At 61.5% G+C, this 57671-nt stretch carries 51 protein-coding genes and 1 pseudogene (1 of these 52 running past the window's edge); 40 read left to right on the forward strand and 12 right to left on the reverse strand.

Going from position 1 to position 57671, the window contains the following annotated elements; translation table 11 throughout:
* The 15 genes from fliN to Q1M04_RS07470 all read left to right on the forward strand — a co-directional run.
* Positions 1-504: flagellar motor switch protein FliN (gene fliN / locus Q1M04_RS07400; protein WP_300447139.1), on the forward strand; the 504-nt coding region annotated here is incomplete at its 5' end.
* A gap of 80 nt (positions 505-584) precedes the next feature.
* Positions 585-953 (forward strand): response regulator, encoded by a 369-nt coding sequence (locus Q1M04_RS07405; RefSeq protein ID WP_293278981.1) that lies wholly within the window; start codon positions 585-587, stop codon positions 951-953.
* A 4-nt stretch (positions 954-957) separates the two neighbouring features.
* On the forward strand, positions 958-1329 hold the full coding sequence (fliO, locus tag Q1M04_RS07410) for a flagellar biosynthetic protein FliO (RefSeq protein ID WP_295756093.1): 372 nt from the start codon (positions 958-960) through the stop codon (positions 1327-1329).
* A 7-nt stretch (positions 1330-1336) separates the two neighbouring features.
* Entirely contained in the window at positions 1337-2011 is a 675-nt protein-coding gene (fliP, locus tag Q1M04_RS07415) for a flagellar type III secretion system pore protein FliP (RefSeq protein WP_293278977.1), read from the forward strand.
* Positions 2012-2025: 14 nt separating this feature from the next.
* Complete coding sequence (gene fliQ / locus Q1M04_RS07420; RefSeq protein ID WP_297300741.1) at positions 2026-2289, forward strand: flagellar biosynthesis protein FliQ; 264 nt, start codon at positions 2026-2028, stop codon at positions 2287-2289.
* 11 nt (positions 2290-2300) lie between these two features.
* Positions 2301-3065, forward strand: coding sequence for a flagellar biosynthetic protein FliR (locus tag Q1M04_RS07425; RefSeq protein ID WP_295756098.1), 765 nt, complete (start codon positions 2301-2303; stop codon positions 3063-3065).
* 42 nt (positions 3066-3107) lie between these two features.
* Positions 3108-4181, forward strand: coding sequence for a flagellar biosynthesis protein FlhB (gene flhB, locus Q1M04_RS07430; RefSeq protein WP_293278973.1), 1074 nt, complete (start codon positions 3108-3110; stop codon positions 4179-4181).
* Positions 4182-4272: 91 nt separating this feature from the next.
* Positions 4273-6384, forward strand: a complete 2112-nt coding sequence (flhA, locus tag Q1M04_RS07435) for a flagellar biosynthesis protein FlhA (protein ID WP_297997688.1) — start codon at positions 4273-4275, stop codon at positions 6382-6384.
* Complete coding sequence (locus Q1M04_RS07440) at positions 6381-7217, forward strand: sigma-70 family RNA polymerase sigma factor (protein WP_297997690.1); 837 nt, start codon at positions 6381-6383, stop codon at positions 7215-7217. The genes flhA and Q1M04_RS07440 overlap by 4 nt, the downstream gene beginning before the upstream one ends.
* Before the next feature lie 3 nt (positions 7218-7220).
* Complete coding sequence (locus Q1M04_RS07445) at positions 7221-7991, forward strand: flagellar hook-basal body protein (protein WP_293278970.1); 771 nt, start codon at positions 7221-7223, stop codon at positions 7989-7991.
* An 11-nt stretch (positions 7992-8002) separates the two neighbouring features.
* Positions 8003-8788, forward strand: coding sequence for a flagellar hook-basal body protein (locus tag Q1M04_RS07450; RefSeq protein ID WP_297997692.1), 786 nt, complete (start codon positions 8003-8005; stop codon positions 8786-8788).
* A 14-nt stretch (positions 8789-8802) separates the two neighbouring features.
* Positions 8803-9432: a chemotaxis protein CheC gene (locus tag Q1M04_RS07455; RefSeq protein WP_295756105.1), complete on the forward strand. Its 630-nt coding sequence runs from the start codon at positions 8803-8805 to the stop codon at positions 9430-9432.
* Complete coding sequence (locus Q1M04_RS07460) at positions 9422-9901, forward strand: chemotaxis protein CheD (RefSeq protein WP_293278967.1); 480 nt, start codon at positions 9422-9424, stop codon at positions 9899-9901. Before Q1M04_RS07455 ends, Q1M04_RS07460 begins: the two co-directional genes overlap by 11 nt.
* Before the next feature lie 53 nt (positions 9902-9954).
* Positions 9955-10887 carry a chemotaxis protein gene (locus tag Q1M04_RS07465; protein ID WP_295756108.1) on the forward strand — a complete coding sequence of 311 codons (933 nt, stop codon included), beginning with the start codon at positions 9955-9957 and terminating at the stop codon, positions 10885-10887.
* A 15-nt stretch (positions 10888-10902) separates the two neighbouring features.
* Positions 10903-12192: an EAL and HDOD domain-containing protein gene (locus Q1M04_RS07470; protein WP_297997695.1), complete on the forward strand. Its 1290-nt coding sequence runs from the start codon at positions 10903-10905 to the stop codon at positions 12190-12192.
* Positions 12193-12381: 189 nt separating this feature from the next.
* Here the strand turns inward: Q1M04_RS07470 and Q1M04_RS07475 are convergent, their stop codons facing one another.
* Both Q1M04_RS07475 and Q1M04_RS07480 read right to left on the reverse strand, forming a co-directional pair.
* A complete protein-coding gene (locus Q1M04_RS07475; protein WP_297997697.1) occupies positions 12382-13056 on the reverse strand; it encodes a late competence development ComFB family protein in 675 nt (224 codons plus the stop codon).
* Between the two features lie 35 nt (positions 13057-13091).
* On the reverse strand, positions 13092-13889 hold the full coding sequence (locus Q1M04_RS07480) for a ParA family protein (RefSeq protein ID WP_295756118.1): 798 nt from the start codon (positions 13887-13889) through the stop codon (positions 13092-13094).
* A gap of 165 nt (positions 13890-14054) precedes the next feature.
* Between Q1M04_RS07480 and fliD the strand changes: the two genes are divergently transcribed.
* The 7 genes from fliD (at position 14055) to Q1M04_RS07515 (ending at position 23886) form a co-directional block, all read left to right on the forward strand.
* Positions 14055-16904, forward strand: coding sequence for a flagellar filament capping protein FliD (fliD, locus tag Q1M04_RS07485; RefSeq protein WP_297997700.1), 2850 nt, complete (start codon positions 14055-14057; stop codon positions 16902-16904).
* 27 nt (positions 16905-16931) lie between these two features.
* Positions 16932-17309 (forward strand): flagellar export chaperone FliS, encoded by a 378-nt coding sequence (fliS, locus tag Q1M04_RS07490; protein WP_297997702.1) that lies wholly within the window; start codon positions 16932-16934, stop codon positions 17307-17309.
* A gap of 9 nt (positions 17310-17318) precedes the next feature.
* Positions 17319-17705: a hypothetical protein gene (locus tag Q1M04_RS07495; protein ID WP_293279568.1), complete on the forward strand. Its 387-nt coding sequence runs from the start codon at positions 17319-17321 to the stop codon at positions 17703-17705.
* 146 nt (positions 17706-17851) lie between these two features.
* Complete coding sequence (locus Q1M04_RS07500; protein ID WP_293279570.1) at positions 17852-18589, forward strand: cell division ATP-binding protein FtsE; 738 nt, start codon at positions 17852-17854, stop codon at positions 18587-18589.
* A gap of 69 nt (positions 18590-18658) precedes the next feature.
* Positions 18659-20431: a methyl-accepting chemotaxis protein gene (locus Q1M04_RS07505; protein ID WP_297997704.1), complete on the forward strand. Its 1773-nt coding sequence runs from the start codon at positions 18659-18661 to the stop codon at positions 20429-20431.
* A gap of 208 nt (positions 20432-20639) precedes the next feature.
* Entirely contained in the window at positions 20640-22604 is a 1965-nt protein-coding gene (locus Q1M04_RS07510; RefSeq protein ID WP_295756133.1) for a cell division protein FtsA, read from the forward strand.
* 37 nt (positions 22605-22641) lie between these two features.
* The gene (locus Q1M04_RS07515; RefSeq protein ID WP_297997706.1) at positions 22642-23886 is read left to right on the forward strand and encodes a hypothetical protein; all 1245 of its coding nucleotides are present in this window, start codon (positions 22642-22644) and stop codon (positions 23884-23886) included.
* Here Q1M04_RS07515 and Q1M04_RS07520 read toward each other — a convergent pair.
* The 7 genes from Q1M04_RS07520 to Q1M04_RS07550 form a co-directional block, all read right to left on the reverse strand.
* Entirely contained in the window at positions 23835-25277 is a 1443-nt protein-coding gene (locus tag Q1M04_RS07520; RefSeq protein WP_297997708.1) for an AAA family ATPase, read from the reverse strand. The two genes, Q1M04_RS07515 and Q1M04_RS07520, sit on opposite strands and share 52 nt — an antisense overlap.
* Positions 25278-25400: 123 nt before the next feature.
* The gene (locus Q1M04_RS07525) at positions 25401-26093 is read right to left on the reverse strand and encodes a flagellar brake protein (RefSeq protein WP_297997710.1); all 693 of its coding nucleotides are present in this window, start codon (positions 26091-26093) and stop codon (positions 25401-25403) included.
* Between the two features lie 14 nt (positions 26094-26107).
* Entirely contained in the window at positions 26108-30010 is a 3903-nt protein-coding gene (locus Q1M04_RS07530; protein ID WP_297997712.1) for an Ig-like domain-containing protein, read from the reverse strand.
* 71 nt (positions 30011-30081) lie between these two features.
* On the reverse strand, positions 30082-35199 hold the full coding sequence (locus Q1M04_RS07535) for an S-layer homology domain-containing protein (RefSeq protein WP_297997714.1): 5118 nt from the start codon (positions 35197-35199) through the stop codon (positions 30082-30084).
* Positions 35200-35221: 22 nt separating this feature from the next.
* The gene (locus tag Q1M04_RS07540) at positions 35222-35818 is read right to left on the reverse strand and encodes a PilZ domain-containing protein (protein ID WP_293281000.1); all 597 of its coding nucleotides are present in this window, start codon (positions 35816-35818) and stop codon (positions 35222-35224) included.
* Positions 35815-36150 (reverse strand): EscU/YscU/HrcU family type III secretion system export apparatus switch protein, encoded by a 336-nt coding sequence (locus Q1M04_RS07545; protein ID WP_293281003.1) that lies wholly within the window; start codon positions 36148-36150, stop codon positions 35815-35817. Before Q1M04_RS07545 ends, Q1M04_RS07540 begins: the two co-directional genes overlap by 4 nt.
* On the reverse strand, positions 36137-37570 hold the full coding sequence (locus Q1M04_RS07550) for a hypothetical protein (protein ID WP_297997718.1): 1434 nt from the start codon (positions 37568-37570) through the stop codon (positions 36137-36139). Before Q1M04_RS07550 ends, Q1M04_RS07545 begins: the two co-directional genes overlap by 14 nt.
* A 95-nt stretch (positions 37571-37665) precedes the next feature.
* Between Q1M04_RS07550 and Q1M04_RS07555 the strand changes: the two genes are divergently transcribed.
* The 12 genes and pseudogenes from Q1M04_RS07555 (at position 37666) to Q1M04_RS07610 (ending at position 48788) form a co-directional block, all read left to right on the forward strand.
* Positions 37666-39753, forward strand: a complete 2088-nt coding sequence (locus Q1M04_RS07555) for a chemotaxis protein CheA (RefSeq protein WP_366131663.1) — start codon at positions 37666-37668, stop codon at positions 39751-39753.
* Positions 39754-39774: 21 nt separating this feature from the next.
* Positions 39775-40269: a chemotaxis protein CheW gene (locus Q1M04_RS07560; RefSeq protein WP_204789687.1), complete on the forward strand. Its 495-nt coding sequence runs from the start codon at positions 39775-39777 to the stop codon at positions 40267-40269.
* 29 nt (positions 40270-40298) lie between these two features.
* Positions 40299-41141 (forward strand): protein-glutamate O-methyltransferase CheR, encoded by an 843-nt coding sequence (locus Q1M04_RS07565; RefSeq protein ID WP_295756159.1) that lies wholly within the window; start codon positions 40299-40301, stop codon positions 41139-41141.
* A gap of 21 nt (positions 41142-41162) precedes the next feature.
* Entirely contained in the window at positions 41163-42203 is a 1041-nt protein-coding gene (gene cheB, locus Q1M04_RS07570; protein ID WP_295756162.1) for a chemotaxis-specific protein-glutamate methyltransferase CheB, read from the forward strand.
* Positions 42204-42407: 204 nt separating this feature from the next.
* Positions 42408-42713, forward strand: a complete 306-nt coding sequence (locus Q1M04_RS07575) for a flagellar biosynthesis anti-sigma factor FlgM (RefSeq protein WP_295756166.1) — start codon at positions 42408-42410, stop codon at positions 42711-42713.
* A gap of 3 nt (positions 42714-42716) precedes the next feature.
* Complete coding sequence (gene flgN / locus Q1M04_RS07580; protein ID WP_293279891.1) at positions 42717-43205, forward strand: flagellar export chaperone FlgN; 489 nt, start codon at positions 42717-42719, stop codon at positions 43203-43205.
* A gap of 31 nt (positions 43206-43236) precedes the next feature.
* Positions 43237-45741: a FlgK family flagellar hook-associated protein gene (locus Q1M04_RS07585; protein ID WP_297997721.1), complete on the forward strand. Its 2505-nt coding sequence runs from the start codon at positions 43237-43239 to the stop codon at positions 45739-45741.
* 19 nt (positions 45742-45760) lie between these two features.
* Complete coding sequence (locus Q1M04_RS07590; protein WP_297997723.1) at positions 45761-47245, forward strand: hypothetical protein; 1485 nt, start codon at positions 45761-45763, stop codon at positions 47243-47245.
* Positions 47246-47291: 46 nt separating this feature from the next.
* The gene (locus tag Q1M04_RS07595; protein ID WP_293279894.1) at positions 47292-47900 is read left to right on the forward strand and encodes a DUF6470 family protein; all 609 of its coding nucleotides are present in this window, start codon (positions 47292-47294) and stop codon (positions 47898-47900) included.
* Positions 47897-48358, forward strand: a complete 462-nt coding sequence (fliW, locus tag Q1M04_RS07600; RefSeq protein ID WP_293279895.1) for a flagellar assembly protein FliW — start codon at positions 47897-47899, stop codon at positions 48356-48358. The genes Q1M04_RS07595 and fliW overlap by 4 nt, the downstream gene beginning before the upstream one ends.
* Positions 48352-48492: pseudogene (locus Q1M04_RS16130) on the forward strand (carbon storage regulator); the annotation flags it as partial. The gene fliW and the pseudogene Q1M04_RS16130, both read left to right, overlap by 7 nt.
* A 119-nt stretch (positions 48493-48611) precedes the next feature.
* On the forward strand, positions 48612-48788 hold the full coding sequence (locus Q1M04_RS07610) for a putative motility protein (RefSeq protein ID WP_297293702.1): 177 nt from the start codon (positions 48612-48614) through the stop codon (positions 48786-48788).
* A 51-nt stretch (positions 48789-48839) separates the two neighbouring features.
* Here Q1M04_RS07610 and lexA read toward each other — a convergent pair whose 3' ends face one another.
* From lexA to Q1M04_RS07625, 3 genes are all read right to left on the reverse strand, one after another.
* Entirely contained in the window at positions 48840-49430 is a 591-nt protein-coding gene (lexA, locus tag Q1M04_RS07615; protein ID WP_295756179.1) for a transcriptional repressor LexA, read from the reverse strand.
* Between the two features lie 140 nt (positions 49431-49570).
* The gene (secG, locus tag Q1M04_RS07620; protein ID WP_204789679.1) at positions 49571-49801 is read right to left on the reverse strand and encodes a preprotein translocase subunit SecG; all 231 of its coding nucleotides are present in this window, start codon (positions 49799-49801) and stop codon (positions 49571-49573) included.
* Between the two features lie 127 nt (positions 49802-49928).
* The gene (locus tag Q1M04_RS07625; protein WP_293279897.1) at positions 49929-51146 is read right to left on the reverse strand and encodes a S1C family serine protease; all 1218 of its coding nucleotides are present in this window, start codon (positions 51144-51146) and stop codon (positions 49929-49931) included.
* 177 nt (positions 51147-51323) lie between these two features.
* Between Q1M04_RS07625 and deoC the strand changes: the two genes are divergently transcribed.
* From deoC to Q1M04_RS07655, 6 genes are all read left to right on the forward strand, one after another.
* Positions 51324-51980: a deoxyribose-phosphate aldolase gene (gene deoC, locus Q1M04_RS07630; protein ID WP_297997727.1), complete on the forward strand. Its 657-nt coding sequence runs from the start codon at positions 51324-51326 to the stop codon at positions 51978-51980.
* A 1-nt stretch (position 51981) separates the two neighbouring features.
* Entirely contained in the window at positions 51982-52698 is a 717-nt protein-coding gene (gene deoD, locus Q1M04_RS07635) for a purine-nucleoside phosphorylase (RefSeq protein WP_293279899.1), read from the forward strand.
* Between the two features lie 144 nt (positions 52699-52842).
* A complete protein-coding gene (locus tag Q1M04_RS07640) occupies positions 52843-54045 on the forward strand; it encodes a BMP family ABC transporter substrate-binding protein (protein ID WP_297997729.1) in 1203 nt (400 codons plus the stop codon).
* A gap of 223 nt (positions 54046-54268) precedes the next feature.
* Complete coding sequence (locus Q1M04_RS07645) at positions 54269-55777, forward strand: ABC transporter ATP-binding protein (protein WP_297300745.1); 1509 nt, start codon at positions 54269-54271, stop codon at positions 55775-55777.
* Between the two features lie 3 nt (positions 55778-55780).
* Positions 55781-56905: an ABC transporter permease gene (locus Q1M04_RS07650; RefSeq protein WP_297293706.1), complete on the forward strand. Its 1125-nt coding sequence runs from the start codon at positions 55781-55783 to the stop codon at positions 56903-56905.
* Positions 56902-57671: the 5' portion of an ABC transporter permease gene (locus tag Q1M04_RS07655; protein WP_297300734.1), read on the forward strand. It continues 172 nt past the right edge of the window; the window shows 770 of its 942 coding nt (coding positions 1-770); the start codon lies at positions 56902-56904; the stop codon falls past the right edge of the window. The genes Q1M04_RS07650 and Q1M04_RS07655 overlap by 4 nt, the downstream gene beginning before the upstream one ends.

Genomic DNA, 57671 nt, shown 5'->3' on the forward strand with positions numbered 1-57671 from the left:
CCGGCTCCCGCGGCTCAGACCGCGGCGGCGGCCCAGCCCGCCCCGGCGGCTCAGCCCGCGACGGCGGCGGACATCGGGGCGATGATGGCGGCTATGATGTCCGCCATGACCACGGCCATGGCCAACAACGCCGCAGCCGCCGCTCCGGCCCCCGTGCATCAGGCTCCGGAGCCCAAGGTTATCAACACCAGGCCCGCGCCCCTGCGGGAGATCGATCCGGCGGAGGCTCTGGGAAAGGAGCAGGCTCAGAACCTGGACCTGATTATGGAGGTTCCCCTCCAGGTGACGGTGGAAATCGGCCGGACCCAGCGGAAGGTGCAGGACATCCTGGAGTTCTCCAAGGGCTCCCTGGTGGTCCTCGACAAGCTGGCGGGCGACCAGGTGGACCTGTTCGTCAACGGCAAATGCGTGGCCAAGGGCGACGTGGTGGTCATTGACGACAACTTCGGCGTCCGTATCACCGAGATTGTCCAGGACCCCGTCATTGAGCTGGTGAAGAAATAAGCGGCCCGGCTTGGGCGCTTTTCAGATAACAACATCCGGCATACATGATTATTTTTGGATAAGAAGGAAGGAACAAGACTATGGCTAAGAAGATTCTGCTGGTCGACGACGCCGCCTTTATGCGGAAGATGATTAAGGACACCCTGAGCAAAAACGGGTACACGGAGCTGTTCGAGGCTGTGGACGGCGCGGACGCCGTGGAAAAATTCAGCGAGATCGGCCCGGACCTGGTCATTATGGACATCACCATGCCCAACATGGACGGACTGGAGGCCCTGAAAGCCATCCGTGCCAAGGACAGCGGCGCCAATGTGGTTATGTGCTCCGCCATGGGCCAGGAGAGCATGGTCATGGACGCGGTGCGCTCCGGCGCGAAGGACTTCATCGTCAAGCCCTTCAAGCCCGACCGTGTTTTGAAGACCGTCAGCACCATCCTGGGCAATCCCTGACGGGATGCTGGACCTGGAAGGGGACGCGGCCTTGGGCTCCTTTTTGTGGATGCTGGTCTGCGTCGTCTTGATCATCGGCCTGGCCTATTGGTTTACAAGATATGTGGCGGGCCGGGGCGCGCTGAGCGCTTTTTCCGGGCCACGGCGGATGGAGGTCCTGGACCGGCTGCCCCTGGGGCGGGACCAAAGCGTGGTCCTGGCCCGGGTGGGAGAGCGGTATCTGCTCCTGGGGGCCGGAACGGCGGGGGTGACCCTGCTGGCGGAGCTCACTGGAGAAGAGGCCGCCGCCTGGAAGCCGCCGGAGACGGCGGAGGGTGAGAAGCCGGGCTTTAAAGAGGCGTTTCTTACCATGATGAAGCAAAAAGAGCGGAGGTGAACCGGAGGTGCCGGAAGGGCTGATCAATGTAAACGGCGAGAACGTGCAGGCGCTGGAAGTTCTTTTCCTGATGACGGCAATCACGCTCCTGCCCTCTCTCGTGGTGATGATGACGTCCTTTACCCGGTTTATCATCTCCTTTTCGTTCCTGCGCAACGCCATGGGCACACAGCAGACGCCGCCCAACATAGTATTGGTGGGCCTCGCCCTGTTTTTGACGTTTTACACCATGTCCCCCACCATCACCCGCATTCAGGAGGAGGCCTATGAGCCCTACGCCGCGGAGGAGATTGGGCAGGAGGAGTTCCTGGAACGGGCCGTGGTGCCCCTGTCGGAGTTTATGGTGCGAAACACATGGACCAACACCCTGGAGATGTTCTGCGACATGGCCCATGTGGAGATGCCGGAGGAGGTCAACACCCAGACGGTGGTGGAGACGATTCCCCTGCGGATCATTGTACCCGCCTTTGTGACCTGCGAGTTGTCCAGGGCGTTTACCATCGGGCTGCTGCTGTATATTCCCTTCATGCTGATTGATATCGTGGTGTCCTGCACGCTGATGTCCATGGGTATGATTATGCTTCCGCCGTCCATGATTTCCGCGCCTTTCAAGCTGCTGCTGTTCGTGACTTTGAACGGGTGGGAGCTGCTGTTTTCCACCTTGGTCCGGGGTTTCCACTAGCGGAGGGCTGACGAATGGATACGGGAATGATAACCGACGTGATGCGGGACGCCGTGGGCGTGGTCATCAAGCTGGGCGGGCCCATGCTGGTTTTAAGCATGCTGGCCGGCGTGCTGATTGCCATTTTCCAGGCGGTGACCCAGATTCACGAGCAGACCATCGGCTTTATCTTAAAGGTGGTCATTATTGTGGGCGTCCTTCTGCTGGCAGGCGGCTGGATGCTGACGACGCTTCAGGACTACACCCGGGAGGTCTTTGACCTGATGACGCAGATTTAGCGGAGGCGCCTATGATAGACGAAGGGGCCCTGACGCTGTTTTTGTTGATTACGGCCCGGATGAGCGGCTTCGTGCTGTTCAATCCCCTGCTGAGCCGCCAGAATTTCCCCGGGACCTTCCGTGCGGGGTTTACGCTGCTGCTGTCGGTCTTCACCTATTCGGTGACAGGCGGGCGGCTGGAGCCGCCGGCGGGCATGCTGCCCTTTGCGGGGGCAATTTTGCTGGAAATGGCCATAGGCTTTGCCCTGGGCATGGTGGTAAACTTTTTCCTTTATATTCCCCAGATGGCGGGTTTGGCCATCGACACCCAGATGGGTATGACCATGAACCAGACCTATGACCCCGGCTCACGCTCCAACATGTCCGTGACGGGCACGATGCTGAACACGCTGATGATTCTGCTCTTCTTTGCCGGGAACGGACACCACACGCTGCTGCGGATTATGATTACCTCCGGCGAGGTGGTGGGATACGGCGGCGTCTCCATTGGGAACGACCTGACAAACCTGGCGCTGGAGCTGTTTATCGAGTGTACCGTCCTGGCGGTGAAGCTCTGTATGCCGATTCTGGCGGCGGAGCTGATTGGTCAGCTGGGGATGGGCATTTTGATGAAGGTCATTCCCCAAATCAATGTGTTTTCCATTAACATCGAGCTGAAGGTGATCATCGGCCTGGCACTGCTGCTGATGCTGATGCTTCCGGTCAGCGAGTTCCTCCTGGAGGCGGAACAAACCATGCTGAACAGCCTCCACACGATGCTGCGGCTGATGGCATAGCCGGTTTCAAGCCGCGCGGACGTCCGAAAGGGGGGATGACAGTTGGCGGACAGTTCTAAGACCGAAAAAGCAACCCCAAAAAAGCGAAGAGACGAACGAAAAAAAGGCAACGTCTTCATGAGCCAGGACGCAGTGGCCGTAGTCACGCTGCTGGGGTCCTTCTTCACCTTCTGGCTGCTGGCCGGAAGTATCGGGGAAGAGCTGGCGGGCTTTATGGGCTTTTGCTTTTCCAAAGTGGATCTGGCGGGGGGGTTGGTCATTGGCGACATCCTCAACGAGCTGGTGATGCAGGCCCTGGGACTGATGATCCGGAGCGTGCTTCCCATTACGCTGGTAACGGCGGGCTGCGCCATTGCGGCCACCTTTGCGCAGACCAAGCTGCTGGTCAGCAGCGAACTGATGAAACCCAAATTCAGCCGCATCAATCCCCTGGAGGGCTTCAAACGGCTGTTTTCCTTAAAGAGCGTTATCAATGCCCTGAAGGGGCTTTTGAAAATCAGCATTCTCATGGTCATCGTCTATATGAGCATCGAGGGGATGTTTCATGAGAGTGCCAAATATCTTTATGTGGAGCTCCTGGCCTCCGCGCAGCACCTGTTTTCCGAAGGGATGAGCATGATTGTGAAAATCGGCATCGCCTTCATCGCCTTGGCGGCCGTGGATTTCTTCTATCAGCGGTGGGATTATGAGCGGAATCTCCGCATGAGCAAGCAGGAGATTAAGGAAGAATACAAACAGACGGAAGGCGACCCCCAGATCAAGGGGAAGATCAAGGAAATGCAGCGCAAGCGGGCTATGAGCCGCATGATGCAGCAGGTTCCCAAGGCCGACGTGGTCATCCGAAACCCCACCCACTTCGCCGTGGCTCTTCGGTACAAACCGGATCAGGACGCGGCCCCCATCGTCCTTGCCAAGGGACAGGATTCCCTGGCCCTGCGCATCGTGAAAATCGCGGAGGAGAACAAGGTGGCCGTTGTGGAAAACGTGCCCCTGGCCCGCGCCCTGTACGCGGACACGGAACTGGACCAAGAGATTCCCCCGGAGCTTTACAACCCCGTGGCGGAGGTGCTGGTCTACATCTTCCGGCTGAATGAAAAGCATCAATTGGTAAAATAAATTTGCCGCTTTGTCCAAAGGATAAGGCAGTCCGGCCTTGAAAGACACGCCGGGGCGGAAAGGAATCTGCGGGACAGGAGGTGACCGGCGCTTGAGAAGAATTTTTGACAACGTAATATCCCTCGCCGTCGTGGTCATTGTCCTGTTTTTGATTATTCCTCTGCCGACGCAGCTGCTGGACATCCTGCTGGTGGTCAACATCGGGCTTTCCATCATGATCCTGATGATCACCATGAACATCTCGGAGGCTTTGGAGTTTTCCATATTTCCCTCCCTATTGCTGATTACGACGCTGTTCCGATTGGGACTGAACGTCTCCACCACCCGGCAGATTCTCTGGCACGGCTACGCCGGAACGGTCATTCAAAACTTCGGCAACCTGATTACGGGCGGCAACATCGTCGTCGGCGTGGTGGTCTTCTTGATCATCGTGCTGGTGCAGTTTATCGTTATCACCAAGGGCGCCGAGCGCGTGGCCGAGGTAGCCGCCCGGTTCACCCTGGACGCCATGCCCGGCAAGCAGATGGCCATTGACGCGGACCTCTCCTCCGGCCTCATTGACGAGCAGGAGGCCAAGGGCCGCCGGCACAAGATTCAAAAAGAGGCCGACTTCTACGGCGCTATGGACGGTGCCACCAAAATTGTCAAAGGCGACGCCACCATGTCCTTGATCATCACGATGATCAACTTTGTGGGCGGCGTCCTGATCGGGATGCTGATGAACGGCGGGACCTTTACCGACGTTCTCTCCCGGTACTCCATCGTCACCATCGGCGACGGCCTGGTCTCCCAGCTTCCGGCACTGATGATCTCCACCGCCACGGGTATGATTGTCACCCGGTCCGTGTCGGAGGGAAGCCTCAACAAGGACGTCATCGGGCAATTCAAGAATCAGCCCAGGGCCATTATGACCACCGGCGTCATTCTCCTCTTCCTGGCGGCCATTCCCAATACGCCCCACCTGGCCCTGGCCATCGGCGGCGGGCTGCTCTTGGGCGTGGGCTGGTTCGTCAGCGGCCGCATGGAACGGGAGCGGCAGGAGACCGAGGCCCTTCAGGTGGCGGCGGAACAGCAGCAGCAGGCCTCCCAGGCCGCGGCCCCCAGCGAAACCGACTACTACAAGGATATCAACAATGTCTACAACCTCCTCTCGGTGGAGCCCATCGAGATGGAGTTTGGATACAGCCTCATCCCCATGGTGGATGAAAGCCACGGCGGCAAGCTTATCAGCCGCATCGTCATTTTCCGCCGCCAGTACGCCCAGGACATGGGCTTCGTCTTCCCCTCCATCCGCCTCCACGACGCCTCGTCTCTGGGGACGAACCAGTACGTCATCCGCATCCGGGGTGAGGAGGTGGCCCGGGGCGAAATCCTGGTGGACTACTACCTGGCCCTGGAGCCGGCGAACCCCCTGGGGGAAATCGACGGCATCGAGACCATCGAGCCCGCCTACGGCATCCCCTCCCGGTGGATCCTGCCGGAGAACAAGGAAATGGCGGAGATCTACGGATACAACGTCATCGACCCCCTATCCGTCATGCTGACCCACCTGTCGGAGACGGTGAAGAAATACGCCTACGAGATGCTGGGCAGGGCGGAGACCATCCAGCTGGTGGACAATTTGAAGCGCAGCGCCCCGGAGCTGGTGGAGGAGGCCATCCCCGCTATCGTCTCCTACTCCACGCTGGAGAAGGTGCTGCGGAACCTCCTGAAGGAGGGCGTGCCCATCAAGGACCTGGGAGCCATTGTGGAAACCCTGGCCGACGCCCTGACGCAGGGCCGGGACATCGACGCCGCTACGGAGCAGGTCCGGGGCGCCCTGGCCCGGACCATTACCCGCCGCTTCTGCGAGGACGGTCAGCTCCGGGTGGTCACCCTGGACGCGGAGGTGGAGAAAAAGATCATCGCCTCCCTCACCCGGAACGAGCAGGGCGTGTATCTGGCCATGGGGCCGGAGCTGATGCAGCAGATCGTCTCCCAGCTTGCCAACCAGATGAAGAAGTTCAACGACCTCTCCCAGACGCCCATCATCCTGGTCAGCCAGGTGATCCGGGGCTATTTCTCCAAGATGATTACCCAGTTCTACCCCGGCGTGTACGTGCTGTCCTTCAATGAAATCACCAGCGCCGTGCAGATCCAGGCCATCGGGAACATTACCCTGGAACCGGCGGCCCGGACGGAGAGAAGGGCGGTGGGCACATGAGCGAGGTGACCGCCTCCGTTCGCTACAGCGAGCGGGAGATTGAGGAGATGGAGACTCAGGACCTCCTCCAGCTCTATAAGGAGACGGGGGACGAGAGCCTGAAGTGGCCCCTGGTCCTGCGCTACGAGGGGCTGATTAAAAACGCCGCCATGCAGATTCGGGGCGTCTACAGCAGCTTCGCCCAAATCGACGATATCATCAACGAGGGAATCATCACCCTCCTGGGGGCCATCGATAAATTTGACCCGGACAAGGGCGTGAAGTTCGAAACCTACGTCTCCAAGCGCATCCGGGGCATGGTCATCGACCTGGCCCGGAAGCAGGATTGGATTCCCCGGAACGTCCGGAAGCGGGCCAAGGAGATTGACATGGCCTCGGCGGAGCTGTCCGCCGCCCTGGGACGGACGCCCACCGACGGGGAGATTGCCGAGCACCTGGGCATTACCCAGGAGCGGTACCAGAAGGACGCCGCCAACATCGCTTTGAGCAACGTCTTGTCCCTGGACGTGCTGATGGACACCCGGGAGGCCACGGGCTACCCGCTGGAGGTGCCCTCCAGCGACGCCAGGAGCCAGCCGGAGCTGGTGCTCCAGGAGCGGGAAATGCAGCGGGCCCTGGCCCAGGGCATCGCGTCTTTGCGGGAGAACGAGCAGATCGTCCTCTCCCTGTACTATGAACGGAATCTGCACCTGAAGGAAATCGCCCAGGTCATGGAGCTCAGCGAGCCCCGCATTTCCCAGATTCACACCCGGGCCATTCAGAAGCTGCGGACGTATATGGAAAACTATCTGGGCGACGAACCGGAGCCGAAACCTAAGAGGAAGAGGGGATAACGCGTGTATAAAGGCTTTTACAATCTGACCTCCGCCATGCTGACCCATCAGCACAATCTCAATGTCATCGGCAACAATATGGTGAACATTTCCACGTCGGGCTACAAGCAGGAACGCTATGTGGCGACCACCTTTGACGACGTGATGTACAGCCGGGTGACGGTGAATGAAAGCGGCGGCACGGAAATCGGCCGGCAGAGCTACATACGGGCGGCCAGCGACATCTACACGGATTACAGCCAGGGCATCCCGGAGCCCACGGAGCTGCCCCTGGACTTTGCCATTGTGGGAGACGGCTTCTTCGCCGTCCAGGACCCGGAGGGCAATGTGGCCTATACCCGGATGGGCAATTTCTGCCTGGACGACGAGGGCTACCTCTGCCTGCCCGGCTTCGGCCAGGTGCTGGACCCCCAGAGCCAGCCCATTTACCTGGGCACCGACAAAATCCGGGGGGACGGCCGGGGTGTTATCTACTTCGACCAGCCGCCGGAGCAGGGCGGGGGCACCGCCATCGGCCAGCTGGGCGTTTTCAGCTTTGAAGACAACCTGGCCCTGGAGCGGAACGATCGGGGCCTGTTTACCGGCGAGGGCGCCCGGCAGAGCGAGGACTTTGAGATCTGGAACAAGTATCTGGAGCGCTCCAACACCGACATGGTCAAGCAGATGACGGAGATGATTACCTATCAGCGGGCGCTGCAAAGCGCCGCCCAGGTCACCAAGATGTATGACCAGCTGATGACCAAGGCCACCGGCGAGGTCGGCCGCTTCGCCTAAGGAGGAAGCCTATGAATCAATCCTTTTTCATTGCGGCTGTGGGAGCCCACCAGCAGCTTATGCGGCTGGGAGTCCACGGCAACAACATCGCAAATCTGAACACTTACGGCTTCAGGGCGGAAAAGAGCCGCTTCGCCTCCTTGATGTACGACGATCTAAAGGGCGTCGGGACCGCCACGGAAGGCGGCTACGAAGGGGAGGACCCCGGTTTCGAGATGCTTCCCTCCGGCGTGGGCGCGGCCCTGTGGACCACGGACACGGATTTCAAGAGCGGCCCTCTGGAGGAGACCCGGCGGGACCAGGATTACGCCATCGCGGGAGAGGGCTTTTTTGCCATCGCGGACCTGACCACGGGGGAGATTACCCTCACCCGGAACGGCGCCTTCGTCATCTCCGAGCTGATGCGCTCCACCGGCGAGGTGGACGAAAACGGCCAGGATATTCAAGAGCGAATCTACTACCTCTCCGACAACGAGGGGCGCTTCGTCCTCAGTGAGACCGGCGGCATGATCGAGGTGGGAGACGAGCACGAGCCGCAGCCCGTGGGCGTCTTTGACTACATGAACTACGACGGAATGGAGCATGTGAACGACACCCGCTTCCGGGCCGTTGATAAAAACGGGACCATCCGCCAGGGCGGGGGCACGGTGATGCGGGGCTTCATCGAAATGTCCAACGCGGACCTGGCGGAGGAGATGACCAAGGTGATCGAGTCCCAGAGGGCCTATGGCATGGCGCTGAAAATGGTGCAGACCTCCGACGAAGTTGAGACCACCATCAACAGCCTGCGCAGCTAAGAGAGGGGAAGGGCATGATCATTAAAAGCTATGACGAACTCAGTTCCCTGGAGCTGGATACCCTGAAGGAAATCGGCAGCATCGGCACCGGCAACGCCGCCACCAGCCTGTCGGCCCTCATCGGCAAGCCCGTGCGCATTCAGCAGCCGGAGGTCCGCATCATGGAATACAACGAGGCCATCGAGTGGATCGGCGGCCCGGAGCCCATCACCGCCGGCGTGCTGGTGGGGATGAGCGGACAGCTCAGCGGCATCATGCTGTCGGTGCAGCAGCTGGACTTCGTGAACCTGGTGCTGGAGAGCATGATGGAAAGAACCATCAAGGATTACATGGAGCTGGGTGAAATTGAGCGCTCCGCCTTGACCGAGGTGGGCAACATCATGATTTCCACCTTCATCAACGCTCTCAGCGGCCTGGCGGACTTGGACATCAAGCTGACCGTGCCCGCCTTCACCGTGGATATGCAGGGGGCCATCATGGCTGTGCCCATGGCGGAGTACGGCGGACAGTCCAATTACATCATGACCATCGGCGGAAACTTTATTTGCAATGGAAAGGAGATTCCCTGCCGTTTGCTGTTGTCGCCGGATATTCGGTCGCTGAACTTTTTATTAAGGAAGCTGGGCGTGAACAGTGGAGAGTAAGATCACAGTTGGAATCGCGGATATGAAAATGGCCCAGGGCTCCGGCATGCTGATTACCTACGCCCTGGGGTCCTGCATAGGAATCTGCCTGTATGATCAGCGGATCAAGCTGGCGTCGCTGATTCACATCATGCTGCCGCTGAACATGGAGCCGGGCCGGAAGAACACCATGAAGTACGCGGACACCGGCATCCGGGAGACGCTGAAATTGATGGAGTCCAAGGGGGCGTCCCGGTCCCGCATCACGGCGAAGATCGCCGGGGGGGCCAAGATGTTTGAAATCAGCGGCGGAAACCTGGGAAACATCGGCCAGCGCAACATCGAGAGCGTCCGCATGCACCTGAAGCGGGAGGGCATCCAGCTTTTGAAGGAGGACGTGGGGGGCTCCGTGGCCCGGACGCTGCTGTTCGACCCCGCCACGGGAATGGCCTGCGTTCGGAGCTACGGCCGGCCGGAGATGATTTTTTAACAAGCTCATTTTTGTATGGCATATAGAGTCAAGCACTGAAAGGAGTGTTCGGAATGTTGTTGGAAGAGGACAAGCGGGGCATTTTGCTGGAGTCAGGCACGAATGAGATCGAGGTCATGGAATTCACCATCAATGAAAGCCTGTACGGCATCAACGTGGCGAAGGTCAAGGAGATTTTGGTCTCTCAGCCCGTGAAGCACATGCCCCATGCCCACCCGGCGGTGGAGGGCATTTTCAAGCCCCGGGACAAAGTGATTACCGTGGTGGATCTGCCCACGTACCTCCTGGGCGAGACTGGGGAGAAAAAGAGCAAGGACCTGTTCATCATCACCAATTTCAACAAGATGAACATCGCCTTTCGGGTCCACACGGTGGTGGGCATCAGCCGCATCTCCTGGAAAAGCATCCAGAAGCCGGACAAAACCGTGGCCGGAGGAAACGAGGGCATCGCCACCGGCATCGCCCAGTGCGGCGACGATCTGGTGACCATCCTGGACTTTGAGAAAATCGTGGCGGAAATCGCCCCGGAGACCACCATCCAGATGTCCGAGATCGACCAGCTGGGCGAGCGGAAGCGGAGCGACGCCGTCATCCTGGTGGCGGAGGACTCCGTGCTCCTCAGCAAGATGATCGAAGAGGCCCTGCACAAGTCCGGCTACGGGAATACCCGGATGTTCCCGGACGGCAGCAAGCTGTGGGAGTACCTCAACAGCCTCCGGGGCCACGACAACTTTGACGACGAGGTGGCGCTGATTATCACCGACATCGAAATGCCCCAGATGGACGGCCACCGGCTGACGAAGCTGGTGAAGGACGACAAGGACTTCAAGCACCTGCCGCTGATCATTTTCTCCTCCCTGATTACCGAGGAGATGCGCCGCAAGGGCAAGGAGCTGGGCGCGGACGAGCAGATGAGCAAGCCGGAGATCGGCCATCTGGTCCGGGTCATCGACCATCTGCTGGAAGAAGCCGGGCGGCGAGAATAATCGCGGAGGGATATCATGAGCAGTAAATACATCGTAAGGCAGCCGATCAAGGATCCCCAGGGGAAGATATTGGGGTATGAGATTCTGTACCATGGGGAGAATCAGGCCTTCACCGTAGAGACCCCCCAGGCCAAGGAATTCGCCTCCGCCGACACGATCTACAGCTTCCTCACTCAGAACAGTACGACGACGCTGCGGGGGTCCCTGAACTTCATGACCTTCACGACGACGCTGCTGATGAAAAAGACGCCCCGCCTTTTCGAGAAGACGGAGCTTGTCATCCAGATTAACGACAGTGTCATCATCCACCCGCTGTCCATGCACTTTGTCAACCAATACGCGAAAGAGGGCTATAAGGTGGCGGTGAACGAATTCCAGTTCGCCCCCCGGTACCTGGCCCTGCTGGACAGCATTGATTACATCAAAGTCAACATCCAGACCACGCCGGAGCTGGCCATGCACAACATTGTGGAAGTGGCCCACAGCATGCAGAAAAAATGCATCATCACCAACGTGGACACGGAAGAGCAGTACCGCAAGGCGCTGCTGATGAAGGCCGACGGCCTGGAGGGCACCTATGTTGCCGAGCAGATGACCACCCGGGTCCACTCCAGCGCCTATCTCCAGTCCAGCTTCTTCCGCCTGATGGTGGCCATCACCCGGGATGAGCCGGACGTGGACGAGATTGAGCAGCTGATCTCCATGGACGCCAGCCTGACGTACAACCTGCTGAAGGTGGCCAACTCCGCCTACTTCGCCCTGCGGAACCGGGCCACGACGGTGCACCAGGCCATCATGACCCTGGGGCTTGGGCAGCTGAAGCAGTGGATTTACCTCCTCAGCGCCAGCGTCAGCACCGAGTCTGCCGAGGCGGGGACGGAGGAATTCCTGAAGCGCTCCTTCATGCGGGCCTCCTTCTGCAAGGAGCTGATGAAGTACGCCAAAAATATGCCCATCACCCCGGCGGAGGCCTATCTGATGGGCATGTTCTCCACACTGAACCACCTGGTGGACGCGCCTCTGGAGGAAATCCTGGAAGAGCTCCCGGTTTCGGACGTGGTGCGAAACGCGCTGGTAAAGAAGGAAGGCCGCTGCGGCAAGCTCTACGAGCTGCTGCTGAGCTACGAGGCGGCCAACTGGAACGCCATCACCGCCCTGGCGGAGGAGCTGGGCATCCCCAACCAGATTCTGACCAATGTATACTTCACCTGCATGGAAAATGTCAACGTCCTGTGGGAGCAGCTGAGCAGTACCGCCGCCGGCCTGGAGCCGGAGGCCGGCGCCGCGCCCGAGGACAGCGAGTGAGCCGGGGAAGGAGCAGGATAGGGAACTTGAACAGCCCGGCGAACCGTGATTTCGCCGGGCTGAACAAATTTCAGGAATGCCGCGAAGGCCTTGAACATTCGGCGGGCGCATGGAAACGCGCGGCCCCAAAAAAGGAGGCCCCGTTTCGGGGCCTCCTTCGTAAGCAGAACGGGCGTTCCCCCTGGGGACTTAATTCTCCGGCCGGGAGTGATGGGGCGTGAGCATGACTTTCTTGCAGGCCTGAATGAGCTGGGAGGTCACGTCGCTGGCGAACCGGCTCTCGTAGACGGTAAGGCGGGGAACCCGCTCGTTCTGGCTCAAGACCACGTATTTAGGCGGCAGATGGTTCAGGGCGTAGGCCCGCACATCCACCCGGCACTTGTCGCAGCAGCAGATGCCGAACATTTTCATGTACTCATCCGCTTTTTCCTCCACCAGGATCTGCATGACGTTAATATAGGAGGGCTGCTCCTCCTCTTCCTGGAACGGTTCTTGGGGAGCGTCCTCCCGGACCGGCGCGGCGGGCGCTTCCTGTGCCGGGGCCGCCTGGGGCGCGGATTCGCTCTGCGGAGCCGCCTGGGATGCGGGAGCCGTGGGGGCGGCCTTGGGGGCTGCTTCCAGCTCGGCTTCCAGGGCGTCCTTGATTTGGGAGGAGACGGCGGCGTCGGCGGTGATGGAGGAAATGATGGGAGCCACCGGCGCGGCATGGGCGGGCTCCGCCTCCGGGGCCGCCTGGGGCGCGGGCTCTGCCTGGGGCGCCGCGGGCTCCGCCTTGGGTTCCGCCGGGGGCTCGGGCGCGCTGCCCCGGTTCTTGCTGAGCAGGTTCATTACATGGGCGGTTTTGCTGCTGTTGTTGGATGCCATAACGAAAACTCCTTTACATCAGAAAAATCAAAAACTTAGAACCACTTGGAACGGGGGGCCGGGCGGGGGGCCGGGAAGTCCGGGCCCGCCACGGCGTCCACAATTCTGCGCAGATCGGCGGAGGCCTTCGACCCGGGCTGATAGGTCAGAACGCTCTGCCCGTGGGCGGGGGCCATGGCCACGCTGACGCTGCGGCGGACCTTGGTGTGGAACACCTGGCTGTCCAGCTGCTCCGCCACGGATTCCGCCAGATCCAGAATCTCACGGGAGAGGGTCAGGCGGCGGTCGTACTTATTCAAAAGGATGCCCAGAACCTTCAGGTTCGGGTTGAAGGACTTGCGGACGGTGTCGATGGTATCCTGAATCTGGGAGACGCCCACAAGGCTCAAGACCTCCGCCTCCATGGGGACGATGAGCCCGGTGGAGGCCACGTAGGCGTTGATGGTCAGGATGTTCAGGGCCGGCGGGGTGTCGATGATGATGAAATCGTAGTTGGGCTTTACCACGTCCAGCTGCTGGGAGAGCATGAATTCCCGCCGGGGGGCCGTGAACTCCACCTCGGCGGTGGAGAGCATGATGTCCGAGGCGAGGATGTCGCCGTATTCCGTGTGGGAAATGGCCCGCTCAATGGGACAGGCGCCGGTGAGCACGTCGTAGACGGTTTTGCACTCGCCGATGTCCAGGCCCAGGGTGAAGCCCAAGTTGCCCTGGGGGTCCAGATCGACGCCCAGAACCCGCGCGCCCCGCTGCTTCAGGCCGCAGACCAGCGCGGAAACGGTGGTGGTTTTGCCCACGCCGCCCTTTTGATTCGTGACAGTGATGACCTGTGTCAAAGGATTTTCCTCCTTACTGTAAAAACTAAACGGGGACCTCTTATTTTTATTATACTATATGTCGATAAAAAAACATAGAGGAATATCAAAAAAATTCTAACTTCGATAGACCCCGCCCCGAGAGGGCCGGGCCGTCACCAGAATTCCTGAAAGGGGTTGTATGATATGGCAGTCAGCGGCGTAAGCAGTTCCAGAAGTATCTATGGAAATCGAAATGTGATTACGGGCCTTGCCAGCGGCATGGACACGGAGAGCATGATCGAAAACGCAATCTCCGCGTACAAAAACAAAATCTCCGCACTAAGCCAGAAACGAACCAAGACCGAGTGGAAGCAGGACGCCTACAGGAGCATGATCAGCAAGATGTCCTCCTTCCTCTCAAAGTACACCTCCTACCGGTCCGCCAACAACTTGATGTCCACCAGCTTCTTTGACCAGGCGGTGAAGACGGTTTCCAAGGGCGCCAACAAGGACCTGGTGTCCGCCTCCGGCCGGGCCAACAGCGATATCCGCATCGACCGGGTGCGCCAGCTGGCCACCGCCGCTACCTACAAGCTCAGCGGCGTGGCGCTGGACGGCACCACCGCCGCCTTTGGAAAGGACAGCGTCAGTTCCGCCGCCTCCGGGACGTTGGATCTGGATAAGCCAATCGATATCGGCAATCTGGACGGCTCCCTGACCCTGGCCTACGGCGGCAAAAACGCTACGAGCTATCTGACCATCGAATTTGACGAGACCAAAACCTATGAGGACGATGTGGACGCCGACGGCAACGTGACAAAGAGCGGAGCTCAAAAGCTGGTGGATGACATCAACAAGCAGCTGGAGGAGCAGAGCGTCTCCATTGGAACCAAGACCTATACGGGCAAAGATCTGCTGGACAACGTGATAAAGGCCGAGGTGGGAGAGGATGGCCAGATCACCTTTACGGACCCGAAGAAAAACGGCGTCTATGTCAGCGCCGCCACCGGCTCCATACAGGAGAAGCTGCTGGGCGGAAAAGAGCCCAGCACCGAGGCGGGCAAGCAGATTAAGTCCCTAACCCTCTCGGACGACGCTCTGGAGACCACCGAAATGAGCACACTGGAGTACCTGTCCACACGGGGGGGCAGCATGGAAATCACCCTGGACGGTAAGACCAAAACCGTCAAGCTGCCGGGCAAGGACGACCTGCCCGAGCAGTTTACGGGAGAGGCACGGGACGCGAAGTTCCTGGAGGCGCTCCAGAAGAACATTGACGACGCCTTTGGAAAAGGAAAGCTGACCGTCAGCGATGCCAACCGGAAGGAAGGCGCGGACGGAAAGGGCATCCAGTTCCAGTTCACGGCCCCCAAGGGCTCCACCTTCGCCATCGGCTCCACCAAGGGCGAGATGCTGGGCTTCGGCGAGAGCGACCGGGTCACCAGCTACCTGAACACCGGCAAGACCCTGGGCGAGCTCCTGGGCGACAAGGGCTTCGAGGGCCTGGAGGGCGTCAAGGTTCTCGCAAAGGACAAGGACGGAAAGGACATCCCTGGCCAGTACCTAAAAGATGATAACGGAAACTATATCTATGAGAAGGACGCGGACGGGAACACCCTCTACTCCTTCAAGGTCAACGGGAAGGAAATCGGACAGTTCAGCAAGGACACCACCCTGCAAACCGTCATGAACGCCATGAACAGCAACGCGGATTCCGGGGTCAAGGTGGCCTACTCCAAGCTGACCAATGAACTGAGCTTCGCCGCCAAGGAAACCGGAGCGGCCAATGGAATTGGCTTTGAGGGTCTTTCCGCCAAGCTGTTCGGGGCCCCCGGCACCTATGATGACGACAAGCGGGGAACCTATACCAAGGGCCAGGACGCCATCTTTGAGGCCAGCGTCAACGGCACCTCCCTGGGAGAGATTACCCGGAGCTCCAACGAGGTGGAAATGGACGGCATGACCATTAACCTCAAGGGGACCTTCGGCTATCAGACGGACGAAGACGGAAACATCCGGTATGAGTCCGAGCAGGCGAAGGACAAAGATGGAAGACTGCTCTTCAGCTTCCAGGGAGTAGAGAAGGCCGCCTCTGAAAATGGAGACAAGCTGGAATTCACGGACGAAAAGAGCGGGAAAACCGTCTACGGCACCATTGACGCGGACGGAAAGCTGACCTTTACAAACCAGGACGGGAATCAGGTCTATGCCCGTGTGGACGCACAGAACTGCCTCCGGTTTGACGCGGACGCGTCCCAGGCCGTGGAAGGCAGCGCGGTCATGAACAAAACGGCCATCAAGGATACCAAGGCGGAAGGCGTTACCTTCGAGACCAGCTCCGATGCGGACAAAATTGTGGACGCAGTCAAGCAGATGGTAGAAGACTACAACGCCATGGCGAAAGAGATTAAGGACGCCTATTCCACCCTCCCCGCCCAGCGATCCAACGGCGCGTATTATGAGCCCCTGACCTCCGAGGACGAGGAGGGCATGAGCGAGAGCGCCATCAAGAACTGGAACGAAAAGGCAAAGCAGGGCATCCTCTTCGGCGACCGGGACCTGGCTTCCCTCTACCAGCGCCTGACCTCCGCCGTCTCCATGACCGGCGAGCACGGCGCGGCCCTCCGGGAGGCGGGCATCACCGTGAACTACTCCAACGGCCTGAGCACCCTGGAATTCAACGAGGATAAGTTCCGGACCGCCTTGAACAACAACCCCGACAAGGTTCGGGACGCCTTCACCTCCAGCATGGAATCCGGCGCCAAGAGCAACGGACTGATGCAGGCGCTGAAGCAGCCCCTGGACATGTACGGAAAGACCGAGGGCGGCAAGGGCTTGCTGGTGGAAAAGGCGGGCTCCGCCCTGGCCCCCAGCACCATGTACAACAATACCATTCAACAAGAGCTCAACCGGATTGACGAGCAGATCGAGCGCTGGCAGGACAAGATGGAAGACCAGATCGACCACTACACCAGCCAGTTCTCCCGCTTGGAGCAGCTTATCCAGCAGATGAACTCCCAGAGCTCCTACTTCTCCCAGCTGATGGGCGGCTGATTTTAAAAAGGCGGTGATCCACAAACAATGGATATGAAAGGCTTCCAGTCATACAAGGAGCAAAGCGTCAACACCATGACCCAGGGGGAGCTGCTGCTGCTTTTGTATGACGAGCTGTACAAGCGCCTGTCTCAGGCGGAGCTCATGCTGGATCAGCAGAATTATCCCGTCTATGAGGCTTCCATTGAGCGTTCGGTCGCCATCATCGACTACCTGGACTCCACGCTGGACCGGCAGTATCCCATCAGCAAAAACCTGGCCCAGCTGTACGAGTATTTTACCTATGAGCTGGGCCGGGCGAAAATCGGCCGCCGCAAGGAGGTCCTGGATCATGTGAAAAGCATGGTGGGCGAACTGCGGGACGCCTTCCGCCAGGCGCAAAAGAGCGGAGACTCGGGAAAGTAGGGATTCAAGATGGAAGCACCGGCGCTGATGGATGCCCACGTACAGCTGAAACGAATCTATACCGCGCTGAACGAGGCCCTGGATTTGACCCGCCAGCTGGCGGACGCCGTGGACCGGGACGACCATATCGCGGCGCAGATGCTGGTCTCTATGCGGCAGGAACCCACCGACAAGCTGGCCCAGGCCAAACAGGCCCTGGACCAGCAGCGGCAGAGCTTGCCGCCCTCCGCTGCCGCCCGCCTTTCCGCCATTTTGAGGGGCGAGGCGGCGGAGTCGGCGGAAGAGGCTCCGCTGACGGCCCAGATCGGCGTGAATCAACGGGTCTTGAAGCAGCTTGTGGAGCTGGACCAGGTGGTCAACCGCAAGCTGGCACGAGAGAAGTCCATTTACAAATAAGACAACGCGCGAGAGCCGGAGCCCGGCCGGATTGTCCGGGCTCCCGCCTTTGCGCGCGTAAGGACGGATACCGGGAAACCGCCGCCCGGCGGAGGACGAAGCCCAGTTTGCCGGAGGCATGATTCAAGACTACGGGAGCGCAGAGTATGCCCACGATTACGCTGGAAAATGTGACAAAGAACTATAAGCTGGACCGACGGCAGCAAAAAGAGCAGAAGGGTAAAAAGTATGAGGTCGGCGTGGAGGATATCAACCTGACCATCCGGCAGGGGGAGTTTGTCTTCCTGGTCGGCAGCAGCGGCGCAGGCAAGAGCACGCTGCTGGACCTGATTTCCGGGAAGATTAGGCCCGACAAGGGCACGGTGTACCTGGATAAAAAGGACCTCTCCAAGCTGATTCCCTGGAGCCAGAACCGCATGGCCATCCTCTTCGGCAAGGTCCAGCAGGAGCACAGCCTCATCCGGAAAATGACCGTGGAGGAAAACCTCTGGGTGGCCGCCCAGGTGGGACGGCGCCGCTTTGAAAGCGGCAAGCATGTGGATCTCCGGGTGAAGAAGGTGCTGGGCCTGGTGGGAATGCGGGGCGTGGAGGCCCGGTATCCCGTGGAGATGTCCATTGGCGAGTGCCGCCGGGTGGAGCTGGCCCGGGCCCTTATCAACAGCCCCCCCATTCTGGTGCTGGACGAGATCACGGCCAACCTGGATGACGACAACATCTGGGATATGTTCCAGCTTTTGCAGGAGGTCAACCGCATGGGCACCACCGTCATCATGGCCACCCACGCCAGCCGGTATGTCAACATCATGCGCCGGCGGGTGATTACATTGGTGGACGGGAAGATTTTCGGCGATGTCGAGAAGGGAAGATACGGCGACGTGGTGTGAAAGCCTCGGGAAGCCGATTAGAATAAAAGAAATCTTGACGCATTTAAGAAAACGAGGAGGAAGCAGGAAATGATAAAAAACATGAAGATCAGGAAGAGCCTGATTATGGGGTTCGGGATCACCATCGTTGTTTCCGCGATCATCATCATCGTGTCGCTGGTCCTGATGGCGATGCAGAAGGGGCAGTACACCGACATTCTGGATAAGTACGTGGCGTCCAATGAGCTGGTGTCCGAGTGCCGCATCAGCTACAACATCGCCGCCCGGAATCTGCGTGACGCGGTGCTGTCCGGCGACATGACCAATGTGGACGCCACGAACAGTAAAATCAGTGAGCTGAGCACCCAGCTGACCGAGCTGTCCAATACCTATCCCCTGGACGACAAGACTGAGCTGAACTCCTTCATCAGCCTGGTGGAGGCCTGGGAGAAGGAGGCCGCCAGCATCGGCGAGACGGCCCGTACAAACCAGCAGAAGGCAGCCGAGATGCTGGTCAATGACTGCACTCCCGCTTTGAATCAAATGGCCACCGCCGGCGAAGGACTGGCCGCCAAGCTCCAGGCGGAGCAGGAAGCCATCATCAAGCGGCAGAGCACGGTTTCCAACATTGCCATGATCTGCATTGTGGTAGCTATGGTCATTGCCACTCTGGTGGTGCTCCGGCTGGCCCTGATCATCATCAAGAGCATCGTAATCCCCACGGAGAAGGTCCGGGCCGCCCTGGTGGGCTTCAGCGAGGGCAAGCTGGATATCCCCGTGGACTATGAGAGCAAAAGCGAGCTGGGCGAGATGTGCGACGCCCTGCGGACCAGCCAGAAGGTATTGGACAGCGTCATCAAGGACGCCTGCCGCCTCCTGGAGGAGATGGGCGAGGGCAACTTCAACTGCCGCACCGAGGCTGAGCAGTACTACGTGGGTGAGCTGTCCGACATGCTCAAGTCCATCCAGATTATCAACCGCAGCCTCAGCGACACCCTGGCCCAGATCAGCCTCAGCGGCGAGCAGGTTTCCTCCGGCTCCGACCAGGTGTCCACCGGCGCCCAGGCCCTGGCCCAGGGCGCGACCGAGCAGGCCAGCGCCGTTCAGGAGCTGTCCGCCACCATCGCCGAGATCTCCAGCCGCTCCCAGAGCAACGCCAAGCGGAGCGAGGATGCCATCGACCACTCCAAGAACGCCGACCTGCGGGTCCGGGAGAGCGCCGACTACATGGAAGAGATGGTCAAGGCCATGGAGAAAATCTCCAGTTCCTCCGAGGAGATTGGAAAGATCATCGCCACCATCGAAAACATTGCCTTCCAGACCAACATCCTGGCGCTGAACGCCGCCGTGGAGGCCGCCCGGGCGGGCTCCGCCGGCAAGGGCTTCGCCGTGGTAGCCGACGAGGTGCGCAACCTGGCCACCAAGTCCGACCAGGCCGCCAAGGCCACCAAGGAGCTGATTGACAACTCCATCACCTCCGTTCAGTACGGCAGCGAAATCGTCAAGCGGGTCTCCGAGTCCCTGGACAAGACGGTCCAGGCCACCAACGAGTCCATGTCCGCCCTCCAGGAGATTGCCAAGGCCGTGGAGGAAGAGGCTTCCGCCATCGCCCAGGTCACCGAGGGCATCGACCAGATTTCCAGCGTGGTGCAGACCAACTCCGCCACCTCCGAGCAGTCCGCCGCCGCCAGCGAGGAGCTGAGCAGCCAGGCCAGCCTGATGAAGGATCTGCTGAGCAAGTTCCGCCTCCGCAACGACAGCGGAACCAGCACCTACACTGCCCCCGCCTACACGGAGGAGAGCGCCGACACCTCCTATGACACCGGCTACACCAGCGGCGGAAGCGCCTTCAGCAAGTACTAAGCGGTTGTTCCGCCGGCCAAAGTAAGACGCGAGCTGTCATGGACATGGAATGAACGCAGGACCACTCGCGCCATCCCGCGCTGGCAGTAGAGTTCCCTGCCATGATGCCAGAAAGCGGTTCGGTGCCGCTTTCTGGCATCATTTGCGCCTCTATCGTCGATGCGCTTGAGAATCGGTTATGAAGAGGCAGGAAAAGGAGCGTCGCATGATGAAGGATTTGAGAGCCCAGGAGCAGGATTTGATCTTTGCCCTGGATATCGGGACCCGCAGCGTCGTGGGCGTTGTGGGCCGGCCCTCCGGGGGCCGGTTCAAGGCCCTGGACATCGAAATGGCGGAACACGGAAGCCGCGCCATGCTGGACGGACAAATTGATAACATCCATCAGGTGGGCGCCCTGGCCCGGACGGTGACGGACCGCCTGGAGGAGCGCCTGGGCGTCCGTTTGGAGCGGGTCTGCGTGGCCGCCGCCGGGCGGGCCCTGCGGACCCAGAGCGGCAGCTTTACTATGGATATCAGCGCGGAGAAAACCATCAGCGCCGAGACCATCAGCCGCTTGGAGGCGGGGGCCCTCTCCGCCGCCGAAGAGGCCCTGCAGATGGAGGACGAGGTCCGGAGGCAGTTCTTCATGGTGGGCTACACCGTGGCGCAGTACCGGCTGGACAACTATCCCCTGGCCTCCCTGCTGGACCACAACGGGCAAAAAGCGGAGGCGGACGTGGTGGCCACCTTCCTCCCCGGAGAGGTGGTGGAGAGCCTCTATGCCGCCATGCGGACGGCGGGCCTCCAGGTCTCCAGCCTGACCCTGGAGCCCATCGCCGCCATGAACGCCGCCATCCCCGTGGAGCTGCGGCTTTTGAACCTGGCGCTGGTGGACATCGGCGCGGGAACCACGGATATCGCCGTCTGCCGGGACGGCAGCGTCACCGGCTACACCATGGCCACCATCGCCGGGGATGAGATTACCGAGGCCATTATGCGGACCTTCCTGGTGGACTTCCAGACCGCTGAGGAGATGAAGCGGAATCTCCGCCCTGGGGAGGACGTTTGTTACACGGATATCCTCGGCCTGGAGAACACCGCCGCCTTTGAGGAGCTCTATGCCGCCATTCAAGAGCCCATGGGCCGCCTGGCGGAGGCCATCGCCGTCCAGGTGACGGAGCTCAACGGCGGCGCGCCCTCGGCGCTGTTCCTGGCCGGAGGCGGCAGCAAGCTGGAGGGGCTCCGGGAGAAGGTGGCCGCCAGCCTGGGGATGGACGAGCGCCGGGTGGCCATCGCCGGAAACAATTTTGCCAAAAGCGCCTTTGCCGACGAGATGGACCTGAACAACCCGGAGTATGCCACGCCCCTGGGGATTGCCATTTCCGCGGGCCTGGGGCTTTTGAACGACAGCTATGTCATCACCCTCAACGGGGAGACCGCCAAGCTCTTCCGCAGCGGGACGCTGACGGTCCGGGACATTCTGCTGATGAACGGCTACACCTACGCCGACATGCTGGGCCGCTCCGGGAAGAACCTGGGGGTGACCCTCAACGGGCGGCGCATGGTCCTCCGGGGCGAGCCCGCCGCGCCCGCCATTCTCCGGGTGAACGGGGAGGAGGCGGCCATCAACGCGGTGGTCCACGCGGGGGACAGCATCCGCTTCCAGCCCGCCCGCAGCGGCAGGGACGCCGCCAAGACCCTGGGCGAGCTGCTGGGGAAGGATTTCTCCGGCCGGGTGCTGCTGAACAACCGGGAGGGTGACCGGAAGGCCCCCCTGCGCCAGGGGGATGTGATCCTGACGCTGGAGGGCCCGGCGGGCCTTATTCCCCCGCTGCCGGAGCTTCCGCCGGAGCAGCCGGAAAAGACCGCCCCCCAGCCGGAACCCGACGCCCCGCCTCCGGCGCCTTTGCCGGAGGAGAAGGCGGAGCCGGTTTCTGAGGAGCCTCCCCAGCCGGAGCCCCCGAAGCCGGTGAAGCCCCGAATCCGCAAGCGGGAGGTGGAGATCCTCCTAAACGGCAAGCCCGTGGTTCTGCCGCCCAAGGAGAACGGCCAGCCCTATTACGTCATGGACCTGCTGGAGCGGTCCGGCGTGGATTTCGAGAAGCTGGAGGGCCCCGTCCGCCTGGCGGTGAACGGAACGGAATGCGGTTTCAGCCAGGCGGTGAAGGACCGGGATTCCATCACCATCCACTGAAAGCGGGCCGCTTGAGTATAAGTAGGAGAGTGAAGCGTTGAAACAGGATAAGGCTGATAAGATCATACAAAAGGCCGAGCTCAAGGCGAAAAAAGCCGCCCAGCAGGTGGAAGCCGCCGGCAAAAAGGCCGAGGCGGCGCGGAAAAAGCAGGAGGCCCAGGCCCAGAAGAAAGCCGCCAAGGCTGCCGCCGCCGCCACGAAAAAAGCCGCCGCCAAGACCAAAAAGGCCGAGGCCGTGGCCAAGAGGGCCCAGGCGGCCGCGCAAAAGGCGGAGGAGAAAAAGGCCAAGGCCTTGGCTAAAGCCGCCTCCAAGTCCTCCGGGCCCGCGAAAGAGGGCGAGGGCGGTGAAGCCGAGGGAAAGAAAAAGAAGGGCAAGAAGAAGCTGCTGCTTATTCTCATCCCGGTGCTGGCCGCCGCCGTCGGCGTGGGGGCATTCTTCTTCCTGAAGGGCGGCGGGGAAGAGGAGGCGGAGGAGCTGGAGCCCATCCAGATTCCGCTGGAGTACGTGCTGAACGAGGTCCACATCACCGCCCTTCCGGTGAGCGGGGAAGAGGTGCTGGTCTACCAGGAGGAGGTCCAGCCGGAGCCCCCCGCGGAGCCGGAGAAGGAGGAAGAAAAAGACAAGGAGCAAGACGCCTCCGAAGAGAATGGGGAAGAGGGGCAGGCGGAGGAGCCCGCCGGAACGGAAGAGCCCGCCGCTGAAACGGAGGAGGTTCCCCCGAAAACCCTCTACCGCTACGAGGGGCTGAAGAACCCCGCCGGCCTGATTGCCGGTTATACGGCGGTTATGACCTGCGAGGACGCGGGCTTCTCCGTGGTGGACGAGACGCTGCTGCGGATCGATCCGCCGGAGGAGTTTGCCGCGCAGGGTTCCGTCCAGCTGGCCCGGAACGAGCCCAAGGGGGAAGATGGAACCGGCGGAGGGGTTTCCTCCCTGCTGCTGAGCTGGGAGGGAACCAGCTGCTCCGTGCTGCTGGATACGCCGGAGGGCCGGGTCCACGACCCGAAGCCGGAAGCGTCCGCTCCCTCCGCTCCCAGGCGGGGCCTGTCGGACCTGGAGGCCATCCATCCCTCCAAGCTGGGCTTGCCCGGCGAGTCCATGGAGGCCTATGAGATGATTCCGCAGGAAGGGTCCGTCCGCATTGCCGGGTCCATCTGCGTGCGGGTGAATATCTACGGCGAGGGCAACCAGTTTGCCGGAAGCTACTTCTTGTCTACCGACGGAAAGCTCTATAAGCTGGACGAGAGCGTCAACAAGGTGGTGGAGCTGGAGTGGGAGTGATCCGGAACCAGCTGGAGGCTTCCGGGCAGTCCCGTTAAGCGGTAGGCCGTCCGGCCCTGCGCCGCGGTGAGCAGGGGGGCTAAGAGGCTCTCCAGCACGCAGGCGGAGGACCGGACGGAGAGGGCGTCCCGCCCCGGCGTCAGCGCCCGGGCGGTCTCCGGGGCCACCCGGACGACGTCCACGCCGTACTCCCGGCCCAGGGCCGCAATCTGTTTGACGGTGACGGCTTGCCGGGCCTCCCCATCCAGGGCGCGAAAACCGATGACGCCGCTGAAGCGGCCCGCGATTTCCCGAAGCACGCCGAGGCGCACCATCGCCCGGCGTGCTTCTTCGTTTTCCCGGAAGAGCCGCTCCGCCAGCTCCGCCGGTCCGGCGGGCTCTCCCGGGTCCGCCGCCTTCTCCCGGAGGGGGGCGCGGTCCTGGGAGAAGCCCAGGGGACGCCCACCCGCCGCCGTCAGGTCCGCGTTGGTGGTGAAGACGAGGATACAGCGGCGGAAGTCCAGCTCCCGGTTTCCCTGTTCGTCGGCCCTGCGGGCCGTGCAGCGGCCCTCGTCCAGGATGGACATGAAAACCTTCAGGACCTCCGGGTGGGCCTTTTCCAGTTCGTCGAACATGAAGACGGTGAAGGGGTCCCGCCGCACTGCCTCAAAGACGGGCTGGTCCTCATAGCCTACGTAGCCCGGCGGCGCGCCGGTGAGGCGATGGACGGAGTGGGCTTCGGTGAAGGTGTTCATCTCCGTCCAGACAAAGGAGTAACGCCGCCCGCAGCAGCGCTCCAGAGCCGGGGCCAGGGCTTTCCCCAGCTCCGACTTGCCCACGCCGGTGGGCCCGTGGAAGACCAGGGACAAAGGGCGGGCCGGGGCCTTCTTCCCCGCGTGGCTGTAAAGCCGGAAGGCGGCGGCCTCCACGGCCCGGGGCTGCCCCAGGACCCGGGCCTCCAGCTCCTCCCGGAGCCTGCGGTAAAGGGGGGGCCAGGGGGAGGCGGACTCCTCCGCTGAAACCGGGGGACGGAGGGGACGGAAGGCGGAGCCCTCCGCCGAAACCGGGGGATGGAGAGGGCGGAAGGCGGAGCCCTCCGCCTCCCGCCGGAGGGAGGCCAGGCGGGCCGTCAGGGCCCCGTAGCTGTCAAAGCGCCAGACGCTCCGGGCGAAGAGGGCGGCCAGCACTACGCTTGTGCCCTGGTAAGCGACGGCGGGACGCCAGTAGAGGAGATACCCCCGGTCCCGCTTCAAAAAGCCCAGAACGGCTTGCTGGGGGACGCAGCCCTCCGGCATCCGGCAGTCGGGGAATTCATAGCTCCGGCCCTGGCCCCCCAGATCGTCGATGCGGCTCCGCAGAGCCTCCCGGACCTCCGGCCCGCAGGAGCAGAATTGGGAAAAGGTGACGCGCATGAAAAAGCCCTCCTTTTCCTAGTAGGATTTCCAAATTGAGGAAGTTTTAAAAGGGCAAAAGACAAAAAGGCCATGGATGACGAAAATCATCCATGGCCTTTTTGGACGCCGGAGGTGAGCGGATTACTCCTCCCGCCGGGCCCGAAGGACCTTCCGCTGGAGGGTGAAGATGACCTGGAGCAGCCGCTCCTGCTCCCGGGGCGGAACCTCTACAAACTGACAGCCGTACTCAAACTTCTTCATGGGGCTGGCGGTCTGGGCCCGGACGGAGGTCCGCCTGACCTTGCAGGTGAGGGTGAAGGGCTCCTCCGTTGGAAGAAAGCTGGCCTCCAGCTGGAAGGTAGCCTCCAGCTGGAAGAGCTTTGTGGTCAGAACCCGGGCGCCTCCGGCGCTGATGTCCAGGACCTTGCAGGGGAATTTCTCCCCGGAGATGGAGCGGACCTGGCCGTCCACACCGGCATTCAGGCGGAAAAAGTTACGGTTTTCGCTGCTTTGAAGGGATTGAAGCCGTTCAATGCGCCAGAATTTGGGGCCGTTGGGTCCCACGGAGCCGTTCAGCGTGAAGGTGTCCCCGTCCCGCTGGAAGCAGCGGAGCTTTACCCGCTGGTTGTACAGCCCCCGGGGGAGAAAGCCTCCGCTCTCGCCCAAGATGTCCACCTGGTTTCCTTGAAGGAGCTGAAGCCTGCCCACAAAAATCAGGGTGTTGGCGGGGGTCATCACCTCCACCTTCATGCCGTTGTAGAGGTCCGGGAAATCCTCCGACAGGGTGACGGGGGCGGGCTCTTCTTTTTTAAAAAGGGATTTGAAAAAAGCCATGGCGATCCTCCTTGTCAGCGGGTCAGAACCCGGTGCAGGATAACGGCCATCTCCGCCCGGCTGATGGCCGCGCCGGGATTAAGGCGGGAAGCGCTGTTTCCCCGGACCGCTCCCATCTGGACCAGAGCGGCCACGGAGGGCCGGGCGAAGGCGGAAACCTGGTAGCCGTCGGCGTAGGAGGAGAGAAGACCGGCGTCGGCGGCGGGCAGAGACTGCCCCGCGGCCTCCAGGGCCCGGCAGATCATGGTCATGGCGCTCTGGCGGGTGATGGGCCGGTCCGGCTGGAAGCGGCCGTTGTTGCCCTGGACGATGCCCAGGTCCCTGGCGGCGGCCACGGCCCCGGCGTAGGTGCTGTTTGCGGGCACGTCGGGGAAGCCGGAGGAGCCGCCGGTGGAGAACTGGAAGGCCCGGCAGATCATCAGGGTGAACTCTCCCCGGCTGATGGATTGGCCGGGGCGGTAGGTATTGTTGCTGTATCCGGCGGTGATGCCGCTGGAGCGGAGGAACTCAATGGAGGGCTTCGCCCAGTCCCAGCCGCCGGCGGTGTCGGCGAAGGTGGCGGCGCAGTAGCCGTTGGAGAGCTGAAGCTCCACGGTGCTGGAGTGGCGGGTTCCCTGGGTGTCTACGGCGGTATAGGGGATGGTCAGGGTTCCCTGAAACTCCGCCTTGGGCAGGTAGGAAATCTGGCTGAGCTGCTGGGAGCTGTAATGGGTGGCGGTGTTGACGCCGGTGCCCGTCCGGGCGGGACCGCTGTAATTCTGATAGAGGTGTCCCGTGTAGGGCAGGGAGTTGAACTGGACATAGGAAAGCTGGGTCCCCAGGGCCGCCTGGCAGGCGCTTTGGAAGTCCGCGGCACGGAAGGAAATGGGGTGGGCGGAGCTGCCGGTGTAGCGGATCAGGGAGCCGGTGGAAGTGGAGCCGGTAATGGTGATCTCCACGGTGCCGTTGAAGGAGTCCCCCCGGGTGCTGTAGCCGGTGAAGCCGAAGGTGACGGTGCCGGAGATGGAGGACGCGGCGAAGCTCACGTCGCCCAGCAGACGGCTGTTGTTGGAATAGTAGTACCCGGTGGAGCTGCCGACGGTGTTCCCGGTGCGGCTGGCGCTGTTGTACTGGTGATAGAGCGTGCCGTACTGGGAGGAGGGAAGGTCGAAACGGACGTAGTTCAGCGTGTCTCCGGTGGCGCTGCGGCAGGCGCTGTTAAAGTCCGAGGCGTTGAAACGGACGAAGCCGTTGGCCGCGGCGTTGTAGGAGACGATTTGGCTGCCGCCTCCGCCCACGGAGATGGTGACGGTACCGTTGAAGCGGACGCTGTCTGCGTCATAGCCGGTAAAGGGGATGGAAACGGTGCCCGTGTAGCCCGAGGCGGGGACAAAGGTGAGATTGGAAATGGAGGGGGAGCTGCTGCGGTAGTAGTCCGTGCCGGTGGATGCCCGGTAGCTGGAGGAGCTGTGGTAATTATAGTACAGGATTCCCGCGCTGGAGGAGGGCAGGCTGGTAAAGCGGATGTGGTCCAGGGTCCGGCCGGTGATGTCCTGCCCGGCGTCGTTGAAGTCCCCGGCGGCGAAGGTGACGGCCTGGCCCTTGGGGGTGTTGTAGTGCACGGTTCCCGCGCCGTCGTCCACATGGAGGATGAGATCGCCGGAGAAGGTGGCCCCGGTGGTGCTGGTGCCGGTGAAGGGGATGGTGACGGTGCCTCTGTAATTGGAGGCGGGCACAAAGGTGATGCTGGAGATCCGGGGCGTGGAGTTCCGGTAGTAGTTTTGGTTCGTGGCAACCTTCCTGCTGGAACTGCTGTTGTAGTTCAGGTAGAGGGTCCCGGTGCTGGAGGAGGGCAGGCTGGTGAAGCGGATGTAGTTCAGCGTCCCCCCGGCGGCCCGCTGGCAGGCGTCGTTGAAGTCGCTGCCATTCAGGCTCCGGCGCTGGTTCCGGCCAATGGAGTACTCCACATTGCCGCTGCCCTCTCCATTGGCCCCGTAGACCCGGATGCGGACCGTGCCGCTGTAGGACGCGCCGGAGCTGTCGGTGCAGCGGTAGGGAACGTCCACGTCCCCGGTGTAGCCCTTGGCGGGGACGAAGGTGATATCGTCGATGGAGGGGCTGCTGGAAGCGTAGTAGCGGGTGGAGGTGTTCACCTTGGGGGAGTACTGCCCGGAGGGGCTGTAGTTATAGTAGAGCGTGCCCCGGCTGGAGGAGGGCAGGCCGAAGGTGACATAGCTGATGGACCGGCCGGTGCGGCCCTTGCAGACGGCGGAGAAATGCTCCGCGGAGAAGGAAACGGGCTGGTCCACGGTGGTGGAGTAGCTCACGTCCCCGGTGGCCGTGGCCTCAATGCGGATGGTGCCGGAGAAGGTGGTCCCGATGGTGGAGACGGCGTTGTAGTCCACCACGGCGACGCCGTCAAAGCCCGGCAGGGGGACGAAGGTCACGTCCCTCAGGGCCATCTGGCCCTGGCCGGTGGGCTGGTAGTAGTAGCGCTCCGTGCCGCCCACGCCGTGGCCCGGGGTTTCGGGGGAGGCGTACTTGTAATAGAGCACGCCGTTCTTGGTGGAGACTTTCAGGCTGTATACGCAGTCCAGGGGCCCGCCGGCCTTGTCCCGGGAGCGGCGGTCCAGCTCGCTCAAGACGCCGGAGAAGGAGTAGGAGGGCTCGGAGCCCATATTGACGGTGACGGCCTGGGCCACGTCCTCCTTCACGTCCACCTTGAAGCTGGAGCTGTAGCCGGTCCCGGCCACGGAGGCCCGGATCTCCGTGCCCGTTCCAGGGTAATTGGCGGTGACCCGGCCGTTGATAACCTGGGCCAGGGTGTTGTTGGAGCTCTCCCAGTTGACGGACTTGTACCGGGCGTCGCCAAAGGGCTCCGTCAGGACCAGGATGTCCCGGTATTGGAAGATTTCCACGATGGAGTTCTCCGTAAGCTGGACGGTCTGGCCCTGGCCGCCGGAGGTGGATTTTTCCACATAGCTCAGCTTGATGCCGGAGACTTCAATGTCCCGCTCGGCGTACTTCGTCGCGTCGCCCCTGGCGGTGGCCCGGATGGTGGCTTTGCCGGGGGCCACGCCTCTGATCTCTCCGGTTTTGGAGTTTACCTTGGCGACGCTCTCGTCGCTGGAGGTCCAGATGAGCCTGCGGTCGTCCTCGGGCGCGTCCTGGGGATAGGCGGCGGCGTCCAGGATGAGGGTGGAGCCGGGGTCTAGGTACTGATATGCCGTCGTGTTGGGGCTGTTGATCAGGACCTCCCGGACATTGGGGGCCTGGGGCTCGCTGACCCGGATGACGCAGACGCTGGAGACGGCGGAGTTCTCCAGCCGCGCCTCCACGTTGAAGATGGTTCCCGGCTCGGCGCTCTCAAGGACGGTGACTGTGGTCTCCCGTCCGCTGGTGGGACTGAGCATAACCTTGTTGTTGAGGCATACCCACCGGACGCCGCTGGCCGGGGCGTTCTCCACTTGGGCGGTCAGCTTGACCGTCCCCCCGGCGGAGACGGAGGCGGAGTTGGGGTCGATTCGAAGGGTGGCGGCGGGCTGGGGCGGCGCGGGAGAGGTTACCGTAACGGTGCAAGCCGCGCTGGTAACGCCGGAGCCGTCTGTCGATTTGGCGGTGATTTGAGCGGTCCCCGCCGTTAAAGCGGTGACAAGGCCGTTTGAGACGGTGGCAACAGAAGGGTTGCTGCTTTCCCATTCCAGGGTTTTGTCTGTGGCGTCGTCCGGCTGGACCGTCGCGGTTATCATCCCGGTTTTCTGGCTGTCGGTATTCAGGGAAAGACTGCTCGGGGCCAGGGAGATGCTGGTAACAAGGACGGGTGGGGCGGGAGGATCTGTCGCCGGGTCGTCCGCCGCTGCCGGAACCGTCAGCAGGGAGCACGCCAATGCCAGAGCCATCAGGAAGGACCCGGCCCGGCGGAGGAAACGAGATTTCATAAAGCATACACTCCTTTTTGAATAAACGAAACGAGGGCGGGCGGAATCGCCCGCCCTCTAAGGGGGTTTTGTCAGCCGGTGGCACTGGTCCAGGAGGAGGAAATTACGGGATCGACCTTCACCTCCCAGGATACCTGAGTCGAGTTGGGGATAGGAGTCCTGTAAAGCTTGATCATCAGCTGAGGTGTTCCGGCACGGACTCTGCCGCCGGAGTCACAGAGCTGCCCGTTAAAGGTAATCAGCAATGTGCCGTTGGGCCCCGCTATGATGGGCTTGGTGGTGGAGAAGGTCAGCGTCTGCTTCAAGAGCTGATCGTGGGCCTGCCCCGGCTTGGGGTCGTTCAGGCTCAAAGAGGTGCTTTCCATGACGTCGTCGAAACGCAGATATTTGTTGGAGGAAAGATGGAACCGGTCGGCGAACAGGTCGTGCTGCGTGCCGGAATCCATATGGCAGCTGTCGACGCGGAGAATGTCCTCCTTGTTGGGATCATTCGGATCGACATGCCGGTAGTGGAGGGGGGCACTGAACATGATCCATATGTCGCCGTTATAGGAGAGCTCGGTGTTCTCCGTAATGGAATTGCCGCTCAGGCCCGCGTCGACCACATACAGGTAAGAAGTACTGGCCTTGTAGTAAGTCTGATGCGCCCGGAGGCCGAACCGCTGGTGAAGCTTATCCGCCGGTACGTTCTCGTCCTCCGCCACAACCAGCAGGGTGTAGTAGTTGCCGCCTTCCATTCTGTCAAAGGAGATCAGCCCGGTGTTTGTCACGTTCGGGCTTTCAAGCAGGTAATGGCTCGGGGGCGGGTCCACAAAGATGTTGTTGTAGCTGGTAATGGCTGTGTGAACCTCTTTTTTGAAGTTGGGGTTCGAGCACATGTCAAAGATGGAGTACATTCTGCCCTGGTATTCGTAATCACCCAGCATGGCATCCAGCACCGTACCGGACCAGCCGTCGGGCAGAGGCTTGAAGCCGCCCTGGGTATAGGTTCCGGTAAAGGGCTTGTTGAACAGGAGGTTCGTGTTTGCGGCGTTGAAATAGTTGGAGTTTACCAGAATATAGGACAGCTTGGACTTCGGCTCGATTTCGATAGTGGCGGCGGTGGTTCCGGTGGGCCTGACGGTGATGAGGGGCGGCAGGGCCAGGTCGGTGGTGAACTTGTAGCACGCGACCTGGGTGGCCGGGTTGTTTTCCTTATCGGTCGGCACCAGATAGAGGAGGTAGGTCGTTTCCGCCGCCAAATCCCGGATGTTCAGCATATCGCCCCGGGTTGTTCCCATCAGGCGGTCTTCCGTGTTGCCGTGTTTGGTTGTGTTGGGGGACCCGAGCTGGGGATTTTCCGTGGCGATGGCGTACACGTTGACGGCATCGCTGTCCAGCATCATGGGGTCCCGGTCAACGCCGGCTGTGGGAATGTCTTCCAATTTGGGCTTTACCCCGTTGACGTAGGGGGCCATCTCTTCCGACATGGTGTAGCCGGAGCCGGTGGGATTGCCGTTGGCGTCGGCCTGCACGTTTTTCAAGGGGATCGCGAGGTAGTACACCGTGCCGGGGATCTTTACCCGCACGCCGATGTCGGCAATGTTGGACTGGATGGTGGCGTCATCCTCGGCGACCCAGACCTCCGGCGTCACCAGCGGGGCCTCATAGGGGATATGGAGGTAGGGCGTGGGCTCGTTAATGACGGTGACGCTCTTTCCGTCCAGGGTCTTCTGGTCGCCCTGGGGCCGGGCAATGGACCCGATGGCCGCCTTGGTGCCCGCGTAGACCTGGATGTCCCAGAAGACGTCGGTGGTGAAGGAGGTGTTCTCCGGGACGATGGCAACCTCCAGGGGCTGCGTAAAGTCCTCCAGCAGGGGATAGCCGCCCGCCTCCGGGGTGCCCACCAGCCCGGTGCCGATGAGCTCCTGAAGGAAATTGCCGTTCACGCTGTTGAAGACCCGGGGAGAGCGGCTGTTGGGGTTGGCGTTGGCCGAATCCAGGCGCTGCCATGTGGAGCTGCCGAGAGCCCGGATATAGAGGTCGTACTTCATGGCGTACTCGGTCCAGATCAGCATATCCCAGCGGGTCCCGGAGGGAACGGCCTCGGTGCCCTCCGGCGTCATGGTGAAGACGCGGGCGGCTTTCGTGGTGCCGTCGGGGAGGGGGATGTCAATGGTGTCTTGATCCCAGACCAGGTGAATGGTGGCGTAGTCCATGGTAAACTTGGGGGTAAAGACCACGTTGGGGGGCGGGGATTTCATGGGGTTGTCGGAGGTGTCCTCAATGTCCTGTATGCGGAAGTAATAGGACGCGCCGCTTTGCAGCTTGAGGGCCGGGGCAATGCCGTTCTGCGTGTTTTTGCTGTTGCTTCCGGGGAAGACGATGGTGGTTTTCCCGCCGGCCTCCTCCACCCGGGCCTCCCGGTAGTCGATCCAGGCGGGCAGGTCGTCGGGGTTTGGCAGGATAGCAGCGCCGTCGCTGAAGGCAACCTCGTCCGCCGTGGGTTCGCCCCGGGTGGGCGGCGTGCCGGGATAGAGCCGGACGTATCCGTGCAGCGCCCTGCCCCAGGCGCTCTTGGCCCGTTCCTTCTCCTGGCCGGAGCTGGTTTCAACCTTCCGGTAAAGCTCCAGAATGCTCTCCGGATCGGCGGAGTTGTCGTGGCGGCCCCGGATGATCTCGCTGAATTCCAGGCGCAGGTCGGTGTCCACCCGGGGGACCGGGGGAGCGTCCTCGGTGGGGCCGGGGTTGGAGTGGCTGTAGTTCACTTCCACCTTGGGGCCGTTGACGTCCCGAGTCTTGATGGGGAGCGGGAACTCAATGGCCTTGTTGTATACGCAGTAGTTCCCGGCGGTGTCCTTGGCCATGTAATAGAGGTCATAGGTCGTCTCGCCCTCCAGCCCGGTGACGGTGAAGGAGATGGCGGTGCCGGTGCGGGAGAAGCGGACGGGGCCGCCCCGGCGGATGATCTTGGTGCCGTCCGCCCCGGCGCTTTCAATCATGATCTGGTTTTGCAGGGTGGGGTTTTCCTTGTTGATGCCCACGCTTTGGCCCTGCTTTGTCACGAACCAATAGAGCGCGCCGGGCTCGCTCAGCTCGAAAGACAGCGTCACGGACCGATCCGTGGAGGACTGGGCCTCCAGCTTCAAAATGTTGGGCGGGGTCATATCCTTCGTGGTGAAGGTGACTTTCTTCACGGCGGAGCTCTTTCCGTTGTCCGCGTCGTTGAGCCAGAGGTAGAGGTCGTACTGGGTCTGCTCCTGGAGGTGGGACGTGTTGATGCGGGAGAGCAGGAAGGGAGCGTTCTTCCGCAGGGTCACGATGCCGTAGCCCAGGTTTCCCGGCAGAGCCGCGGAACGGAAGTCCGCCGCCGTGGGGGCCGTGGAGCCCTTGGGGAAGAGGGCGTAGTACATCTGGCAGTCCTTGGTGGCCATGACCATGATCTGGGCCACCTGCTCTTTGTCGGCGTCCAGCGTGAGGATGGGGGTCTGGGGATAGCCGCTGACAAAGTTGGGCGCGGAGTCGTCCGGGGTGGTGAAGGCCGCGATCTTCACGGGGCTCCTCCGGCCCCGGGCATCCTCCAGCAGGGCGGAGACGTAGTAAGAGCCCTGCTTCGTCAGGCCCGTCAGCCGGGTGGTGATCTCCGTATTGGAGGCGGTGGCCTTGAGGGTGCCGCTGCGGAGAATCTTGGCGTTGGAGCCGGGATTCACCAGGTCTTCCTCGCCCACGGAGCCGTCCATCAGGGCGGTAATGGCCCAGCGGATGGTGCCGGGCTTGTTGGTGCTGAACACCGCGGTGGCGGAGGTGGAGGCGATGTCCTTGACCTTGGGATAGCCCGCCAGCAGCCGGGGGTCCTCGGAGGATTCGGCGGCGGCAATGTTATCCATATTTTGGTTATAGACGTTTCCGGTAATGCCGGGGCGGATATAAATGGTGTCCGGCAGCATAGTGACCTTGGAGCCGGGGGCGTTGATGTTCAGATGGCTGATGCTGCCCTTGCCGTCCACCTGGGTGGCAAGATCCAGGTTCAGCTCCCGGATGGAGGCCCGGTCGTCGATGGTCAGCTTGGCGTCCACGGCCTTTTCGTCCATGGTGATCACGTCGGCCACGCCCTGGGCCAGCTGGAGGGTGGATTCCGGAGTCAGGTTTACCACCCGCTTGATGTTGCCTGCCAGCTGGAAGAGGGAACCCGCGACGCCGTCCAGCCGGATGGTCTGGAAGCCCAGGCCGTCCTCGGTCCGGTCCTCCAAGTAGCCGGGGGTGCGGAGGGTGACCTCGCCGATGTTGGTGAGGCCCTCGGCCTGGATGGAGAGGAACTGCTCCGTCAGGCTGTCCAGTTCCAAGGCGCCCGCGGTGACGTTGCGCAAAAGGACGCTCTGCTTGCCCGCCTCGGCCTCGCCGCCGCCGCAGATGATGATTTTGCCCATGACGTTGACATTTTCCAGTTCCACGTTTCCCAGGCCTACGCCGCCGGTGAGGTAGAGGTTGCCGGTGACGGTAGTGTCTTTCAATTTCACCCCGGGGGTGGTGATGGTCAGGTTGCCGTACACGCCGCCGGAGGTCTGCTCGCCGGGCTCCTGGACCAGGGTGCCCAGGGCGCGGACCAAAAAGCAGGCCATCTGGCCCCGGGTGATGGGCAGGTTGGGGCGGAAGCTGCCGTCGGCGTAGCCCTGGATGATGCCCAGCTCCGCGGCCTCCTGTACCAGGGGACGGCTCCAGCCGCCGATTTCGTGCATGTCGGTAAAGGTGGAGTTGGCGGCGTTGGGCACGCCCTGGAACCGGAGGCACCGGCCCAGAAAGACGGCGGCCTGCTCCCGGGTCACCAGGGAATAGGGGGAGGCGGTGGAGTCGCTGGTGCCGTTGAAGTAGCCCGCTTGGTGGGCGATGCTGACGTCCTCGGCAAACCAGTCGTTGGGATTCACATCGGTAAAGGGGTTGCTGGGGCTGGGCTCCTCATAGCCGAAGGCCCGGTTCACCAGGGTGACGAACTCCGCCCGGGTGATGTTCCGGTCCTCGTGGAGGTTGCCCTGGGAGTCGCCGCGCATGACGCCCCATTCCTGGACCTGCTCCAGGTAGGGGGTCATCCACTCCGCCGCCCGGACGGGGCGGACGGCGAGAAAGGCGCAGAGGGTCAGGGCAGTGAGAACCAGGGCCGTCAGACGGACGGACCCTGGTATGCGGGCGCGGTGGGCGCGGGGTGTTTTTGTCATAACTTCTTTCCTCCTCGTTCCGTCAGTCCTGGGCGCCGCGGCTTTGCAGCTGGAGGCTGAACACGGCCTCCCGCACCACGACCTCCTCGTCCTCGCACATGTCCACGAACTTTGTCGCGTACAGAAAACGGTCGTTTTGCAGCTCCTGTTTTCGGAGAATTTCGCAGCGCAGAATCACCGGCTCCTCCGTAGGGACGATGACGATCTCCATCTGCTCGTGCAGCTCCAGCTGGCAGTCCGCGTAGAAAGCGATGCCGCCGCAGCTAAGGTCAATGGACTGCACGCTCCGCCGCCCCGTCCAGGAAGAGCCGGGCAGCGGGTAGAGGAAGGTGCTGAACTTCACCGGCACCCGCAGGTTCCGCCGGACCTCCGGGTCCAGGGTGGCGATCTTCTCCAGGAGCACCGCGTCTCCCCGCTGGCGGAGGATGCGGCACTGAATGGGCAGCTCCTCGCTGCTGGAGCTGAAGAGGGTGACCACCTCGTGGGCCATTACGTCGTCCACCTTGTGGTCCTGGATGTTCAGCCGCATGGGAGAGTCTCCCGGCGCCGTGGCCAGTTGGCCGTTGGCCAGGGCGTGGTTCTGGGTGTCCAGAATCAGGTATGTACGGTTTGCTGTCATGTGGTTTCCTCCGTTTCGCGGGGCGGCGTCCGGCCGCTCTCCTGCTGGGTTTTCACATTTCCGGTGGGGTCGAAGTGGAGGAAGTACACGTAAATCTCCACAATGGCCTGATACAGGCTCTCCGGAATTTCCTGGCCCAGCTTCAGCTGGGTCAGGATGGTGGACAGGGAGTTGTCCTCATAGATGGGCACGCCGCAGTCGGCGGCGGTCTCCACAATCTTTTCCGCCATATATCCCATGCCGGAGGCCACGATCACCGGCGCGGTGTCCCCCGGGCCGTACTGCAGGGCCACGGCCTTCTTGGCCCTGGTGGTTCCTTCAGATCTTGACATTGATGCTGTTCTTCCCTTCAAAGATTTTGGGGAACACCTCGGTCAGCGTAACCGGGCGGTCCATCCGCCGGACGGCCACCCGGGCGGGCCTGAGGTCGTTCCGGGCCAGTATCTGGGAAACGGCGTCCCCGATCTGCTTGGAGAAGGGGGCCGCCTTGTCCGGGCAGGCGATCTGCACGTCCACGTCCGTCCCCTGGGCGGCGAGGATCACATCGAACAGGCCTAGGCCCTGGACATCCATCTTGAACAGAAAGCGCATGGTGTTCCTGCCGCCTCCGTCTCCGCCCCGGTTTTGCTCGTCCTCGGCGTTGGGGTCTACCCACAGCTCGGAGAAGAGCATCCTCCCGTCCCACTCCAGTGGGAGGAGGTAATGGTTGATGGGCATATAGACGCTCTCATTCACCAGCATGGCGGCGATGAGGTTCTGGAAGGCCTGCTGCACCTCGGCGCTGCCCTCGCCCCGGAAGGCCCGGGCGGCGGCGGAGGCCAGGTGGTTGGAGAACTCGACGGCCTTGGAATCCCCGCCGCCCCGGTTCTTAAGCAGCAGCAGCAGCGACTGGTCGTCGATGCCCCCCAGCTGGCCCTTCAAGGTGCCGTAGCCGCTGAGCTGGTGGAAGCCCTCCAGCAGCTTTTCCTCGGAGCCGTTTTCATACCGGGCCACGTTCAGCGCCAGCATGGTCAAAAGGGCCCGGGGGGTGCCCATGTCATGGGTCCGCTCCACATAAGAGGACATATAGGGGAAGATCTCCCGCTGGAGAAGCTGGAGGTTTCCCTGCCGGTTTCCCGCGGCGATGCCGTTTTGGAGCTGGGCCGTCAGGTCCCGGAGCTTCTCCGCCCAGCTGGCGGGCATGGCGTCCGCCATGGATTGGAGGTCCCGGAGGAGGTTGCCCTCGATGTGGGTGGTGGAGTCGAAGTCCACATAGGCTTTCAAAAATTGCAGGATGTCCGTCCGCACCCCCTCGGAGGCGGCCCGGGCATAGGCGCTGCGGAGCAGGGCGAAGAGGGCCCCGCCGAAGCGGGTGCCGGTTTTGAACTGGCCCTGGAGAAAGTCCAGAAGCTGGCTCTCGTCCATCCGCAGCATTTCCAGCAGGCGGCCCATCTCCTCCGCGATGCCGGCGCTGAGGCCGGAGGAGACGACGATGCCCTCCCGCCCCGAGAAGATGCGGGAGAGGCTGTCCGCCAGGCTGGGAGTGTCCCGCAGCCGCTGGAGGAAGGTTTGAAAGTTGGAGTCGTAACGGATTCCCCCGTCCCCCTGGAGGTTGCTGTCCTGCTGTTCCGTCCGCCCGTCGGCGCGGACGACCTTGCTGGGATCGGGGACGTTTTGAATTTGAGTATTGTCCGGGGAAACCGTGATATTCCGGTTAACCGTGGTCTTATCATAACCGGGTACCGGGTTGGTGGCGCCGAGCAGTTCGGGCATTCAAGACACCTCACAGAAAAAACTTGCCGCTGCTACTTATTTTTTTAGCGCAACAGGTCGATAGTAATGAAAAAGGCTGATAAGGTGGTGTTTTCGTGAGCAACAATGATATCCTGGATATGTACATCTACGAAACCAATACGCTTCTGGAGCAGCTGGAGAGCATCGTTCTGGACGCGGAAAAGGAAAATACATTCTCTCAGGACAATGTCAACGAGATCTTCCGCATCATGCATACCATCAAGGGCTCCTCCGCCATGATGGAGTTCGATACGCTGGCCCGGGTTTCTCACCGCATCGAGGACATGTTCTTCCTTATTCGGGAGGGCACCATGTCCGTGGTGAAAGATGAGGACCGTCCGGCGCTTTTCGACGTGATGCTCCACTCTGTGGATTATTTCCGGGAGGAAATGGAGAAGGTGGAAGCAGAGCAGCCCCTTAATGAAGATGTCGACAGTTTCCTTGGAAATATTAATAGTTTGATCGCCAAAATTAAGGGGGAAGAAATTCCAGCCGAGCCCGCCCCCAAGGAGGCCGCCGCTCCCGCCCCCGCTCAGGAGGCGGCTTCCGCCGCGCCCGTTCCCGCCCAGACCACGGAGGGCAGCGCCGAATTCCCCTACGGCCTCCGGGTCTTTTTCGACGAGGGCTGCGGCATGGAGAACCTCCGGGCCTTCATGCTGGTCACTTCCGTGCAGGGCTTCTGCGCCGACGCGGATTTTGCGTACCAGCCCGCCGGGGTGGAGTCGGACGCCTCTTTGTCCGACACGGTGATTGAACACGGCTTCCTCCTCCAGTTCCGCAGCGACGCGGACCGGGCCAGGGCCGTGACCATTGTGATGACCGCCGGGTCCGTCCACTCCTATGAGGAGGAGAACTTCGTTCCCGCACCGCCCCCGCCGGTGGAGCCCGCCCCCGCCCAGGAGGCCGCTCCCGCCGCCCAGAAGCCCCCCGCCGCTCCCGCGGCCCAGGCGGCCGGAGGGGGCGCCCAGCAGCACCAGGGCCAGAAGGAGAGCCTCATCAGCGTGGGCCTGAGCAAGCTGGACCAGCTTTCCGCCATCGTGGGCGAGATCGTCATTACCGAGGCCATGGTCACCGGCTCGCCGGACCTGAAGGGCCTCCATCTGGACGCCTTCTCCAAGTCCGCCCGGCAGCTGCGCAAGCTTACCGACGAGCTTCAGGACGTGTCCATGTCCCTGCGGATGATCCCGGTGTCCAACACCTTCCAGAAAATGAACCGCATCGTCCGGGATATGTGCAAGAAGCTGAACAAACAGGTGAAGCTCACCCTGGTGGGCGAGAACACCGAGGTGGACAAGACCATCGTGGACTCCATCGGCGATCCCATCATGCACATGGTCCGCAACTCCATGGACCACGGCATTGAGGAAAACGTCCAGGACCGCATCGAAGCGGGAAAGGACCCCGTGGGCGAGATTCTGCTCTCCGCCCAGGATACGGGCAGCGAGGTCATCATCCAGATCTCCGACGACGGCGCCGGAGTCAACGACGAGGCCGTCCTGGCCAAGGCTATCCGCAACGGCATCGCCTCCCCGGATGTGGAATACTCTCATAAAGAGATCCTGAACTTCCTCATGGCTCCCGGCTTTTCCACCAACGCCCAGGTGACGGAGTTCTCCGGCCGGGGCGTGGGCATGGACGTGGTGAAAAGCGGCGTGGAGAGCCTGGGCGGCTCCGTCTCCATCACCAGCGAGCAGGGCAAGGGCATGACCACCATCATGCGCATCCCCCTGACCATGGCCATCATGGACGGCATGGAGGTCTCCGTGGGAGACTCTATCTTCACCATCCCCATCAACAATATCCGCTCCAGCATCAAAACCACGGAGGAGGCCATCCTCCACGACTCCGTCAACGGAGAGATGGTGAAAATGCTGGACGGCTACTACCCCGTCATCCGGGCCCGGGACTTCTACAACCTCCCCGGCGGCGCGGAGAAGATCGACGACGGCGTCCTGATGTGGCTGGAGTCCGGCGACTGCTCCTACTGCCTGTTTGTCGACGAGCTCCTGGGCGAACAGCAGATCGTCGTCAAGCCCCTCCCGGCCTATGTGAACAACTTTGATATCAAAAACTACGGAATCACCGGATGCAGCATCCTGGGAGACGGCAACATCAGCATCATCCTTGACGCGGGCGACCTGTACAAGGCCACCCGGGGTTAAGCGCCGAAGGAGGGAAACGCAATGAGTAAAGAAAACGTCCTGTTCCAGGTCGAGGAAGACGACATCGAGACCACGGCTCCCGAGGATGAGGGCGCGGGCAGCCGGAAGCACCTCATTTTCACAGTGGACGACCTGAAAATCGGCATTGACGCCAATCAGGTAGTGGAAATTATGAACGTCTACACCGCCACCTACCTCCCCATGATGCCGGATTACATCCAGGGCATCTTCAACATGCGGGGCCAGATCATCCCCATCATGGACATCCGCCTCCGCCTGGGGAAGCCCCTCGCGGAGGAGGGCATCCTGATCGTGATTGACTACAACAACAACCAGCTGGGCATTCAGGTGGACTCCGTGGATTTGATGCTGGACATTCCCCTGGAGAGCATCGTCCCCATCCCCTCCCAGAGCGCCCAGAAGCTGGTTTCCGGCATGTGCACCCTGCCCGACGGCTCCGGCACCATGCTGGTGCTGGACTGCGAGCAGCTGATCGCCCACGGCTACGGCGACTAATTTTCCTGACAAAGCGGTGAATAAGAACTATGGATACGGCAAAAAAGAGTGAGGGAATGGGCGGCTTCGGCCCTATGACGATCTCGGACGCGGACTTCAAGCGGATGGTGAACTTCATCCAGTCCAGCTACGGCATCGACCTGAGCCAGAAGAAGCAGCTGATCACCAGCCGCCTCTCCCCGGCCCTGAAAAAGCTGGGCTACGGGACCTTCTCCGACTTCGTCAACCACCTTCTGGACAAGAAGGAGAACGACGAGGTCACCCTGGTCTTGAACAAACTGACCACCAATTACACCTTCTTCATGCGGGAGAAGGAGCACCTGGATTATTTCTGCAACAATATCATCCCGGAGATTGTCCGCCGCCACGAGCGGGACAAAACCCTGGCCATCTGGAGCGCGGGCTGCTCCAGCGGGGAGGAACCCTATAACATCACCATGTTCCTCTACGACTACCTGGGCTCCCGGGCCAAGGACTGGGACACCCGCATCCTGGCCACGGATATCTCCGCCCAGGCTCTGGCCAGCGCCCGGCGGGGGACCTACAACCTGCCGGACACCATCCCGGCGGACTGGAAGCGGAAGTACTTCACGCCGGGCCGGGACGGCACCCACACCGTCACCCCCGCCGTGAAGGACAACGTGATTTTCCAGACCTTCAACCTGATGGACCCCATCAAATTCCGCCGGAAGTTCGACGTGATCTTCTGCCGGAACGTGATGATCTACTTTGACCAGCCCACGAAGGACGCACTGGTCCGCCGTTTCTACGACGCCACCGTCCCCAGCGGCTATCTGCTGATCAGCGCTTCGGAGAACCTGAGCCAGAACGCGCCCTATCGCCGTTTGGCTACGGCGACCTTCCAAAAATAACAAGGAGGTGGTTCCCTCACAATGGAACTGGGGAAAAAGATCCGCGTGCTGGTGGTGGATGATTCCGCCCTGGCCCGAAACCTCATCATCCAGGGCCTCTCGGCGCATCCCAGAGTGGAAATTGTCGGATACGCCATCAACACCCTGGACGCGAAACAGAAGATACCCCGCCTGAAGCCGGACGTCGTGACCATGGATGTGGAAATGCCCGGCCAGAGCGGCATTGACTTTTTGAAGGAATACCTGCCCGCGAACCCGGTGCCGGTGATCCTCTGCTCCTCCCTGAACCTGAAGGTTTTCGACGCGCTGAACGCCGGCGCGGTGGACTTTGTCCGCAAGCCGGACGTGCAGGAGAGCAAGGAGGTCTTCATCAGCAACCTGACCCAGAAGGTTCTGGTGGCCTCCATGGCCCGGCCCCGCTCCGCCCCGCTGCGCAGCCCCTCCATAGCGGTGGCCACGCCGAATCTGGGAGGCGGTCCGGCCCTGGACCGGGTGCTGGTGGGCCTGGGCGCCTCCACGGGAGGCACGGAGGCCACTTTGGAGGTCATGCGCCGCCTGCCGGCGGACATTCCGCCCATGGTCATCGTCCAGCACATGCCCAAGGGCTTCACCCAGATGTACGCCGACCGGCTGAACCGCATCTGCAAGATGGAGGTCCGGGAGGCTAAGAACGGCGACGAGCTGCACCGCGGGCTGGCCCTGGTGGCCCCGGCGGACCTCCAGTGCCGGGTGGTGCGCATCGGGGAAAAATACACCGTCTCCTGCACGCCGGGGGAAAAGGTCAGCGGACACCGCCCGTCGGTGGACGCCATGTTCCACTCCATGGCGGAGGTGGTCCGGTGCAAGATGGTGGGCATCATCATGACCGGCATGGGCCAGGACGGCGCCGCCGGGTTGCTGGAAATGCGGAAAAAGGGCGCTTACACCATCGGACAGGATAAGGAGTCCAGCGTGGTGTACGGCATGCCCATGGTGGCCAACGACATCGGGGCGGTCTGCATTCAGGCATCCTGCGACAACGTGGCCAACGTGCTGCTCCGGCATTTGAAGACGCTGCACTGAAATCCCTAACGTCCTGCGCGGCCCCCGTCTCCGGGAAGGAGGCGGGGGCCGCTTTTTTGCCGGAACCCGTGCCCTGGCCTCCCCATTTCCCCGGGAATCAAGAAAATTCTCCCTCCCGTTCTTAACTTTCCTGGCGTTTAGCCGATATGAATAATGAAGTGATAAGAAGTGGAATGCTGCCAAGAGCAAAGGATGTGAGTGATTATGCTGACTTCTACCGGTTCCGGCCCCATCTCTTCCATTGGCCGGACGAAAACCTATTACCCCGCCCAAAAGCGGGAAGCAGCCGCCCAGCCCGTCTCCGGGCACAACTACGATTCCGCCAGTTTCTCCGCCCCCGCGGGCCGGAGAAGCTTTCAGATGGAGATGGTGAGCCGCCTCTCCCGGGAGGTGCGGACCGCCAACACCACCGGCGATATCCAAGAGCTTCGCCGTGAGGTGTCCGCCGGGGAGTACCGGCCGGACCCCATGGCCATCGCGGGGCGGATGCTGCTCATGGTGGAGGAATGAGCCATGGATGAGCTGTACCGTTCCTACCTGAGCTTCCTGCGCTCCATGAGCCGGGGGCTGGAGAGCCTGACCGGCCTGAATGAGAAAAAACTGACCGCCGCCCAGCAGGAGGACCTGATGGGCCTGAACGATCTTTTGAACCAGGAACAGGCTCAAGCCCTGAACTTCCGGGGCCTGGAGCTGACCCGGGATAAGCTGCTGCCCCAGCTGGGGCTGGAGGGGGTGCCCCTGGAACAGGTCCCCCGTCATTTCCCCCCCGCCATGCAGGAAGAAGCCCGGCAGGCGGTGAGCGAGCTGCAGCTCCGCTACGCGGCTTACCGCCAGGCGTCCGGCAAGACCCGGAGGCTGCTGGAGCAGAACCTCCACCAGGTGGAGAGCGTCATTGTGCAGATGGGCGGCCCTCCCTCCGGCGGGCCGGGGGGACCCGGCTACGGCAAGGAGCAGGAAAGCAGCGCCCCGCCTCCGTCCATGAAAACGGATTTCCGAGCCTGACAAGCAAAGACAAAATAAGGAGTATATCGATATGAGCATTGGTACCTTTGGCTCCTTCACGCAGGCCCGGCTGGCGATTTATGCCGCCCAGACCGGCATTACCGTGACAGGAAACAATATTTCCAACATCAACACCCCGGGCTACACCCGCCAGCGCCTGGATCAGGTAAGCCTCTACGTCAACGGGGCGGACCGCTATTACGCCGAGGGCGATATCCGCACCGGCCAGGGCGCGCTGGTCAAGAGCCTCTCCCAGATCCGCAGCCCCTACCTGGACATCCGCTACCGGACGCTGAACGCCCAGATGGGCTACGCGGACGGCCGGCTGGAGATTCTGGAGGAAATCCAACGGATTCTGGATGAAGTGGGCGCGGGCGACGAGAGCAAGGGCGAGGGCGGCCACGGCATCCTGGGACTGGAGCTGGAGAAGCTGGGCGAGGCCTTTAAGAACCTGGTGGACCAGACGGGGCACCAGGAGTATGACAACACCGTCCGGCAGATATCCAAGAACCTGGTCACCCTGTTGAATAAATACGCCAACAAGCTGGAAGAGGTCCAGGAAAGCACAATCACCAAGCTGAACCAGGACATTGACAAAATCAACGGCTGCCTGACCACCATCCGCTCCTTGAACGAGGAGATTCGCAAGAGCGAAATCCACGGTGACCCGGCCCTGGAGCTCCGGGACGAGCGGAACCTCCAGATCGACCAGCTCTCCGAGCTGATTGACATCGACGTGACCTACAGCGAGGAAGAGATCACCGCCGGGCTGACGGTGGAAAAGCTGACCATCCGCCTGGGCAACGCCAACCCCGACGGATCGGTCAGATCGGACGAGGCTTTGCTGGTGGACGGCGTTTTCGCGGCCCAGATGAAAATCGATCAGGTGCCGGTAAAGCGGGAGTTTGACCCCAATGACACCACAACGTGGCCTTACGCGGACGCGAACGGAGACCCGGTCGCCACAAAAGACGAGGCCGGCAAGGAGCCGAACCCGGAGTGGGACGGCCTTGACACGGCCACGCAGTTCTTGGACGAGAGCGGCCAGCCCACCGACGAGGCCCACGCCGCCCCGAGGGCCAATAAGGATTACCAACCCTACCTGACCGAGGACGGAAAACCCACGAACGACATCTTAAAGGCAAAAAAGGTGGTAGACCCCAACTACAATATGTCCATCACCAAGCTGAAAAACAGTATCAACGAAGTCTACGTAGCCATCAACAGAGGAACCGTCAAAGGGGTTTCGGGAACCGATACCGTAGACGATGGCGCCGGGAGCCAGGTAGCCATCGAGGATCTGTTTAAGGGCGGCCGGAACAGCTTCACGGTGGAGACCCCGGACCTTCCCACTGTGGGAGACAAAACCCTGATGATCTACAAGCGTGTCCTGCTGGCCAACGGCAACTACGCCTACACCCAGCAGATGGTCACCCAGGAGGTCTCTAAAAAAGTCAGTCTGGACGACAACGACCTTGGCGGCAAGATTCAGGCATGGCGGGAGATGCTCACGGAAAAGGGCGAGTTCACGGACCGGGACGTGATTACAAACGTGGACGAAAACGCCGGCGGCAAGCGGGGCATCCCCTATTACCAGCGGACCCTGGACCTGCTGGCCAACCAGTTCGCCAAGGTCATGAACGAGGCCAACCAGGGCTTCCTCCAGGACCCGGAAGGGAACTTTATTACCAAGGGCAAAAACGACGCGGGCGAAGAAGCCGGCGTTCCGGTGACCATCCAGGTCAACGGCAAGGATGAAAAAGTCAACAGCGACTGGTCCAAAATAAGCGAGGATGTTCAAAAAGCGATCCTAACCGAGGTGGGATTAGCTGACAAAGCGGCGATGGAAGCCGCGGGGCTCACCGGCAAGAATGTTCTGGACGCCTTTATGAAGGGGCAGAAATACGACAACGGCGAGGGGAAATTTATCCCCGAAAATAAAGAGGATATTTTGGCGGAAGACGGCACGGTCCAGGAAGCCGGCTGGGGAAAAAACGCCAAGGGCATCTTTGTTGGCGGCGTGCTGTTCAGCAACAACCCCGGAAACGACGACCCCTCCGGCATCACGGCGGCCAACATCTCCGTCTCCAATACCTGGGAGACCACCCACCTCCTGGTGTGCGACTACACCTGCCCCCCCGGAGACCTGGAGCCTGCCTCCGGCGCCAGCGAGAATATCCGGCACTTCGAGTACCTGGTGACCAACCAGAAATTTGACTTCATCCCCACGACCCTGGACGGCTATGAGAACGCCAGCGGCGCGCCCATGCTGAACGGCACCTTCTTCGAGATGTGGAACAACATCGGAACGACGCGGGGCGGGGACCAGTCAAAGATGGAAGTGGCTCTGAACGGCCACTATAAAAACCTCCTGTCCGTGGATACGGCGCGGGACTCCGTGTCCTCCGTGGACTTCAACGACGAAGCCATGAACCTGATGATGTACTCGAAGTCCTATAACGCCGCCTGCCGGCTGATGACCACCATCGACAGCGTGCTGGATAAGCTGATCAACGGCACCGGCATAACGACCTAAATAAGGAGGAGAACGCCATATGATTCCAAGAATGACCACGGTCGGTACGCTGAAAAACTACCGTTACAGCCTGAACGGGTCCAACAATACCATGACCAAGGCGATGAATACCGTTCTCACCGGGCGGCTCTTCAACTCCTACGCCGAGGACCCGGCCCTGGCCACCCGGTGCTTCCAGATCCGCAATTCCTATTGGAAGTCCCAGAGCCAGCTGAACGTAAACGAGTCTCTGCGCCACAAGTACGACGTGGCCTGGTCGGCTCTGGAGAATGCCTCCACGGACCTGTATTCCCGGGCGGACGACGCCTCCGTGGCCAGCATCATCCGCGCCGCCAGCGGCTCCACGGGCCCGGGCCGCCTGGCCCTGGGGCAGTCCCTCTGCGCCAAGGCAAAGGACATTGCCCAAATCATGAACGGCCGCTACGGCGAGAACTACGTCTTTTCCGGGGCGGATACGCTGAATCCCCCCTTCACCTGGGGCCCTCAGGCGAACCCGGGGTATATTGCGGAGCCTCTGGACGCGACCAAGGAGAGTCAGGCCCCGGCCTTTCAGTATATAGCCGACCCGAACCAGGTTGGGCCCGGTGAGCTGTTTACCAATGATCCCGCAAAGGCCGCCTTGGTGCCTGAGAAGAATCCCAGCTACGATGAGGATTTTACCCAAGATGTAATTGACAACCCGGTGGCTCCGGGCACGGACGACCCGAGGCTGAGGGACCCGAGATATGGAAAGTTTATAAAGAATGACGGCTTGGGGACAATGGTAGAGGCGGACGCCAAGCAGATCCCCGAGAGAAATGAAAAGTATGACTCCAACTTCGCCTTCAAATATCTGAAGCCGGACGGCAGCGGAACCAACGAGGCGGACGAGGCGGCCACAGGCCTTTATTACCGGGGCGTGGCCGTAGACTCCAACGCCCCCGCGGATGTGGAGAAGATGGAGTACTTCCTGAAAGAGGCCAAGAACATCGACGTGGGCCTGGGCCACAAGGAAGAGGGGAACGCGGCGGTATCCTCTACCGTGTTCAACTCGACCCTCCAGGGCATTTACTACCTGGGCGGCTATGGAACCAAGGACGGCGTGGAGGTAAAGGACGAGAAGGGGAATGTCATAGGAGTGGTGGATAAGGTTCCCAAGAATGTCATCTCCGTAGTCAACGAAATCGGCCAGATTCTCCAGCGCTGCGACTCCAACACCGGCAATTTTGCCAGTGACGAGGACCAGCTCCGCTTCAAGGCCCTGTTCCAGGAATACGAAGAGAGCAACAGCTCCTTCCGGGAGCGCTGGACGGAGATGGACACCCAGAGCGGCTTCCTCCGGGACAACAGCGAGCTCCTCACCAGCACGTCGGACTCTCTGAAGCAGCAGTATATGGAATTGGAGGACGCGGACCCCGCCGCCGCCATTTCCGACTTTATGTTCGCCCGCTACTGCTACGACGCGGCATTGAAGGTTGGCAACAGCGTCCTGTCCCAGAGCCTGATGGATTATATGAATTTCTAAAAGGGAAAGAATATATTTTTTCAGAGGAAGGAGTGCGCCATGACCTATGAGACAGCTTCTTGAAATCACCAGTGTGCCCATTGAAATCGAGATGCGGACCTCCCGGGCGCAATTGCAGTACACCCGGGGCACAGCGGAGCTGGAAATCTCCCGGGACAAGGGAGGCTTAAGCATTAAGAGCAGGCCCATCCAGCTGAACATGGATACCTTCGAGATGCGCCAGTCCATCGTCCCCACCGCGGCACGCAGCATCGAGCAGAGCGCCCAGAAGGGCCGGGAGGCCGCCTACAGCGCCACCGCCGCCCGGGCCCAGGAGGGCGAGCTCTACTTGAAGGCCAAGTTCGGCGAGGACGTTCAGGCCCAGATTTCCCGGACCGCCATCAGTGAGCAGATGTTCAGCCAGCCCGCTATGGATTTTATTCCCAAGGAGGGCCCGGAGATTGACTGGAACCCCGGGGAGATGAACATCCGCTATGAGATGGATAAGCTGAATTTCGACTGGCGGATCAACCAGACGGAATTCGAGTTTGTTCCCGGCGACATTGAGATTTCCGTCAAGCAAAAGGCGGAGGTCATCATCAAGTATATCGGCGGGCCGCTTTACGTGCCCCCTTCCGCCGATCCTGACTATGAGCCGGTGGATGTGAAGGCATGACAGAGACGATCAAGCTTCAGACCAAGTACTTCGGGGAAATTGAGTACGCGGACAAGGACGTGGTGCGCTTCCCCGACGGGCTCTTCGGCTTTGAGGAGGAGCGGGGCTTCCTGCTCCTGCCCTTCGACGGCAGCGGCGGCGGCATGCTCTGCCTCCAGAGCGTGCAGACCCCTGCCCTGGCCTTTGTGGTGCTGGACCCCTTCACGCTGAAACCGGACTACGCGCCGGAGCTGGAGCGGGGAGAGCTGAAGGCTTTTGGGGTAAAGGAGGCGGGAGAGCTGGGGTTCTACGTGCTCTGCGCGGTGAAGAACCCGGTTTCCGAAAGCACGGTGAATCTGAAGTGCCCTCTGGTTGTCCACCCCGAGACCCGGGAGGCCCGGCAGATTATTATGGAGCGGTATGAAATGCGGCATCCCCTGGCGGAATTTGGCCGCGGGGAGGAGGCCGCGCCTTGCTGATTTTACAGCGCAGGATCGGAGAATCCCTGATGATTGGGGAGGAAATACGGGTTTCCGTGGTGTCGATTGAGGGCGGGCGGGTCCGCCTGGCCATCTCCGCGCCGCCGGAAGTATCCATCCTTCGCAGCGAGCTGCTGGACGCCAAATTGGCGAACCAGGATTCCGCCGTTGAGGAAGCGGCCCCCGCGGAACTGCTGGGGCTGCTGGGCGGAATGCCTGTTTCCAAAAAGCATGAGAAAGGAGACGCGAAACCATGATGAATGATGTTGCGATGGCCGCCATGGAGATGAGCTCCGCGCGGCTGGCAACCCAGTATGCCATGTCCCTGCAAAAGAATGTGATGACGGACATGGAGCAGCAGGCAATGGGAGAGCTGGCTATGCTGCCTCCCACTCCCGGCGTCGGCGACTATATCGACACCTACGCCTGAACAAAAGGCCGGAGCCCAAAGGGCTCCGGCCTTCTTTCTTCAAAACCGCCTTTAGTAATGCCGCACCACGGCGGCCACCTTCCCCAGGATTTTGGCATAGGTGCCGTCGATGGGGGAGTAGTCGTCGTTCTCCGGCAGCAGCCAGACCTGGCCCCCCCGGAGGGAGAGGCGCTTTACCGTGGCCTCGTCCTCAATCATGGCCACTACGATTTCCCCGTGCCGGGCGGTGGGCTGGCTGTGGACCACCACCAGATCTCCGGGGAGAATCCCGGCGTTGAGCATGGACTCGCCCCGGACCCGCAGGGCGAAATACTCCCCCTCCCGGCCCCCGGCGTCAAAGGGAAGGTAGTCCTCGATGCACTCCTCCGCCAGGATAGGGCTTCCCGCGGCCACGCTGCCCACAATGGGCACCCGGTCCTTGGGAGCGGGAAACTCGGTCAGGGCGATGGCCCGGCCCTTCCCGGCGCCCTTGACGATGACCCCGGCCTCTTCCAGGTGCTTGAGGTGGAAATGAACGGTGGAGGGGGATTTCAGGCCCACCGCGTCGCCGATTTCCCGGACGGAAGGCGGATAGCCCTGGGTCTGGATGCAGGAGACGATGTAGTCGTAGACCTTCTGCTGCATATGGGTGAGATTCGCCATAACAGGACCTCCCGAGCGCCCTGAGGCACAGTTATTTTCTCCAGTATAGCACATCGGAGGGCAAAAGGCAAACATTTGTTTGGAAGAAATTCAAAAAGAAAACCGCCGCCCAGAAGCCTGAGAGGCGGTTTTTGCTTCGCTCAGCCGAGGATCAGCAAAACCAGGGTCAAGATTAGGAAGAGGGCCCCGATCCACTTGGTGGCGCGGGCCAGCTTGGCGTCCATGGTCTTGGCCTTGTTCTTGGCCAGGAAGGAGTCGGCCACGCCGCCGATGGCGCCGGAGAGCCCGGCGCTCTTGCCGGACTGGAACAGTACAATCAGGATAATGCCCAGCCCGCAGAGGAGCTGCAAAACAGTGATGGCGATTTTCAAGACGTTCTACCTCCAATTTAAGATCACGCGGAGCGTGAAGCGTGTTTGACAGCTTCTTATCATACCACAACGCTTCCCGGTTTTCAAGGGGTATTCGAGAAAATTCTACGGGAATTCTCCGGCGCGCTTACTCCTGCTGCTGCAGCTCCCGCTTGAGCTCCGCCAGGGTGATGCCCTCGGCTTCCCAGTCCGTTTCCAGGATGGGGGACAGGGAGACGGAGATGTACAGGCTGTTTCCCGCCTCATAGGCCCCGGAGGTGACGCCCACCACATGGCCGTAAACGTTCAGCAGGGCGCCGCCGCTGCTGCCGTGGGAGATGTCGGCGGTGTTGACCACGCAGGGGGCGCTGAACTTGGAGACCATATGGTCCGTGGCGCTGACGATGCCCTCGCTGATGGCGGGGGTGATGCCCAGAGGCACGCCCAGGGTGTAAATCCGGTCGCCCCGGCGAAGGGCGGGCTCCTCCGCGATTTCCAGGAAGGAGAAGAAGGGAACCTCCGTCTTGCCGTCCTCGGAGGTTTTGGAGATCCGCAGCAGGGCCAGGTCGGCGTCGGGGTCGGCGAAGAGCACCCGGTCCACCGGGAAGGTCTCTCCGGTGATGAGGGTGACGGTGGCCCGGACAGCGTCCTCAATGGTGTGGTAGTTGGTGACGGCCAGCCCTCCGGCGGAGACGAAGAAGCCGCTGCCGCCGTTGCTCTGAATATTTTTCTTATAGGCGTTTTCCGTGTAGTACACGTTCAGCTGGAAAGCGGCGGCCATGTGCCGGTCCGCCACCTGCCGGGCGGTGAGCTCTTCCGGGAAAAGGCCCCGGATCTGGGCCTGGGTGCAGCGGCCCTTGTCCGCCAGGCCCTGGGCCAGGGTCCCGCCGTCCTGGGCGGGGAAGGTCAGGGCGTCCAGGGCCAGCTGGTACAGGTCCCCCAGGGTGAGGGTTTCGCCGTAGTCCCGGGTGGTCAGGGCCGCCCGGCGGGCGAAGAGATCCGCGTTTTCGCCGGTGAAGCCCTCATACCCCAGCAGCCGCAGCAGCGAGGCGCAGAACTCGGCGGTGGGCAGGGGCTCGTCCTGGCCGCCGGTGACGGTGACCCAGCCCTGGGCCACGGCGTAGTCCTGGGCGCCGGAGGGCAGATCGGCCCGGACGGCGCCGGAGAGGCGGACCAGCAGGTTCGTCCCGTCGAGCCGGTCGGCGGGGCGGTTCAAAACCTCGTCGGAGGGCACGGAATCGATCAGGCCGAGACCGGCCAGGGTTCCGGCGGCCCGGCGGGATTCTCCCTCCAGGGCGGCGGCGGAGGGAACCGCGCCCAGAAGCAGGATCAAGGCGCAGAGCAGGGGAAGGATTCGTTTTTTCATGGGATAAGCCTCCATCAAGAATATTCGTCCTATTGTAGCACGGTGAAACCGGCTTTGCAAGTGGGGAAACGCGGCCATCTGCCCACTGGACAGGCGGCGGATGGTCTGGTATAATAAAAGGGTAGACCTTTCCCCCTGAGCTGGGATCATATTATAACTGTAAAGGAGAACGCTGAAATGGAACTGAAGGAAATCCTTGGAAAGTGCGACCACACCCTGCTGGCCCAGGGAGCCACCTGGGCGGAAATCAAGGCCATCTGCGACGATGGGATAAAGTACCAGTGCGCCAGCGTCTGCATCCCCGCCAGCTATGTAAAAAAGGCGGCGGAGTATGTCCAGGGCAAGCTGCCCATCTGCACGGTCATCGGTTTCCCCAACGGCTATGACACCACCGCCGCCAAATGCTTCATGGCAACGGACGCCGTGGACAACGGGGCGGAAGAAGTGGATATGGTTATCAACATCGGCTGGGTGAAGGACCAAAAATGGGACGAGCTCCTGGCGGAAATCAAGGCCATCAAGGCCGCCTGCAAGGGCAAGCTCCTCAAGGTCATCATTGAGTGCTGCCTCCTCACCGACGAGGAAAAAGTGAAGATGTGCGAGATTGTCACCGCCTCCGGGGCGGACTATATCAAGACCTCCACCGGCTTTGGCGGCGGCGGAGCCACCCGGGAGGACGTGGCCCTCTTCGCCAAGCACGTCGGGCCCAACGTAAAAATCAAGGCCGCCGGAGGCATCGCCGATTTGAAGGACGCGGAGGACTTTATCAACCTGGGGGCTTCCCGCCTGGGCACCAGCCGGATCGTCAAGGCCGTGAAGGCTCTGGAGGGCTGAGATGGGCACTCCCCACAACGAGGCCGCCAAGGGCGCGTTTGCCAAGACCGTCCTCATGCCCGGCGACCCCCTCCGGGCAAAGTTCATTGCCGGGACCTTCCTGGAAAATCCCCGGCTGGTGAACAACGTCCGGGGCATCCAGGGCTGGACGGGGACCTACCACGGCGTGGAGGTTTCCACCATGGCCTCCGGCATGGGCATCCCCAGCATCGGCATTTACGCCCATGAGCTTTTTCACTTCTACGGCGTGGAGAACATCATCCGGGTGGGCACCACCGGGGCCCTCAGCGAAAAATTGAAGCTCCGGGATTTGGTCATCGCCCAGGGGGCCTGCACGGACTCCAACTTCGCCCACCACTTCGGCCTTCCCGGGGTCTTCGCCCCCATCGCGGACTTCCGGCTTTTGGAAACCGCCGTGGCCGCGGCCCGGAAGCGGGGGCTGGAGCCCCCGGTGGGGAACATCCTCAGCTCCGATGTGTTCTACTATAAAACGGGAAGCGGCCTGGAGTGGGCCCCCATGGGGGTGCTGGCCATCGACATGGAGACGGCGGGCCTCTACGCCACCGCCGCCGAGGCGGGAAAGCGGGCCCTGACCATCTGCTCCGTCACCGACAACCTGGTCACAAAGGAGGAGCTCCCCCCCGAGGAGCGGCAGAGCTCCCTGACGGAGATGATGGAAATCGCCCTGGAAACCGCCGTCCAAATGGCGGGGCGGTAAGAGCGGGGCTTCCGGCGTTTTTCCCAAAAGGAAAACATTTTGCGAATTTCCTTGAAATCCATGGAAGGTATTGTTATAATAGGCTTGGCCCAATGAGGCCGCCCTCTGTTTTCAGGGGAACATATGGAAGGAAGGTTGATACCAATGAAGAAGTTATTTGCAATCCTGCTGGCTTTGGCGATGGTTCTGTCCCTGGCCGCCTGCGGCGGCAACGACTCCGGGAATTCCGGCGATTCCGGCAATGCCGGCGGAGACAGCCAGCAGCAGGAGCCCGCCGCCACCCCCGCCGATGAAGGCGAAGACCAGGGCGGCGAGGCCGCCGACATCCGGGTCGCCATGATCACGGACTACGGCGACATCACGGACCAGTCCTTTAACCAGACCACCTACGAGGCCAGCAAGTCCTGGTGCGAGGCCAACGGCGTGGAATTCACCTACTACAAGCCCGCCGGAGACTCCACCGCCGAGCGCGTGGCCATGGTGGAAAAGGCCGCTGACGAGGACTACAATGTCATCGTCATGCCCGGCTTCGCCTTTGGCGAAACCATTACCCAGGTGGCCGACGTTTATCCCGACATCAGCTTCATCGCCCTGGACGTCAGCGAGGGCGACGTGGGCGGAACGGTGCCCGAAAACGTGTACTGCGCCGTCTATAAGGAAGAGCTCTGCGGCTACATGGCCGGCGTCGCCGCCGTGAAGCTGGGCTACACCCACCTGGGCTACCTTGGCGGCATGGCCGTTCCCGCCGTGCAGCGCTTCGGCTACGGCTTTGTCCAGGGCGTGGACGCCGCCGCTGGTGAGCTGGGCGTAGACGCAACCGTGGAGTATGTCTACGGCAACCAGTTCTTCGGCGACCCCGACATCACCGCTTACGCGGACAACTGGTATCAGAACCTGGGCGTCCAGGCGGTCTTCGCCTGCGGCGGCGGCATCTTCACCTCCGCCGGTGAGGCGGCCGCCAAGGTGCCCGGCACCAAGGTCATCGGCGTGGACGTGGACCAGAGCTTTACCATGGACGCCGCCTACGGCGAGGGCGTGACCCTGACCTCCGCCATGAAGGGCCTGGCCGCCACGGTCAACCACATGCTGGACGAGGTGGCCGCGGGCAACTTCGCCAACTACGGCGGCAAGGCCGAGGCCCTGGGCCTGGTTTCCGGCGACGACCCTAGCGCCAACTATGTCCTGCTGCCCATGGACACCACCCTGTGGGGCGACGGCTTCTCTCAGGACGACTACAAGGCCCTGGTGAAGGATATGTTCGACGGCAAAATCACCGTCTCTGACGACATCTCCGCTATGCCCGCCGTCTCCAATATCACGGTCAACGATCTGGGCAACATCAAGTAAAAACCCCCTCAAGCACTGTGAGGACGGGATCTTCCCGTCCTCACTTTTTTACTTGCCGCCGGCTAGTGGAGAGAAAGGGTCGACTTTGTGAAAAATTTCAAAAATTGCTTTGAAATCCAGGACGGGATATGGTACAATAAACAAGAACCTATTTTTTCGCAAAGGGTTCCGGGAAACAGAGAAGGAGGAGGTTGTGAAATTGGAACAGAGTTACGCCATTGAGATGCTGAATATCACCAAGCGGTTCCCCGGCATCGTGGCCAACGACAATATCACGTTACAGCTGAAAAAGGGCGAGATTCACGCTCTTCTGGGCGAAAACGGCGCCGGAAAATCCACGCTGATGAGCGTGCTGTTCGGCCTGTACCAGCCGGAGGAGGGCGTGATCAAAAAGGACGGCCAGGTCGTCTCCATCAAGGACCCCAACGACGCCAACGACTTAGGGATCGGCATGGTCCACCAGCACTTCAAGCTGGTGGAGTGCTTTACGGTGCTGGACAACATCATCATGGGCGTGGAGCCCTGCAAACACGGCTTCCTCCAGAAGGGAGAGGCCCGGGAGAAGGTGCTGGCCCTCTCGGAGAAGTACGGCCTTCATGTGGACCCGGACGCCCTGGTGGAGGACATCACCGTGGGCATGCAGCAGCGCACCGAGATTTTGAAGATGCTGTACCGGGAAAATGAGATCTTGATCTTCGACGAGCCCACCGCCGTGCTGACCCCCCAGGAGATCGACGAGCTGATGCAGATTATGAAAAACCTCTCCGCCGAGGGGAAGAGCATCCTGTTTATCTCCCACAAGCTCAACGAAATCATGTCCGTGGCCAACCGCTGTTCCGTGCTGCGCAAGGGCAAGTACATCGGCACCGTGGACATCGCCGCCAGCTCCCAGGAGGAGCTGAGCCGGATGATGGTGGGCCGGGACGTGAACTTCGTGGTGGAAAAGGCCCCCTCCAAGCCCGGCGAGGTGGTGCTGGACGTGAAGGGCATGACCGTGGCCTCCAAGCGGCACAAAAACAACGCCGTCAAGAACGTGACCTTCCAGGTCCGCCGGGGCGAAATCGTCTGCATCGCGGGCATCGACGGCAACGGCCAGACGGAGCTGGTCTACGGCATCTCCGGCCTGGAGCCCCTGAAGGAGGGCACGCTGACCCTGGGCGGCCAGGACATCACCAAGGCCCCCATCCGCAAGCGGAATACCTCCGGCATGAGCCACATCCCCGAGGACCGGCACAAGCACGGCCTGGTTCTGGACTACTCCCTGGAGGACAACATGGTGCTCCAGCGGTATTTTGAGAGCCACTTCGTCACCCCGACGGGCTTTTTGAAACGGAAGGCCATCCGGGAGTACGCCGTGGGCCTCATTGAGCAGTACGACGTCCGTTCCGGCCAGGGCCCCGTTACGGCGGCCCGGAGCATGTCCGGCGGCAACCAGCAAAAGGCCATCATCGCCCGGGAGATTGACAAGAACCCGGAGCTGCTCATCGCCGTCCAGCCCACCCGGGGCCTGGACGTGGGCGCCATTGAGTACATACACAAGCAGATTGTGGCCCAGCGGGACGCCGGGAAGGGCGTGCTGCTGGTGAGCCTGGAGCTGGACGAGGTCATGAACGTCTCCGACCGGATTCTGGTCATGTACGAAGGGGAAATCGTGGGCGAGTTCGACCCCAAGCAGGTCACGGTGGAAGAGCTGGGCCTCTACATGGCCGGCGCGAAGAAGAAGGGGGCGTAAGGCATGAAACAAGAAAAAACCTCCCTGCTGCGCAACGGCGCGGTGCAGTCCCTGCTGGCCTCCCTGCTGTGCATCATCCTGGGCCTGGTGGTGGGCTATATCGCCCTGCTTCTCATCAACCCCGCCGGGGCCAACGGGGCCATTTTAGCCATCGTGGAAAACTTCATGACCTACTCCAAGTCCACAGCCCAGCTCCGCTACTTCGGCAGCACTCTGGTGAAGACCGCCCCCCTGCTGATGTGCAGCCTCTCGGTGCTCTTCGCCTATAAGGTGGGCCTTTTCAACATCGGCGCGGCGGGCCAGTACGTGGTGGGCACCGGGGCGGCGCTGTACTGCGCCCTGGGGCTGAAGCTGCCCTGGTTTTTGTGCCTCATCGCCGCCATTCTGGCGGGGGCCGCCCTGGGGGCGATCTCCGGTTTGCTGAAGGCCTACTGCAACGTCAACGAGGTCATCTCCTGCATCATGCTGAACTGGATCAGCCTCTACGCCGTGAACATGCTGCTGACCCTGGTGAAGGAGGAGACCAGCCCCTATACCTTCACCCTCTCCAGCACTAACGAGGGGGCCATCCTTCCCTCCCTGGGCCTGGGGGCCCTGTTCAGCAAGAACCAGTACGTGGGCCTGGCGATTCCCCTGGCCATCCTGACGGCGGTGCTGGTGTGGGTTTTGCTGGAGAAAACCAAGCTGGGCTATGAGCTGAAAGCCACCGGCTGCAACAAGTTCGCCGCCAAGTACTGCGGTATGCGGGAGCGGAAGAACCTGATTCTCACCATGGCCATCTCCGGCGGCCTGGCCGGCATGGGCGCGGCCATGCTGTTCCTCTCCGGCTTCGAGCAGTGGCAGTGCACCCAGTCCGCCGTCCCCGCCATGGGCTTCAACGGCATCGCCGCCGCCTTCCTGGGCGGGCTGAACCCCATCGGGGCCATCTTCTCCTCCTACTTCATCCAGCACATCACCAACGGAGGCGCCTATGTGGACAAGACCATGTACTCCTCCCAGATCTCCGACTTCATCTCCGCGCTGATCATCTACCTCTGCGGCTTCGTCCTCTTCTTCAAGACGGCGCTGAATGCCTGGCTGAACCGCCGGGACGAGAAGAAGGCTGAGAAAGGAGGCGGCGGGAAATGATCTTACTGCTGCAATATACGCTGATTTTTGCGTCTGTGCTTTTGCTGGTGGCCCTGGGCGGCTGCTTCTCCGAGCACTCCGGCGTCATCAACATCGGCCTGGAGGGCATCATGGTCATGGGCGCCCTGGGCGGCGCGCTGATGATGAAGTTCCTGCCGGACAGCACCCCTGCCTTCGGCGTGATTCTGCTGGTGGTACTGGCCGCCATTGCCCTGGGCGTCGTGTACTCCCTGCTGCTGGCGGTGGCCGCCATCAACTTCAAGGCGGACCAGACCCTGGTGGGCACCGCCATGAACCTCCTGGGCACGGCGGCGGCCACGGTCTTTGTCAAGGCCATGAACACCGCCGAAAGCGTGGATAACGTCTCCTCCACCATCCAGTACATCAACGCGAAAAAAGCCTTCCTGGTGAACCTGGGCGGCTTTGAGTTCAACTGGTTCATGCTGCTGGCGGCCCTGGCCCTTGTGGGGTCCTACGTCTCCTTGTACAAGACCCGGTTCGGCCTGCGGCTCATGGCCTGCGGCGAGCATCCCCAGGCGGCGGACAGCGTGGGCATCAACGTCTATCGAATGCGCTACGCCGGCGTGCTGATCTCCGGCATGCTGGGGGGCCTGGGCGGCATCGTGTATATCACCGCCGGCGTCAGCGAGTGGAAGTTTGAAAACGGCGTGGCGGGCTTCGGCTTCCTGGCCCTGGCCGTCATGATCTTCGGCCAGTGGAAGCCCACCCGCATTGCCCTGGCGGCGCTGCTCTTCGGCTTTTGCCG

It is taken from the genome of uncultured Oscillibacter sp. (assembly GCF_950073225.1).
Lineage (GTDB): Bacteria > Bacillota > Clostridia > Oscillospirales > Oscillospiraceae > Oscillibacter.

Coding starts and splice junctions, on each gene's coding strand:
- Q1M04_RS07625 (WP_293279897.1), bottom strand. CDS start 51,146: ATGAAAAAACGAATCCTTCCCCTGCTCTGCGCCTTGATCCTGCTTCTG.
- fliQ (WP_297300741.1), top strand. CDS start 2,026: ATGGATACGGGAATGATAACCGACGTGATGCGGGACGCCGTGGGCGTG.
- deoC (WP_297997727.1), top strand. CDS start 51,324: ATGGAACTGAAGGAAATCCTTGGAAAGTGCGACCACACCCTGCTGGCC.
- Q1M04_RS07550 (WP_297997718.1), bottom strand. CDS start 37,570: ATGCCCGAACTGCTCGGCGCCACCAACCCGGTACCCGGTTATGATAAG.
- fliO (WP_295756093.1), top strand. CDS start 958: ATGCTGGACCTGGAAGGGGACGCGGCCTTGGGCTCCTTTTTGTGGATG.
- Q1M04_RS07585 (WP_297997721.1), top strand. CDS start 43,237: ATGAGCATTGGTACCTTTGGCTCCTTCACGCAGGCCCGGCTGGCGATT.
- Q1M04_RS07590 (WP_297997723.1), top strand. CDS start 45,761: ATGATTCCAAGAATGACCACGGTCGGTACGCTGAAAAACTACCGTTAC.
- fliS (WP_297997702.1), top strand. CDS start 16,932: ATGGATATGAAAGGCTTCCAGTCATACAAGGAGCAAAGCGTCAACACC.
- Q1M04_RS07540 (WP_293281000.1), bottom strand. CDS start 35,818: ATGACAGCAAACCGTACATACCTGATTCTGGACACCCAGAACCACGCC.
- deoD (WP_293279899.1), top strand. CDS start 51,982: ATGGGCACTCCCCACAACGAGGCCGCCAAGGGCGCGTTTGCCAAGACC.
- fliD (WP_297997700.1), top strand. CDS start 14,055: ATGGCAGTCAGCGGCGTAAGCAGTTCCAGAAGTATCTATGGAAATCGA.
- Q1M04_RS07465 (WP_295756108.1), top strand. CDS start 9,955: ATGTTGTTGGAAGAGGACAAGCGGGGCATTTTGCTGGAGTCAGGCACG.
- Q1M04_RS07650 (WP_297293706.1), top strand. CDS start 55,781: ATGAAACAAGAAAAAACCTCCCTGCTGCGCAACGGCGCGGTGCAGTCC.
- Q1M04_RS07645 (WP_297300745.1), top strand. CDS start 54,269: ATGCTGAATATCACCAAGCGGTTCCCCGGCATCGTGGCCAACGACAAT.
- fliW (WP_293279895.1), top strand. CDS start 47,897: ATGACAGAGACGATCAAGCTTCAGACCAAGTACTTCGGGGAAATTGAG.
- Q1M04_RS07470 (WP_297997695.1), top strand. CDS start 10,903: ATGAGCAGTAAATACATCGTAAGGCAGCCGATCAAGGATCCCCAGGGG.
- Q1M04_RS07505 (WP_297997704.1), top strand. CDS start 18,659: ATGATAAAAAACATGAAGATCAGGAAGAGCCTGATTATGGGGTTCGGG.
- Q1M04_RS07565 (WP_295756159.1), top strand. CDS start 40,299: ATGGATACGGCAAAAAAGAGTGAGGGAATGGGCGGCTTCGGCCCTATG.
- Q1M04_RS07530 (WP_297997712.1), bottom strand. CDS start 30,010: ATGAAATCTCGTTTCCTCCGCCGGGCCGGGTCCTTCCTGATGGCTCTG.
- Q1M04_RS07440 (WP_297997690.1), top strand. CDS start 6,381: ATGAGCGAGGTGACCGCCTCCGTTCGCTACAGCGAGCGGGAGATTGAG.
- Q1M04_RS07520 (WP_297997708.1), bottom strand. CDS start 25,277: ATGCGCGTCACCTTTTCCCAATTCTGCTCCTGCGGGCCGGAGGTCCGG.
- Q1M04_RS07510 (WP_295756133.1), top strand. CDS start 20,640: ATGAAGGATTTGAGAGCCCAGGAGCAGGATTTGATCTTTGCCCTGGAT.
- Q1M04_RS07450 (WP_297997692.1), top strand. CDS start 8,003: ATGAATCAATCCTTTTTCATTGCGGCTGTGGGAGCCCACCAGCAGCTT.
- lexA (WP_295756179.1), bottom strand. CDS start 49,430: ATGGCGAATCTCACCCATATGCAGCAGAAGGTCTACGACTACATCGTC.
- Q1M04_RS07535 (WP_297997714.1), bottom strand. CDS start 35,199: ATGACAAAAACACCCCGCGCCCACCGCGCCCGCATACCAGGGTCCGTC.
- Q1M04_RS07405 (WP_293278981.1), top strand. CDS start 585: ATGGCTAAGAAGATTCTGCTGGTCGACGACGCCGCCTTTATGCGGAAG.
- Q1M04_RS07595 (WP_293279894.1), top strand. CDS start 47,292: ATGAGACAGCTTCTTGAAATCACCAGTGTGCCCATTGAAATCGAGATG.
- cheB (WP_295756162.1), top strand. CDS start 41,163: ATGGAACTGGGGAAAAAGATCCGCGTGCTGGTGGTGGATGATTCCGCC.
- Q1M04_RS07500 (WP_293279570.1), top strand. CDS start 17,852: ATGCCCACGATTACGCTGGAAAATGTGACAAAGAACTATAAGCTGGAC.
- Q1M04_RS07640 (WP_297997729.1), top strand. CDS start 52,843: ATGAAGAAGTTATTTGCAATCCTGCTGGCTTTGGCGATGGTTCTGTCC.
- Q1M04_RS07545 (WP_293281003.1), bottom strand. CDS start 36,150: ATGTCAAGATCTGAAGGAACCACCAGGGCCAAGAAGGCCGTGGCCCTG.
- Q1M04_RS07525 (WP_297997710.1), bottom strand. CDS start 26,093: ATGGCTTTTTTCAAATCCCTTTTTAAAAAAGAAGAGCCCGCCCCCGTC.
- Q1M04_RS07455 (WP_295756105.1), top strand. CDS start 8,803: ATGATCATTAAAAGCTATGACGAACTCAGTTCCCTGGAGCTGGATACC.
- Q1M04_RS07425 (WP_295756098.1), top strand. CDS start 2,301: ATGATAGACGAAGGGGCCCTGACGCTGTTTTTGTTGATTACGGCCCGG.
- flgN (WP_293279891.1), top strand. CDS start 42,717: ATGGATGAGCTGTACCGTTCCTACCTGAGCTTCCTGCGCTCCATGAGC.
- Q1M04_RS07475 (WP_297997697.1), bottom strand. CDS start 13,056: ATGGCATCCAACAACAGCAGCAAAACCGCCCATGTAATGAACCTGCTC.
- Q1M04_RS07495 (WP_293279568.1), top strand. CDS start 17,319: ATGGAAGCACCGGCGCTGATGGATGCCCACGTACAGCTGAAACGAATC.
- Q1M04_RS07610 (WP_297293702.1), top strand. CDS start 48,612: ATGATGAATGATGTTGCGATGGCCGCCATGGAGATGAGCTCCGCGCGG.
- Q1M04_RS07560 (WP_204789687.1), top strand. CDS start 39,775: ATGAGTAAAGAAAACGTCCTGTTCCAGGTCGAGGAAGACGACATCGAG.
- Q1M04_RS07575 (WP_295756166.1), top strand. CDS start 42,408: ATGCTGACTTCTACCGGTTCCGGCCCCATCTCTTCCATTGGCCGGACG.